The 57671-nt window shown below is 58.3% G+C and carries 48 protein-coding genes (1 of these 48 running past the window's edge); 27 read left to right on the plus strand and 21 right to left on the minus strand.

Annotated features, from left to right (window positions below):
- Positions 1-360: 360 nt before the first annotated feature.
- Positions 361-468: a type I toxin-antitoxin system toxin Ldr family protein gene (locus ABLU88_RS22975; RefSeq protein WP_004855299.1), complete on the plus strand. Its 108-nt coding sequence runs from the start codon at positions 361-363 to the stop codon at positions 466-468.
- 83 nt (positions 469-551) lie between these two features.
- Here the strand turns inward: ABLU88_RS22975 and bcsG are convergent, their stop codons facing one another.
- The 3 genes from bcsG to bcsE are packed head-to-tail and all read right to left on the minus strand — an operon-like array spanning position 552 to position 3975.
- On the minus strand, positions 552-2228 hold the full coding sequence (gene bcsG, locus ABLU88_RS22980) for a cellulose biosynthesis protein BcsG (protein ID WP_025106803.1): 1677 nt from the start codon (positions 2226-2228) through the stop codon (positions 552-554).
- On the minus strand, positions 2225-2422 hold the full coding sequence (gene bcsF / locus ABLU88_RS22985; RefSeq protein ID WP_014227175.1) for a cellulose biosynthesis protein BcsF: 198 nt from the start codon (positions 2420-2422) through the stop codon (positions 2225-2227). The genes bcsG and bcsF overlap by 4 nt, the downstream gene beginning before the upstream one ends.
- Positions 2419-3975: a cellulose biosynthesis protein BcsE gene (bcsE, locus tag ABLU88_RS22990; protein WP_025106804.1), complete on the minus strand. Its 1557-nt coding sequence runs from the start codon at positions 3973-3975 to the stop codon at positions 2419-2421. The genes bcsF and bcsE overlap by 4 nt, the downstream gene beginning before the upstream one ends.
- Before the next feature lie 167 nt (positions 3976-4142).
- Here bcsE and bcsR point away from each other — a divergent pair, with 167 nt between their 5' ends.
- The 6 genes from bcsR to bcsC are packed head-to-tail and all read left to right on the plus strand — an operon-like array spanning position 4143 to position 14625.
- Positions 4143-4331: a cellulose biosynthesis protein BcsR gene (bcsR, locus tag ABLU88_RS22995; RefSeq protein ID WP_004855289.1), complete on the plus strand. Its 189-nt coding sequence runs from the start codon at positions 4143-4145 to the stop codon at positions 4329-4331.
- Positions 4332-4342: 11 nt separating this feature from the next.
- Positions 4343-5080 (plus strand): cellulose biosynthesis protein BcsQ, encoded by a 738-nt coding sequence (gene bcsQ, locus ABLU88_RS23000; RefSeq protein WP_032694187.1) that lies wholly within the window; start codon positions 4343-4345, stop codon positions 5078-5080.
- Positions 5077-7695 (plus strand): UDP-forming cellulose synthase catalytic subunit, encoded by a 2619-nt coding sequence (gene bcsA / locus ABLU88_RS23005; RefSeq protein ID WP_348838071.1) that lies wholly within the window; start codon positions 5077-5079, stop codon positions 7693-7695. The genes bcsQ and bcsA overlap by 4 nt, the downstream gene beginning before the upstream one ends.
- 10 nt (positions 7696-7705) lie before the next feature.
- Positions 7706-10045, plus strand: a complete 2340-nt coding sequence (gene bcsB, locus ABLU88_RS23010; RefSeq protein ID WP_348838073.1) for a cellulose biosynthesis cyclic di-GMP-binding regulatory protein BcsB — start codon at positions 7706-7708, stop codon at positions 10043-10045.
- Positions 10046-10048: 3 nt separating this feature from the next.
- Entirely contained in the window at positions 10049-11158 is a 1110-nt protein-coding gene (bcsZ, locus tag ABLU88_RS23015) for a cellulose synthase complex periplasmic endoglucanase BcsZ (RefSeq protein WP_348838075.1), read from the plus strand.
- Complete coding sequence (gene bcsC, locus ABLU88_RS23020) at positions 11140-14625, plus strand: cellulose synthase complex outer membrane protein BcsC (protein WP_348838077.1); 3486 nt, start codon at positions 11140-11142, stop codon at positions 14623-14625. The genes bcsZ and bcsC overlap by 19 nt, the downstream gene beginning before the upstream one ends.
- A 14-nt stretch (positions 14626-14639) precedes the next feature.
- On the opposite strand, the gene ABLU88_RS23025 is transcribed toward bcsC, so the two are convergent.
- Positions 14640-14978: a hypothetical protein gene (locus tag ABLU88_RS23025; RefSeq protein ID WP_348838079.1), complete on the minus strand. Its 339-nt coding sequence runs from the start codon at positions 14976-14978 to the stop codon at positions 14640-14642.
- Positions 14979-15090: 112 nt separating this feature from the next.
- On the opposite strand from ABLU88_RS23025, the gene hmsP reads away from it, so the two are divergent.
- The 3 genes from hmsP to ABLU88_RS23040 all read left to right on the plus strand — a co-directional run bounded on the left by hmsP (position 15091) and on the right by ABLU88_RS23040 (position 20265).
- Entirely contained in the window at positions 15091-17097 is a 2007-nt protein-coding gene (gene hmsP, locus ABLU88_RS23030; protein WP_206752069.1) for a biofilm formation regulator HmsP, read from the plus strand.
- 154 nt (positions 17098-17251) lie between these two features.
- Positions 17252-18538, plus strand: a complete 1287-nt coding sequence (gene dctA / locus ABLU88_RS23035; protein ID WP_014227166.1) for a C4-dicarboxylate transporter DctC — start codon at positions 17252-17254, stop codon at positions 18536-18538.
- Positions 18539-18759: 221 nt separating this feature from the next.
- On the plus strand, positions 18760-20265 hold the full coding sequence (locus ABLU88_RS23040) for a pitrilysin family protein (RefSeq protein ID WP_064378241.1): 1506 nt from the start codon (positions 18760-18762) through the stop codon (positions 20263-20265).
- Between the two features lie 184 nt (positions 20266-20449).
- On the opposite strand, the gene ABLU88_RS23045 is transcribed toward ABLU88_RS23040, so the two are convergent.
- Entirely contained in the window at positions 20450-21379 is a 930-nt protein-coding gene (locus tag ABLU88_RS23045) for a sugar kinase (RefSeq protein WP_254539771.1), read from the minus strand.
- A gap of 195 nt (positions 21380-21574) precedes the next feature.
- On the opposite strand from ABLU88_RS23045, the gene ABLU88_RS23050 reads away from it, so the two are divergent.
- A complete protein-coding gene (locus ABLU88_RS23050; RefSeq protein ID WP_049079235.1) occupies positions 21575-23626 on the plus strand; it encodes an AsmA family protein in 2052 nt (683 codons plus the stop codon).
- Positions 23627-23675: 49 nt separating this feature from the next.
- On the opposite strand, the gene ABLU88_RS23055 is transcribed toward ABLU88_RS23050, so the two are convergent.
- The 3 genes from ABLU88_RS23055 to ABLU88_RS23065 all read right to left on the minus strand — a co-directional run bounded on the left by ABLU88_RS23055 (position 23676) and on the right by ABLU88_RS23065 (position 27470).
- Positions 23676-24998 carry an MFS transporter gene (locus tag ABLU88_RS23055; RefSeq protein ID WP_004126314.1) on the minus strand — a complete coding sequence of 441 codons (1323 nt, stop codon included), beginning with the start codon at positions 24996-24998 and terminating at the stop codon, positions 23676-23678.
- A 270-nt stretch (positions 24999-25268) separates the two neighbouring features.
- A complete protein-coding gene (yhjD, locus tag ABLU88_RS23060; RefSeq protein WP_004134249.1) occupies positions 25269-26300 on the minus strand; it encodes an inner membrane protein YhjD in 1032 nt (343 codons plus the stop codon).
- 270 nt (positions 26301-26570) lie between these two features.
- The gene (locus ABLU88_RS23065; protein WP_014227163.1) at positions 26571-27470 is read right to left on the minus strand and encodes a LysR family transcriptional regulator; all 900 of its coding nucleotides are present in this window, start codon (positions 27468-27470) and stop codon (positions 26571-26573) included.
- 119 nt (positions 27471-27589) lie between these two features.
- Here ABLU88_RS23065 and ABLU88_RS23070 point away from each other — a divergent pair, with 119 nt between their 5' ends.
- A complete protein-coding gene (locus tag ABLU88_RS23070; RefSeq protein ID WP_032719951.1) occupies positions 27590-28348 on the plus strand; it encodes an SDR family oxidoreductase in 759 nt (252 codons plus the stop codon).
- Positions 28349-28697: 349 nt separating this feature from the next.
- On the plus strand, positions 28698-29306 hold the full coding sequence (locus ABLU88_RS23075; protein WP_032751620.1) for a response regulator transcription factor: 609 nt from the start codon (positions 28698-28700) through the stop codon (positions 29304-29306).
- Here the strand turns inward: ABLU88_RS23075 and ABLU88_RS23080 are convergent.
- The 4 genes from ABLU88_RS23080 to ABLU88_RS23095 all read right to left on the minus strand — a co-directional run bounded on the left by ABLU88_RS23080 (position 29303) and on the right by ABLU88_RS23095 (position 33469).
- Positions 29303-29731, minus strand: coding sequence for a lysozyme (locus ABLU88_RS23080; protein ID WP_348838085.1), 429 nt, complete (start codon positions 29729-29731; stop codon positions 29303-29305). The two genes, ABLU88_RS23075 and ABLU88_RS23080, sit on opposite strands and share 4 nt — an antisense overlap.
- Positions 29732-29784: 53 nt before the next feature.
- A complete protein-coding gene (locus ABLU88_RS23085) occupies positions 29785-30333 on the minus strand; it encodes a GNAT family protein (RefSeq protein ID WP_046877721.1) in 549 nt (182 codons plus the stop codon).
- 68 nt (positions 30334-30401) lie between these two features.
- Positions 30402-32054: an alpha,alpha-trehalase gene (locus tag ABLU88_RS23090; RefSeq protein WP_014227158.1), complete on the minus strand. Its 1653-nt coding sequence runs from the start codon at positions 32052-32054 to the stop codon at positions 30402-30404.
- Between the two features lie 266 nt (positions 32055-32320).
- The gene (locus tag ABLU88_RS23095; RefSeq protein ID WP_348838088.1) at positions 32321-33469 is read right to left on the minus strand and encodes an iron-containing alcohol dehydrogenase; all 1149 of its coding nucleotides are present in this window, start codon (positions 33467-33469) and stop codon (positions 32321-32323) included.
- Positions 33470-33590: 121 nt separating this feature from the next.
- Between ABLU88_RS23095 and ABLU88_RS23100 the strand changes: the two genes are divergently transcribed.
- Positions 33591-34214, plus strand: a complete 624-nt coding sequence (locus tag ABLU88_RS23100; protein ID WP_025106820.1) for a glutathione S-transferase — start codon at positions 33591-33593, stop codon at positions 34212-34214.
- 51 nt (positions 34215-34265) lie between these two features.
- Here the strand turns inward: ABLU88_RS23100 and gorA are convergent, their stop codons facing one another.
- Complete coding sequence (gene gorA / locus ABLU88_RS23105; protein ID WP_348838090.1) at positions 34266-35618, minus strand: glutathione-disulfide reductase; 1353 nt, start codon at positions 35616-35618, stop codon at positions 34266-34268.
- Between the two features lie 71 nt (positions 35619-35689).
- Positions 35690-36532 carry a 23S rRNA (adenine(2030)-N(6))-methyltransferase RlmJ gene (locus ABLU88_RS23110; RefSeq protein ID WP_348838092.1) on the minus strand — a complete coding sequence of 281 codons (843 nt, stop codon included), beginning with the start codon at positions 36530-36532 and terminating at the stop codon, positions 35690-35692.
- 385 nt (positions 36533-36917) lie between these two features.
- Here ABLU88_RS23110 and ABLU88_RS23115 point away from each other — a divergent pair, with 385 nt between their 5' ends.
- Positions 36918-38186 (plus strand): phosphatase PAP2 family protein, encoded by a 1269-nt coding sequence (locus tag ABLU88_RS23115; protein WP_348838094.1) that lies wholly within the window; start codon positions 36918-36920, stop codon positions 38184-38186.
- A 111-nt stretch (positions 38187-38297) separates the two neighbouring features.
- Here the strand turns inward: ABLU88_RS23115 and envZ are convergent, their stop codons facing one another.
- Both envZ and ompR read right to left on the minus strand, forming a co-directional pair.
- The gene (gene envZ / locus ABLU88_RS23120; protein ID WP_004855221.1) at positions 38298-39659 is read right to left on the minus strand and encodes a two-component system sensor histidine kinase EnvZ; all 1362 of its coding nucleotides are present in this window, start codon (positions 39657-39659) and stop codon (positions 38298-38300) included.
- Positions 39656-40375: a two-component system response regulator OmpR gene (gene ompR, locus ABLU88_RS23125; protein WP_001157751.1), complete on the minus strand. Its 720-nt coding sequence runs from the start codon at positions 40373-40375 to the stop codon at positions 39656-39658. Before ompR ends, envZ begins: the two co-directional genes overlap by 4 nt.
- Before the next feature lie 237 nt (positions 40376-40612).
- Here ompR and greB point away from each other — a divergent pair, with 237 nt between their 5' ends.
- From greB to feoC, 5 genes are all read left to right on the plus strand, one after another.
- Complete coding sequence (greB, locus tag ABLU88_RS23130; protein WP_004106676.1) at positions 40613-41092, plus strand: transcription elongation factor GreB; 480 nt, start codon at positions 40613-40615, stop codon at positions 41090-41092.
- A 101-nt stretch (positions 41093-41193) separates the two neighbouring features.
- Positions 41194-43524 carry a Tex family protein gene (locus tag ABLU88_RS23135; RefSeq protein WP_032751610.1) on the plus strand — a complete coding sequence of 777 codons (2331 nt, stop codon included), beginning with the start codon at positions 41194-41196 and terminating at the stop codon, positions 43522-43524.
- 411 nt (positions 43525-43935) lie between these two features.
- Complete coding sequence (gene feoA / locus ABLU88_RS23140) at positions 43936-44163, plus strand: ferrous iron transporter A (RefSeq protein WP_004126281.1); 228 nt, start codon at positions 43936-43938, stop codon at positions 44161-44163.
- A gap of 27 nt (positions 44164-44190) precedes the next feature.
- On the plus strand, positions 44191-46509 hold the full coding sequence (gene feoB, locus ABLU88_RS23145) for a Fe(2+) transporter permease subunit FeoB (RefSeq protein WP_025106824.1): 2319 nt from the start codon (positions 44191-44193) through the stop codon (positions 46507-46509).
- 9 nt (positions 46510-46518) lie between these two features.
- A complete protein-coding gene (feoC, locus tag ABLU88_RS23150) occupies positions 46519-46755 on the plus strand; it encodes a [Fe-S]-dependent transcriptional repressor FeoC (protein ID WP_014227148.1) in 237 nt (78 codons plus the stop codon).
- Positions 46756-46986: 231 nt separating this feature from the next.
- Here the strand turns inward: feoC and ABLU88_RS23155 are convergent, their stop codons facing one another.
- On the minus strand, positions 46987-47256 hold the full coding sequence (locus ABLU88_RS23155; protein WP_014227147.1) for a YdgH/BhsA/McbA-like domain containing protein: 270 nt from the start codon (positions 47254-47256) through the stop codon (positions 46987-46989).
- Positions 47257-47367: 111 nt separating this feature from the next.
- Complete coding sequence (gene bioH, locus ABLU88_RS23160; protein ID WP_048263487.1) at positions 47368-48150, minus strand: pimeloyl-ACP methyl ester esterase BioH; 783 nt, start codon at positions 48148-48150, stop codon at positions 47368-47370.
- Between the two features lie 38 nt (positions 48151-48188).
- Between bioH and gntX the strand changes: the two genes are divergently transcribed.
- The 5 genes from gntX to rsmJ all read left to right on the plus strand — a co-directional run bounded on the left by gntX (position 48189) and on the right by rsmJ (position 54170).
- Positions 48189-48863, plus strand: a complete 675-nt coding sequence (gene gntX, locus ABLU88_RS23165; protein WP_032694208.1) for a DNA utilization protein GntX — start codon at positions 48189-48191, stop codon at positions 48861-48863.
- Between the two features lie 58 nt (positions 48864-48921).
- Positions 48922-49497 (plus strand): Fe-S biogenesis protein NfuA, encoded by a 576-nt coding sequence (nfuA, locus tag ABLU88_RS23170; RefSeq protein ID WP_004106660.1) that lies wholly within the window; start codon positions 48922-48924, stop codon positions 49495-49497.
- A 332-nt stretch (positions 49498-49829) separates the two neighbouring features.
- A complete protein-coding gene (gene gntT, locus ABLU88_RS23175; protein WP_004134706.1) occupies positions 49830-51146 on the plus strand; it encodes a gluconate transporter in 1317 nt (438 codons plus the stop codon).
- A gap of 209 nt (positions 51147-51355) precedes the next feature.
- On the plus strand, positions 51356-53398 hold the full coding sequence (gene prlC, locus ABLU88_RS23180) for an oligopeptidase A (RefSeq protein WP_014839726.1): 2043 nt from the start codon (positions 51356-51358) through the stop codon (positions 53396-53398).
- Positions 53399-53405: 7 nt separating this feature from the next.
- Complete coding sequence (gene rsmJ / locus ABLU88_RS23185) at positions 53406-54170, plus strand: 16S rRNA (guanine(1516)-N(2))-methyltransferase RsmJ (protein WP_004855183.1); 765 nt, start codon at positions 53406-53408, stop codon at positions 54168-54170.
- A gap of 372 nt (positions 54171-54542) precedes the next feature.
- On the opposite strand, the gene dtpB is transcribed toward rsmJ, so the two are convergent.
- The gene (gene dtpB / locus ABLU88_RS23190) at positions 54543-56009 is read right to left on the minus strand and encodes a dipeptide/tripeptide permease DtpB (protein ID WP_025106828.1); all 1467 of its coding nucleotides are present in this window, start codon (positions 56007-56009) and stop codon (positions 54543-54545) included.
- A 72-nt stretch (positions 56010-56081) separates the two neighbouring features.
- Here dtpB and ABLU88_RS23195 point away from each other — a divergent pair, with 72 nt between their 5' ends.
- A complete protein-coding gene (locus ABLU88_RS23195) occupies positions 56082-56255 on the plus strand; it encodes a hypothetical protein (RefSeq protein ID WP_155774232.1) in 174 nt (57 codons plus the stop codon).
- A 12-nt stretch (positions 56256-56267) separates the two neighbouring features.
- Here ABLU88_RS23195 and uspA read toward each other — a convergent pair whose 3' ends face one another.
- Positions 56268-56705, minus strand: coding sequence for a universal stress protein UspA (gene uspA, locus ABLU88_RS23200; RefSeq protein ID WP_004126268.1), 438 nt, complete (start codon positions 56703-56705; stop codon positions 56268-56270).
- A gap of 380 nt (positions 56706-57085) precedes the next feature.
- Between uspA and uspB the strand changes: the two genes are divergently transcribed.
- A complete protein-coding gene (uspB, locus tag ABLU88_RS23205; protein ID WP_004855171.1) occupies positions 57086-57421 on the plus strand; it encodes a universal stress protein UspB in 336 nt (111 codons plus the stop codon).
- Between the two features lie 66 nt (positions 57422-57487).
- Here uspB and pitA read toward each other — a convergent pair whose 3' ends face one another.
- Positions 57488-57671 carry the final stretch of an inorganic phosphate transporter PitA gene (pitA, locus tag ABLU88_RS23210; protein ID WP_348838103.1) on the minus strand. The gene runs 1313 nt beyond the window's last position, so only the last 184 of its 1497 coding nucleotides appear in the window; the start codon falls outside the window, past its right edge; its stop codon occupies positions 57488-57490.

Raw genomic sequence — 57671 nt, forward strand, 5'->3', positions numbered from 1 at the left:
GGTATCTGCCTGCCTTAGTGGCAGCATGCGCCCGAACGGGGCCGCAGGGGTAACAACCTGCGGCCTTTTTCGTTGTATTGCTGCAACAAAAAAGTTTCCTGGAATGCGTCTCGCACCGCGCGTAATGGCGGAGTGCGGGTACCCGATCGGGCCAGTAGAATCGTCAGCAAGCCGGGCTCGCCCGGTGAGGCGCAATGTTGCGGGGGCTTGAACCCCGGCGGCATCGATGGATGGGTTGCTGGAAAGAGAAATCCCCCGCACGTTGTTTGGTATCAACCTGGCAACGTATCGGGGGCTAATCTCGAACCTCAACAATTCGAGAATAGCCGCGAACGGTTGCCATTGCAACAAGGCGGCTGTATGACGCTCGCTCAGTTGGGCCTGGTGCTGTGGGACGATCTGGCGGCTCCGGTGATTGCTGGCATTCTGGTCAGCATTATCGTGAGCCGGATGGATAACCGGAAGTAGCCGGGCGGTGGGTATCTGCCTGCCTTAGTGGCAGCATGCGCCCGAACGGGGCCGCAGGGGTAACATCCTGCGGCCTTTTTCGTTTATTGCGGATAAGGGACCCAACTGCCGCCGTTCAGCTGAACATACGGTTTCCCCTGGTATTGAATGACGATGGCGTTGGAGTTTTCCGACACCGCCGCGCTCTGCGGCAGGTTGGCAATATACTGCTGCCAGTTGATGTCGTTTTCGTCAAACATCTTGCCGTCGAGGGCGCGGACCACCAGCTCAGAAATCGCCAGGTAGCTGCTTGGCTGGTTGATGATAATCGGCGCATCGGGGTGTCTTGCCTTAATGCCGAAAAATTTCACCGCCGCCGGTACGTTAGTAATGGATGGGCTGGGAATATCGCGCAGGCCGGAAACCTGCATTTTGTCGCCTTTCAATGCCGCACCGTGTTCCGGTACGACGATGACCAGCACCTTACGCCCCGATCTCTCCAGTTCGGTGAAGAAATTATCCAGCTCATCGAAGAACTTCTGCGCACGGGCTTTATAGTCCGCGGTTTTGCTCTGGCCCGGATAGTGGTTACCGTCATGCAGCGGCAGCGTGTTGTAGAAGGTCGCCGTGCGCGGCGTATTCAGCTTATCCAGCGACTGCAGCCAGCGGTTCAGCGTCGCCTGGTCGTCATAGACCGGAGAGCCGTCAAAGCCCTGCAGAATGACCGGCAGGCCGCTTTGATCCATCAGCGGGCTCTGGATCCCGCCCAGCGAGCGAAGCTCCTTCAGGAAGTCGCCGAAGATACCGTTGTGGCCGAGCATCAGCTGCTGGGTGAAGCCCAGCTTCGCCAGGTTTTCAAACAGATAGCATTCGCTGCCCGATGGCTGATAAAGGTTCGCATGAGAGAGCTGGCCGCAGCTGGCGCGCAGCAGACGCGCCGCCGCCGGCCCGCTGTAAGAGGTCGCCGAGTTAAAGTTTTTGAACAGCAGGTCGAAATGCTTCCACAGCGGATGATCCATCAGCCCGGCCGCTTCAATATCCGACCATGAGAGCGAGCAGATGTTGATTATCAGCACATCAAACGGCTGGGCATCGGCCGGAAGCGCATCCGGGAAAGTGGTTTTACGTTTTTGCTCAGAAGCGTAAAAGGCATTCAGCCAGTTGGTGAGATTGGCCGACGTCGGCGGCTCGGTCTGCGGCGGAATATCGTTATTCGCCGGCGCAGTATTGGTCGCGATGGCCGTTCCGCCAGCCGTATTAACGGCGGTGTTCGCCGCCGCGGTCGTCGGCTGACCTGCCGGCCAAAGGCTGAAAGAGGGCAGCAGCGGACTGACCACCAGCCAGACCACGATCGCCGAGACGAAAACCGTCACTCGTAGCCACTGGCTGATAAACAGCCACAGGACCAGCAGCACGAAGAACGCGCCGACCATATTCCAGTTAATAAAGCGGGTCACCAGATCCCAGATATAGTCGGCGCTGAAGCCGGCAATCTGCGAGCCCTGGCTGGCAATGCTTTCCGGGCCGGGCAGCCAGGTGTCGTGCCAGAACAACATAAAACCCAGCGGGATCGCTATCCAGTGGCGGATACGGTGCAGCTTATACTGCGGAATTGGCACCAGCAGGAAGGCCAGAAACACCAGGTTTAACATGGGATGAAAATTGAGGTATCCGCCCCATAGCAATGCGAACTTCACCAGAAAGTAGAAGTTCCAGCCAGATAAGCCTCGCCAGTACCGCCAGAGCGGAAGCGACGCGGTGGGTGTTTTGGGTTTGGTCATTTCGTTGATTTGCCTTGCCTGGATGTCGCTTCCCGGCGCAGCACGCCAGCCGGTTTGACATAACGGGGTTTAAAGAACATCAGTCTTAATGTGGTGCGAATACGCCGCTGGTAGTGGCGCGTCAGGTATCCCAGCGGGAAGAACAGCAGGGCGCACAGGACGACCAGCTGAATAATATCGGCGATAGACATCATAAGGTTGGCTCCCCATCAATGGACAGACGGTGCGCCTCGGGGTTGCGCCGCCAGCTTCGCCCGTCATGGGTGGCGTTGATGGTTTCATTTTTGCCAAGCGAAATGGGCAGCGGCGTGTTCCAGTTCTCCGGCAGAATCCCGCGCATCTGCATGATTTCAGCCGTTATTTGCTTATCTTCAAACCAAATCATGCGGTTAGAAAAAATATCGCCGGTTGGTAAAGGGAAAATATGGTTTAACGCGGTATCCAGGTCGTTCACCCGGCAAAATGACAGAAACAGCACCAGGCGGTTGTTGCCGATGGTCATAATGTCGCCCATACGGTTGGGCTTACACAGCGTCAGCGCCTGCTCTACGCGCAGGCCGGGCGCCGGGCGCAGCGCCACCATTACGCCTTTGCCATCGGCGGGCAGCATGGTGTTGGCCATAATATTGTGCACCGCTTCGCAGAAGTCCCCCCATTTCTGGTAGCCGCGCAGTTTTAGCGGCTGGCTCCAGGTCAGCAGAGTATTAAAATCTTCCGGAATATGGCGAGTAAACTGCTGTTTCTGAACGCTTTCTATAAGCGTAAGGCAGCGGGATAACGGTGCGCCGCTGGGAATAACCATATTGGCGCCGCTGCTCAGCAGCAGGCGTTCATCGGTGGCGCGCAGGCTCGGCGTTTGTTCGCGGACGACGATTTTTAACGCGCTGCCGCGCTGGCGGCGCAGGGTATGGATATAGCGTCCCAGCTGTTCAATCTGTTCGTTCTGGGTAATGGAGAAGATCAGCGTTGCTGCCTGCGCCATCCTCCCGGCGTTGAAAACGGCGTCGTTGGTATCGAACAGCGTCCAGTATTCGGATAGCGCGGGGGCACCTTCCAGTACGCGCAGATTGCTAAGAATGACTTTTTCGTCGCTGCGCGGTTGCACCACCGTTTCTTCATCCTGCGCCAGCCGCCAGCCGTTTTCATCCTGAAGAACAATGAGCTGCTGCCGGGCGCTGATGCCTTTTTCACTCCCCCACCAGGCGATATCGAACAGGTGGTTATCCCCCTGGTAACGAATACTTGCCAGGCCGGAAAGCGAACGGTACTCGCGTAATAAAGGGGAGAGTTGCTTATCGATATCGTGCCCGGAATTAAGTACTAGTAATGAACAACGATGATAATTAGTCCATCGATACGATTTCTCAACCCAATTGCATAAATCATCGCTTTTTATATTCTGCCAGGCATTTTCAGCGCATAGCAGAATAAACAAATAATTGCCAGGTTCGAGGGAACAAACTAAATCGCGGTGCATTTCTTGCAGCCCCTCAGCACGGTTCGGCATGCTAAATAACGCCACCTTTTCTGGCCCGCAATTTTTCTCTAGTTCAATGATTTTATTGGGATTATCACCCATGACTATCGCCGCAACCTGGCTCTGTTTATCCTGGGCCGCCAGCGTATGGTTGAGCAGGCTTACCGCATCGGCATAGCGGTCGACATTCAGCCACCATACTCCACCCACGGGCATATGGCGTACTTCGTCCCATAATGATGAAATACCCAAAGAATATACGATATCCACGGCGTCCCTCGTGAGACTTGATTTACACTTGATTAGTTTACTAGCGAAAGCGTCAGAGTAAACCTAACATTGAAATTAAAGGACATCAGTTTTAGCATGTAAACATATTTTAAGGATGATCTTACGCCTCTCGGTTTAATTTATTGTATTTTCCAACGGACAGAGAAATGCCAGCAAAAGAGCCTGCTGTACCCACCGATGCGACTTTGGGCTACACGTTTCAAAATGATTTCCTGGCGTTAAGCCGGGCATTTTCCCTGCCTGATATTCACTACCACGATATTTCCCGACGCGAGCAGTTAACCGCGGCGCTAAAACGCTGGCCATTACTGGCTGAATTAGCAGAGAAAAAGTAAGGAAGCCGTCGATGGCGATTCTGGGATTACAGGGCGTGCGCGGCGGTACCGGCACCACGTCGATTACCGCTGCGCTGGCCTGGGCGCTGCAATTACTCGGTGAAACCGTACTGGTGGTGGACGCCAGCCCGGACAACATGTTGCGCTTTTTTTTCAACGTCGATTTCAGCCACAAAGCGGGCTGGGCGCGCGCCACGATCGACGGCAGCGACTGGCGCGACGCCGGTCTGCGCTACACCTCGCATATCGATCTTTTGCCCTTTGGGCAGCTGACGCCGGGCGAGCGCGCGAACATTGACCAGCTTCAGCCGACGCTGGCGCCGATGGCCGGGATGGTGCAGAAGCTTCATCAGCAGGGCGATCACCGCTGGCTGCTGATTGACCTGCCGGACGGTTACTCGCCGCTGACCCGCTCCCTCATTGACGTTTGCGACCGCACGCTGGTCATTGTGCATCCGGACGGCAACAGCCATATTCGCCTGCATCAGCAGGCGCTGCCGGTCAATAGCGATATTTTGATTAACGATTTGCGCGTCGGCAGCCAGCTGCAGGAGGATTTGTATCAGCTGTGGCTGGAGAGCCAGCGCCGCATTCTGCCGGTGACTATCCATCGTGATGAGGCGATGGCGGAGTGTCTGGCGGCGAAGCAGCCGCTCGGCGAGTACCGGCAGGACTCTCTGGCGGCGGAGGAGATACTGACCCTGGCCAACTGGTGTCTGCTGCACTACGCCGGGAAGGGGGCGGAATGATTCGCCTGAGCACCCTACTGCTGGCGCCGCCGGTCGGGAAACGGCTGAACGAGCGCTATCGCGACTATCGCCAGCACGGCGCGTCGTGGCTGTCGGCCGCGCTGGGCTGCCTGTGGGCATCTCTGGCATGGGCGTTTATGCCGCTGGAAACGCCGCGCTGGCAGGCTATTAGCGAACGTCACGGCGAGTTTTTCCCGCATATTAATCCGCATCGGCCGCGCCCGCTGGACCCGATTCGCTACCTGCTGCAATGCGTGTGGCTGCTGGCGACGCGGGTGCCGGAGCCGGATAAAAAGATCAACTGGCGTTCGCTGGCGGCGCTGGAAGGCGTCCAGGGGCGCTATGCCCAGTGGCTGGAAAAGCTGCCGGAAAAGGTTAACGCCCGCACCGGTCATCTGGATAAGCATAAAGAGCTGGCTCACCTGTCGCCAAAGCTGCGGCGGTTTATTCTGGGCACGATAACCTTTTTCTCGCTAATCCTCGCGCTGCTCTGTATTACCCAGCCGTTTAATCCGCTCTCGCAGTTTATTTTCCTGCTGCTGCTGTGGGGCGTGGCGCTGCTGGTGCGCCGCATTCCGGGACGCTTTTCGGCCCTGATGCTGATCGTGCTGTCGCTGACCGTCTCCTGCCGCTACATCTGGTGGCGCTACACCTCGACGCTCAACTGGGATGATCCCGTGAGCCTCGTGTGCGGGATAATTCTGCTGTTCGCCGAAACCTACGCCTGGGTGGTGCTGGTGCTGGGGTATTTCCAGGTCGTCTGGCCGCTGAACCGTCAGCCGGTCCCGCTGCCGGAGGATATGGCGCAGTGGCCGACGGTCGATATTTTCGTGCCGACCTACAACGAAGACCTCAACGTGGTGAAAAACACCATTTACGCTTCCCAGGGGATCGACTGGCCGAAGGACAAGCTCAATATCTGGATCCTTGACGACGGCGGGCGCGAGGAGTTTCGCCAGTTCGCCAAAGACGTCGGGGTGCACTACATCGCCCGCACCACCCACGAACACGCCAAAGCCGGGAATATCAACAACGCCCTGAAGTACGCCAAGGGCGAGTTCGTGTCGATTTTTGACTGTGACCACGTGCCGACCCGCTCGTTCCTGCAGATGACCATGGGCTGGTTCCTGAAAGAGAAAGAGTTGGCGATGATGCAGACGCCGCACCACTTCTTCTCCCCGGACCCGTTTGAGCGCAACCTGGGACGATTCCGCAAAACCCCGAACGAAGGCACGCTGTTTTATGGCCTGGTGCAGGACGGGAACGACATGTGGGACGCGACCTTCTTCTGCGGCTCCTGCGCGGTGATCCGCCGCGGCCCGCTGGATGAAATCGGCGGCATTGCCGTGGAAACGGTGACTGAAGACGCCCACACCTCTCTGCGCCTGCACCGTCGCGGGCACACTTCAGCCTACATGCGTATCCCGCAGGCGGCCGGTCTGGCGACGGAGAGCCTGTCGGCGCATATTGGCCAGCGCATCCGCTGGGCCCGCGGGATGGTACAAATTTTCCGCCTTGATAACCCCTTGTTTGGCAAAGGGCTGAAGCTGGCGCAGCGCATCTGCTACGTCAACGCGATGCTGCACTTTCTGTCCGGTATTCCGCGGCTGATCTTCCTGACCGCGCCGCTGGCGTTTCTGCTGCTGCACGCCTATATCATCTATGCGCCAGCGCTGATGATCGCCCTGTTCGTGCTACCGCATATGATTCACGCCAGCCTGACCAACTCGAAGATTCAGGGCAAATACCGCCACTCTTTCTGGAGCGAGATCTATGAAACGGTGCTGGCGTGGTATATCGCGCCGCCGACCTTTGTCGCGTTGATTAACCCGCATAAGGGCAAATTCAACGTGACGGCAAAAGGCGGACTGGTGGAGGACGAGTACGTCGACTGGGTGATCTCTCGTCCCTATATCTACCTCGTGCTGCTGAACCTGGTCGGCGTGGGGGTGGGGATCTGGCGCTTTATGTACGGCCCGGAAAACGAAATCCTGACCGTGTGGGTGAGCATTATCTGGGTGTTCTATAACCTGATTATTCTCGGCGGCGCGGTGGCGGTCTCGGTTGAAAGCAAGCAGGTGCGGCGATCGCACCGCGTGGAGATGTCGATGCCGGCGGCGATTGCCCGCGATGATGGGCACCTGTTCTCCTGTACCGTCCATGATTACTCAGACGGGGGCCTTGGTGTCAAGATTCACGGCGAGGCGCAGGTGCTGGAAAGCCAGCACGTCAAGCTGTTGCTGAAACGCGGGCAGCAGGAGTACGCCTTCCCGGTGCGGGTCGCGCGGGTCAACGGCAGCGAGGTCGGGCTGCAGCTGCTGCCGTTAAGCAATCAACAGCATATTGATTTTGTACAGTGTACGTTTGCCCGCGCAGATACGTGGGCGCTTTGGCAGGATAGCTTCCCGGAAGATAAGCCGATGGAAAGCCTGCTGGATATCCTGAAGCTGGGGTTCCGTGGATATCGTCACCTGGCGGAGTTTTCTCCGCCGTCGGTGAAGGTTATTTTCCGCTCGCTCACCATGCTGGTGGCCTGGTTTGTCTCGTTTATTCCGCGCCGTCCGGAACGCGCAGCGGCGACACTCTCGGCAGAACCGGCGATGGCTCAACAATGATGATAATGCGATGAACAGAAAACTCTCTTTGATTTGTGCAGTAGCGGTGGGTATTAGCGGATGGTCTCCCTTCGCTTCGTATGCGGAACCGACGGCGGCGACTCAGGCCGCGCCGACGACGACGGTCCCCGGTATCGCTGGTACGGTGGCGGACAGCCAGCCCACGGCGACGCTTGCCGATCCGGCAGCGCCGGTGGTGGTGCTGGATAACGCTCCGACCCGCGACGTGAAGCTGACCTTCGCCAAAATCGCCCCGCCTCCGGGCAGCATGGTGCTGCGCGGCGCGCGCCCTGAGGGGTCGGTAGAGTTCGGTATGCGCAGCGATGAAGTGGTGGCAAAAGCGCTGCTGAATCTCGACTACACCCCCTCTCCGTCGCTGCTGCCGGTGCAGTCGCAGCTGAAGGTGTATCTTAACGATGAGCTGATGGGCGTGCTGCCGGTCACCAAAGAGCAGCTGGGTAAAAAAGTCAGCGCGCAGATCCCTATCGATCCGCTCTATATCACCGACTTTAACCGCGTGCGCCTTGAGTTTGTCGGCCACTATCGCGATGTTTGTGAAAACCCGGCCAGCAGCACCTTGTGGCTGGACGTCGGTCGCGAAAGCTATCTGGATTTAACCTACCAGTCGCTGAACGTGCGCAACGATCTTTCGCATTTCCCGATACCGTTCTACGATTCGCGCGATAACCGCCAGCTGACGCTACCGATGGTCTTCGCCTCCGCGCCGGGTGTCCTGCAGCAGCAGGCGGCGGCCATCGTCGCCTCCTGGTTCGGCAGCAAGGCGGGCTGGCGCGGCCAGCAGTTCCCGGTGCAGTACAACGCGCTGCCGGACCGTAACGCCATTGTGTTTGCGACCAACGATAAGCGCCCTGACTTCCTGCGCGAGCATCCGCCGGTTAAGGCGCCGACGATTGAAATGATCGACCACCCGGATAATCCGTACGTCAAGCTGCTGGTGGTCTTCGGGCGGGATGACAAAGACCTGCTGCAGGCGGCGAAGGGGATAGCCCAGGGCAATATTCTGTTCCGCGGCAGCAGCGTGACGGTTGACGATGTCAAACAGCTGCAGGCGCGTAAACCCTACGATGCGCCGAACTGGGTGCGTACCGATCGGGCGGTGACCTTTGCCGAGCTGAAAACCTACGAACAGCAGTTGCAATCCAGCGGCCTGGTGCCGGATTCCATCAACGTGGCGCTGAACCTGCCGCCGGACCTCTACCTGCTGCGCGCCAACGGCATCGATATGAACCTGAACTATCGCTACACCATGCCGCCTATCAAGGACAGCTCGCGCATGGATATTAGCCTTAACGATCGGTTCTTACAGTCCTTCAGCCTCAACAGCTCGCAGGATGTGAATAAGCTGATACTGCGCCTGCCGGTGCTGCAGGGGCTGCTGGATGGCAAAACGGAAGTGACGATCCCGGCATTGCGCCTCGGCGCCATGAATCAGCTGCGCTTCGACTTCCAGTATATGAACCCGATGCCGGGCGGTTCTATCGATAACTGTATTACCTTCCAGCCGGTACAGAACCACGTGGTGATAGGCGACGACTCGACCATCGACTTCTCGAAGTACTATCACTTTATGGCGATGCCGGATCTGCGCGTATTTGCTAACGCGGGCTTCCCGTACAGCCGGATGGCCGATCTCGCTGATACCCTGGTCGTGGTGCCCAAATCGCCGACCGAGGGCCAGGTTGCCACGCTGTTGGAGACGGCCGGCGGCATTGGCGCGCAAACCGGCCTGGCGGCCATTAACCTGCGCATGACCGACGACGGCAGCCAGATTAAGGACAAAGACGCCGATCTGCTGCTGATTGGCTCCATTCCGCAGGCGCTGAAGGACGACACGAAAATCAACCTGCTGGTTGAAGCGACCAAAAGCTGGGTGAAAACGCCGATGCGCCACTACGATCTGGCCAGCATCTATCCAGATACCGAGGCCAGAACGCCGAATACCCGCACCGACGTCACGTCGACCGGGCCGATGGCGGCGATTATTGGCTTCCAGTCGCCGTACAACGATCAGCGCAGCGTCGTGGCGCTGCTGGCCGACAGCCCGCGCGGCAACGAACTGCTGACCCAGGCCCTTAACGACAGCGGTAAACGCGCGGCGATGTTTGGTTCCGTTGCGGTGATTCGTGAGTCGGGCGTCAACAGCCTGAGGGTGGGCGATATTTACTATATCGGGCACCTGCCGTGGTTCGAACGTATCTGGTTTGCGCTCTCCAGCCATCCGGTGCTGCTGGCTATTCTGGCCGCGGTCAGCATCGTTCTGCTGGCATGGGTGCTATGGCGCATGCTGCGTATTATCAGCCGTCGCCGCCTCGACCTTGATGATGAGTAATTGATGATGAACGCGGTGCGCGGTGTGGTGTTATCGGTATTGATGCTGGCGGCGGCGCAGGCGAGCGCCGCCTGCCAGTGGCCGGCCTGGGAGCAGTTTAAAAAAGAGTATGTCAGCGCCGAAGGGCGAATTATCGACCCCAGCGATGCGCGAAAAATCACCACCTCGGAAGGGCAAAGCTACGGGCTGTTCTTTGCTCTGGCGGCTAACGATCGCGACGGCTTCCGCAAGCTGTTCGAGTGGACGCAAAACAATCTTGCCGAGGGCGATTTGCGCGCGCATCTCCCGGGCTGGCTGTGGGGGAAAAAGAGCGATGACGAATGGACGGTGCTGGACAACAATTCAGCCTCGGACTCCGATTTGTGGATAGCCTGGGCGCTGCTGGAGGCCGGACGTCTGTGGGACACGCCTCAGTACACCGAGGTAGGCAAGGCGCTGCTGGCGCGCATTGCCGACGAAGAGGTCGCCACCGTACCGGGGCTGGGGCCGATGATTCTGCCGGGGAGAGTCGGCTTCGTCGATGACCGCGGCTGGCGTTTTAATCCCAGCTATCTGCCGCCGCAGCTGGCGACCTACTTTGCCGCGTTTGGCGCTCCCTGGCCGAAGATACGCGACGGCAATCTGCGTCTGCTGCTGGAAACCGCGCCGAAAGGTTTTTCGCCTGACTGGGTGCGTTACGAAAAAAGCAAAGGCTGGCAGCTGAAAGCGGATAAACCCATTATCGGCAGCTATGACGCCATTCGCGTCTATCTGTGGGTCGGTATGCTCGATGACGGCGATAAGCAAAAAGCTCGCCTGTTGGCGCGTTTTAAACCGATGGCGACCCGGACGATTGACCAGGGCGTGCCGCCGGAAAAAACCAACATCGCGACCGGTAAAACTACCGGCAACGGTCCGGTTGGCTTCTCCGCTGCGCTACTGCCTTTCTTGCAGAAGGAAGATGCACGCGCCATTCAGCGCCAGCGCGTCGCCGATAACTATCCCGGCGCGGATGCTTACTACAGCGCGGTCCTGACCCTTTTCGGCCAGGGATGGGATCAACACCGTTTTCGCTTCACCGCCGGTGGCGAATTACGGCCTGACTGGAACCAGGAATGCACAAGTTCTCACTAAGCTTATTCACCCTCTTCTTAGGCGTCGCGCTGATGCCGCTGGCGCACGCCGCGACTACGCCTGTTCAGGAACATCTACTGGAGCAGGTCCGCCTCGGCGAGGCCAGCAAACGTGAGGATTTGGTGCGCCAGTCGCTCTATCGCCTGGAGTTGATCGACCCGAATAACCCGGACGTTGTTGCCGCGCGGATGCGCTATCTTCTCCGCCAGGGCGATACCGCCGGCGCGAAGCAGCAGCTGGAGCGTCTGGCGAAGCTGGCGCCGGAATCGCCCGAGCTGAAAGCCTCGCGTGACGAAATGAAAAGCAGCACCGGCGATGGTCGCCAGGAGCTGCAGCAGGCTCGTCTGCTGGGCGTGGCCGGGAAGGTTGATGAGGCCATCGCCGCTTACGAGAAGCTGTTTAACGGCGTTCCTGATGATGATGACGCGGCGATTGAGTACTGGACGCTGGTGGCGCGGCTGCCCGCCCGTCATAACGAAGGCATCAATCAGCTGAAAAAACTCAACGCCCGCTTGCCGGGCAACGTCCCGCTGCAAACGGCGCTGGCGAAACAGATGTTTGGCGATAATAAGCCGGAAGAGGGATTTGCTTATCTGGAGCAGATGTCCCGCTCGGCGGCGGGGCGCGGTATCGCGGCGGACATCTGGTTTAACGAAGTGAAAAGTATGCCGGTCAGCCGGGCCAGCGTGCAGGCGCTGCAGCGCTTTCTCATGCAGTTTCCCACCGGTTCCACCTCGGCGAATGCCCGCGTCCTGCTCGCTCAGCAGCAGACGCAGCTAAAAGACCCGACGTTCCGCGATCGCGCGGAGGGGCTGGCGGCGGTGAAGGCCGGGAAAGGTTCGGTGGCCGTGGCCGATTTGCAGCAGGCTGTGCGGGCGGATGCCAAAGACAGCGACGCGGTTGGCGCATTGGGGCAGGCGTACTCCCAGCGCGGCGATCGGGCGCGGGCGGTCGCCCAGTTGAGTAAAGCCATCAAAATGGACCCGGATAGCCCGAGCCGCGATAAGTGGGACAGCCTGCTCAAGACTAACCGCTACTGGCTGCTGATTAAGCAGGGCGATAGCGCCCTCAAAAGCGGCCAGCTGGCGCAGGCGCAAAATAATTACGCCCAGGCGCAGCGCATAGACAATACCGACAGCTATGCGGTGCTGGGGCTGGGGGACGTGGCGGCGGCGCGTAAAGAAAACGCGGCGGCGGAGCGTTACTACCAGCGCGCGCTGCGAATGGATCGCGGCAACAGCCTGGCGGTGCGCGGTCTGGCGAATCTGTATCGCGCCGAATCGCCGGAAAAAGCCAGCGCGTACATCGCCAGCCTGTCGCCGGGCCAGCGGCGCAGCATTGATGATATCGAACGCAGCCTGACGAACGATCGGCTGGAGAAACAGGCCGAAGCGCTGGAGAGCCAGGGCAACTGGGCGCAGGCGGCGGAAGTGCAGCGCAGACGGCTGGCGCTGGATCCGGATAGCGTATGGATCGCCTACCGCCTGTCGCGGGATCTGGTCAGCGCGGGCAGCCGCAGCGAAGCCGATGCCATCATGCGCGCGATGGTCAACCGCCAGCCCGGCGATGCCGACCGGGTTTACGCCTACGGCCTCTATCTATCCGGGAATAATCAGGATGAGATGGCGCTGGCGCAGATTAACGCCCTGCCGCGCGGGCAGTGGACGGACAATATTCGCGAGCTGGAGGCGCGCCTGCAAAGCGATAACGTGTTGCGCCAGGCGAATCAGCTGCGCGATAGCGGTCAGGAAGCCCGGGCGATCGCGCTGATTAACCAGCAGCCGACGTCGGTGCGCTACGCGCTCACGCTGGCGGACTGGGCGCAGCAGCGCGGCGACAGCCAGACGGCGATTGCTGAATATCAGCGGGTGCTGGGGCAGCAGCCTGACAACGGCGATGCGCGTCTGGGCCTGGCGGAAGTGTATCTTGCCGATGGCGATAAAAACGCCGCCCGCGCCCAGGTGGCGCAGCTCAAGGGCGACGACATCGATTCTATCAATATGCAGCGGCGTATCGCCCAGGCGCAGGCCGGGTTGGGCGATCGCGCTCAGGCGCAGCAAACCTTCGCCCGCATCGTTCCGCAGGCGAAAGCGCAGCCGCCGTCAATGGAAAGCGCGCTGGTGCTGCGCGACGCCGCGCGTTTCCAGGCGCAGAACGGCGAGCCGCAGCAGGCGCTGGAAGGCTATAAAGATGCAATGGTGGCCTCCGGCGTCGCCCTCGAGCGCCCGCAGGATAACGACACGTTTACGCGGCTGACGCGTAACGACAGCAGCGATGACTGGCTGAAGCGCGGGATCCGCAGCGACGCCGCCGATCTTTATCGTCAGCAGGATCTTAACGTCACCCTCGAACATGATTACTGGGGCTCCAGCGGTACCGGCGGCTATTCCGACCTGAAAGCCCATACCACGATGCTGCATGTGGATGCGCCGCTGGCCGACGGGCGAATGTTCTTCCGTACCGATCTGGTTAATATGGATGCCGGGAGTTTTTCGACGAACAGCGACGGCAGCTATTCGCCGAGCTGGGGCACCTGCGGTGAAATCGCCTGTAGCGGCGGCAGCAAACATCAGAGCGATAGCGGCGCCAGCGTCGCGGTGGGCTGGAAGAACGATACCTGGAGCGGCGATATCGGCACCACGCCGATGGGCTTTAACGTCGTTGATGTGGTGGGCGGCCTGAGCTACAGCAGCGACGTTGGCCCGCTGGGCTACACCGTGAACCTCCACCGACGCCCCATCTCCAGCTCGCTGCTGGCCTTTGGCGGGCAGAAGGATAACCCTAACGACGGCCATACCGGCAAGACCTGGGGCGGGGTGCGCGCCGACGGCGGCGGTCTGAGTCTGAGCTACGATAAAGGCGAGGCCAACGGCGTCTGGTCTTCGCTGGGCGTCGACCAGTTGACCGGGAAAAACGTCGCCGACAACTGGCGCGTGCGCTGGATGACCGGCTACTACTATAAAGTGGTTAACGAAGATAACCGCCGGGTCACCGTCGGCCTGAACAATATGCTCTGGCACTACGATAAAGACCTGAGCGGCTATACGCTGGGTCAGGGCGGTTACTACAGTCCGCAGGAATATGTCTCCTTCTCGGTGCCGGTCACCTGGCGTCAGCGGACGGCGAACTGGTCATGGGAGCTGGGGGGATCGGTGTCGTGGTCCCACTCGCGCACCAAAACCGAGGCGCGCTATCCGCTGCTCAATTTGATTCCTTCGCAGTATCGTCATGATGCCAGCCAGCTCACGGAAGAAGGCAGCAGCAGTTCTGGCGTCGGCTATACCGCGCGGGCGCTGATAGAACGACGGGTGACCAGCAACTGGTTTGTCGGGGCGGCGGTGGATATCCAGCAGGCGAAGGATTACACCCCGAGCCATGCGCTGCTGTACGTTCGCTATTCGGCTTCCGGCTGGCAGGGCGATATGGATATGCCGCCGCAGCCGTTGGTTCCTTATGCCGACTGGTAGCAGATTAGGCTGAATTATGCGACAGGGCGCCACTCCACGGCGCTCTTCGCGTATACTCGTTGCCTCCGGGAAAGCGGCCCGATGGCGGCTGTGAACGTGTAGGCCGGGCAATTTCGCAGCCCGGGTAAGGCGTCAGCCGCGACCCGGGAATGTTCCCCGGTCGCGCTGTGCTTACCGGGGCTACCGGCCCGCGCCACCTGCGGATTTTGTAGCCCGGGTAAGGCGTCAGCCGCGACCCGGGAATGTTCCCCGGTCGCGCTATGCTTACCGGGGCTACCGGCCCGCGCCGCCTGCGGATTTTGTCGCCCGGACAGGCGCATTGCGCCGCCTCCGGGAAAGCGTCCCGATTGCATTGCTTCGCGCCTTGCGGGCGTGAGCGAACAATTTGAGTATATAATCAGCCTGATAACGATCGGTGAGAGGGACCTATACCCGATATGCGTTCAGTTTCAGTGGAGAACCCCGTTGCGCGTCAGCCGTTCACTTACAATTAAACAGATGGCGATGGTCGCGAGCGTGTCCATGGCGTTTGTACTGGTCTTCTGTTCTATTCTGCTGTTCCACTTTGTTCAGCAGAGTCGCTTTACCACGGCCACGCAGTTAGAAAGCATCGCGCGCTCCGTTCGCGAACCGCTGTCAGCGGCTATCCTGAAAGCCGATATCCCTGAGGCGGAAGCCATTCTGAGCCGTATTCAACCCGCAGGCATCGTCAGCCGGGCGGATGTTGTCCTGCCCAATCAGTTCCAGGCGCTGCGGATGCGCTTTATCCCCGAGCGCCCGGTACCGGTAACCATCACCCGTATGTTTGAACTGCCGGTACAGATTTCGCTGCCTATCTACTCCCTTGAACGGCCCGCTAACCCACAGCCGCTGGCCTATCTGGTGCTGCAGGCCGACTCATACCGCATGTATAAATTCGTCATGAGCGCGCTGGCGACGTTAGTGACCGCTTACTTGCTTCTGGTGCTGATGCTGACGGTGGCGATCACCTGGTGCATCAACCGTCTGATGGTACGACCGCTGCGTAAAATCGCCCGTGAGCTAAACGATGTCCCGCAGCACGAGCGTTTGGGCCATCAGCTCACGCTGCCGCGTCTCCATCATGACGATGAAATCGGCATGCTGGTGCGCAGCTACAACCGTAATCAGCAGACGCTGCTGCGCCTGCACGACGAACTCTCTTTGCAATCGACCCGTTTTCCGGTATCCGAGCTGCCGAACAAAGCCTTTCTAATGGCCATGCTGGAGCAAACCGTCGCGCGCCCGCAGGCCTCGGCGCTGCTGATTATCGCCTGCGAAACGCTACAGGATACCGCTGGCGTACTGAAAGAGACGCAGCGTGAAATGCTGCTGCTAACCCTGGTTGAAAAGCTGCGGGCGATTATTCCGGCGCAGATGGTGCTGGCTCAGGTGAGCGGCTACGACTTCGCGATTCTGGCCCACGGCATTGACGAACCCTGGCAGGCGGTGACGTTAAGTAAGCAAGTACTCACTGTCTTAAATGAACGTTTGCCGCTGCACGGCATCCAGCTTCGCCCCTGCGCCAGCGTCGGTATCGCGATGTTTAACGGCGAAATTAACGCCGAACAGCTCTACCGTCGGGCGTTTTCCGCCGCCGTAACCGCGCGTCGTAAAGGGAAAAACCAGATTGAGTTCTTCGATCCGCAGCAGATGGAAAAAGCGCAGCGCCGCTTAATGGAAGAGCACGATATTCTGACGGCGCTTGATAACCAGCAGTTTGCCATCTGGCTGCAGCCGCAGGTGGATACCCACAGCGGCGATGTGTGCGGTGCGGAAGTGCTGCTGCGTCAGCGTCAGGCGGACGGCAGCTGGTCGCTGCCGGGCGATCTGATTGAGCGTATCGAAGCCTGCGGGCTGATGGTGCCGGTCGGCTACTGGGTGATGGAAGAGGCCTGCCGGCAGCTTGCCGCCTGGCAAAATCAGGGGATCATGTTGCCGCTGTCGGTCAACGTGTCGTTGCTGCAGCTGCTGCATCACGATCGCGGCGAGGAGATGCTGGCGCTGCTCGCGCGCTATCGTATCGCGCCGGGTACGCTGGTACTGGAAGTCACTGAAAGCCGTCGGATTGACGACCCGCAGGCGATTATTTCCCTGCTGCGTCCGCTGCGTGAAGCGGGCGTGCGGATTGCCCTTGATGACTTTGGTATGGGCTACGCCGGCCTGCGCCAGCTGCAGCATATTAAATCGCTGCCGGTAGACATCCTGAAAATCGATAAAGTCTTTATCGATATGCTGCCCGATGACATCAGCATGGTGCCCGCGATTATCCAGCTGGCGCGGGGGCTGAATCTGCACATTGTCGCGGAGGGCGTCGAAACCGATACCCAGTATCGCTGGCTGCAGGAGGCGGGCGTCGAGACGGTGCAAGGGTATCTTTTTGGCTGCGCCATGCCGCCTGAGGCTTTTATGGCCCGTTTTTTACCCGGTGATGTTGAGGATGCAAGTTTGTAACAACATTGTTAGCTTATGCGAGTCAGTTCAAATAAATTAACAATTACATTGCAATTTCATCACTCGTTATTTCTGAAATGTTTCATGGGTGTTATTTTTAAGCCACGGACGCAATACCCCCTCAAGGTCTGTGGTTATCTCCAAAGGACACCCTATGAAAATCTCTTTCTTTAAAAGCCTCTATGTCCAGGTTCTCTCGGCCATAGCGATCGGTATTCTGCTGGGCCATTTTTACCCGGAACTGGGTGCGCAGATGAAACCCCTCGGCGATGCCTTCGTTAAGCTGATTAAAATGATTATTGCCCCGGTTATCTTCTGTACCGTCGTGACGGGGATTGCCGGGATGGAGAGCATGAAAGCCGTCGGCCGCACCGGGGCGGTGGCGCTGCTCTACTTTGAAATCGTGAGCACTATTGCGCTGATCATCGGCCTGATCATTGTAAACGTGGTGCAGCCCGGCGCGGGAATGAACGTTGACCCGGCGACCCTCGACGCGAAGGCCGTGGCGGTTTACGCCGAACAGGCGAAAGATCAGGGCATCGTAGCGTTCCTGCTCGATATTATCCCCGGCAGCGTGATTGGCGCTTTTGCCAGCGGCAACATTCTGCAGGTGCTGATGTTTGCGGTGCTGTTTGGTTTCGCGCTGCATCGCCTCGGCAGCAAAGGCCAGCTGATTTTTAACGTTATCGAAAGCTTCTCGCAGGTGATCTTCGGCATCATCAATATGATCATGCGCCTGGCGCCGATTGGCGCGTTCGGGGCCATGGCCTTTACCATTGGGAAATACGGCGTCGGTACGCTGGTGCAGCTTGGTCAACTGATCGTCTGCTTCTACATCACCTGCATCCTGTTTGTGGTGGTGGTGCTGGGGTCGATCGCCAAAGCCACCGGCTTCAGCATCTTTAAATTTATCCGCTATATCCGCGAAGAGCTGCTGATTGTCCTGGGAACGTCTTCATCCGAGTCGGCGCTGCCGCGTATGCTCGATAAGATGGAGAAGCTGGGCTGCCGTAAGTCGGTGGTGGGGCTGGTGATCCCGACGGGGTACTCCTTTAACCTCGATGGCACCTCAATATACCTGACGATGGCGGCGGTGTTTATCGCCCAGGCGACGAACAGCCATATGGATATTTTCCATCAAATCACCCTGCTGGTGGTGCTGCTGCTCTCCTCAAAAGGCGCGGCGGGGGTGACGGGCAGCGGCTTTATCGTCCTTGCGGCGACGATTTCCGCCGTCGGGCACCTGCCGGTCGCCGGTCTGGCGCTGATTCTTGGCATCGACCGCTTTATGTCCGAGGCGCGAGCGCTGACCAACCTGGTGGGTAACGGCGTCGCGACCATCGTTGTCGCTAAATGGGTCAAAGAGCTGGACGCGAAACAGCTGGATGATGTGCTGAACAACCGTACTCCGGTAAGCAAATCGCACGAATTATCCTCATAAATCCATCTGTTAGGCCCGTTGTCCCTTGCTGGACTACGGGCTCCTGCGCATAATTAGGGGTCACTGTCGCTTGCGCGGCGGTGACCCTTATGTTTATTTCACGTCAACATGCGACATTTTCATCTCCGTGTGGTCTAACCGACGTACTTAACTCACCATATTTTTTCGGCGGCCCTCCCGTGGGCCGCTGTTGTAACCAGGATTGTTCATCAGGGGTTCACATGCAGGGCACAAAAATTCGACTCTTAACCGGTGGTTTGCTGATGATGGCGACGGTCGGTTATGTGCAGGCAGAAGCGCTCCAGCCGGACCCGGCCTGGCAACAGGGGACACTGGCGAATGGGTTTCAGTGGCAGGTTTTAGCCACCCCGCAGCGTCCCAGCGATCGTATCGAAGTTCGCCTGTCCGTGAATATTGGCTCGCTGAGCGAAAGCACTCAGCAGAGCGGCTTTAGCCACTTTATCCCGCGCCTCGCGCTGACGCAAAACGGTGGCCTCCCGACCATGCAGGCCCGTTCGCTATGGCAGCAGAGTATTGACCCGAAGCGTCCTCTGCCGCCCGCCATCGTCTCTTATGACTACAGTTTGTTTAACCTGAGCATACCGAATAACCGTAACGACCTGCTGAAAGAGGCGCTGAGCTGGCTGGCCAGCGCCAGCGGTAAAATGTCGATCTCCCCGGAAACCGTCAACCACGCGCTGCAGGGCGAAGACATGGTGGCGACCTGGCCTGCGGATACCAAAGAAGGCTGGTGGCGCTATCGGCTAAAAGGCTCCACCATGCTGGGGCACGATCCGGCGGCGCCGCTGAAGCAGCCGGTGGATATTGCTCAGCTAAAAGAGTATTACCACAAGTGGTACACCCCGGATGCCATGACCCTGATTGTGGTCGGCAACGTGGATAGCCGCAGCGTCGCGGAACAAATCAACAAAACTTTCGGCGGCCTGAAGGGCAAGCGCGAAACGCCGGTGGCGGTTCCTACGCTGTCGCCGCTGCCGACGACGCCGGTCAGCATCATGACCGATGCGGTGCGCCAGGATAAGCTGTCGCTGATGTGGGATGCGCCGTGGCAGCCGATCCGCGACTCGGTCGCGCTGCAGCGCTACTGGCGCGACGATCTTGCCCGGGAAGCGCTGTTCTGGCACGTACAGCAGAATCTGAGCAAAAGTAATATCAAGGATATCGGCCTTGGCTTTGACTGCCGCGTGCTCTACCAGCGCGCCCAGTGCGCGATCAATATCGAATCGCCGGGCGAGCGCCTGAACGCCAACTTAACGACCGTGGCGCGCGAGCTGGCGAAAGTCCGCGATCGCGGCCTGCCGCAGGAGGAGTTTGACGCCCTGATCGCGCAGAAAAACCTCGAACTGCAGAAGCTGTTTGCCACCTATGCGCGCACCGATACGTACATCCTGATTAGCCAGCGGATGCGTTCGTTGCAAAATCAGGTGGTGGATATCGCGCCCGAGCAGTATCAGAAACTGCGCCAGGAGTTTCTCAATTCGCTGACGGTCGACATGCTGAATCAGTACCTGCGTCAGCAGCTGTCGCAGGATATGGCGCTGGTGCTGCAGCAGCCGCAGGGTGAGCCGGAATACAACATGAAGGAACTGCAGGCGACGTGGGAAAAGCTGATGGCGCCCGCGCCAGCGGCCGCAGCGGCGTCGAGCGCCGTCGGTGATGTTGTGGAAGGGCGTAACGAAGCGACGGATATCCCGCCCGCGCAGTAAAGCAAAACCGGATAGCGTGGCTATCCGGTGAGGTTTTGTTTTACGTATTGCTGGATTGGCCCGGTGATTTTCCCGGAGGTGGCGCTGGCGCGCCTTATCCGGTCTAATGCCAGCGCCAGACAGTAGCCCGGCTAAGCGCAGCGCAAGCCGGGATTCTCGCAGGCGGGCGTAACGCAATCGAAAATTACTGCGGCATCGCCTCGCGCGGGATAATCGCGCCGCGATACTGGATCACCGTGCTGGCGGTCAGGTGTCCGCGTTTTGCCGCAGATTCGGCGTCGCCGCCGGTCAGGCGTACGGCCAGGTAGCCGGCGCTGAACGAATCGCCCGCCGCCGTGGTATCAACCACTTTCTCTTTCGGCAGCTTAACGGCCGGGACTTCCCGCAGCGGCTGGCCGGCAATCGCCACCAGGCAGGAGTCTGCGCCGCGCTTAACCACCACTTCTTCAACGCCGGCGGCGTGGGTGCGGGCAATCACTTCCGCAACCGGCTTCTCGCCCCACAGCGCGTCTTCGTCATCGAGGGTCAGGAACGCGATGTCGGTGCAGGCTAGCATCTGCTGATAAACCCGCTGCGTCTCCTCTTTGCTGCTCCACAGGCGCGGACGATAGTTATTATCAAAGATAACCTTGCCGCCGTTTGCCCGGCATTCCCGCAGCAGGGTCAGCAGCTTCTCGCGGCTGGTCGGGCTGAGGATCGCCAGGCTGATCCCGCTAAGATACAGATAATCAAAGGTCGCCAGCTCTTCGCAGATGCTCGCGGACTGCTCGCTCTCCAGCCAGAACTTCGCCGCGGCTTCGTTGCGCCAGTAGTAAAAGGTGCGCTCGCCGCTCTCGTCGGTTTCGATGTAGTAGAGGCCCGGTAAACGGTCGGCCATGCGCTGAATCAGGTCAGTCTGAACGTTCTCGCGCTGCCAGGATTCGAGCATCTGCTGGCTGAAGGTGTCCGTGCCCAGGGCGGTAACGTAGTGCACGCCCAGCGCGCTGGCGTCGGTCTGGCGAGCGATGTAGACGGAAGTGTTTAAGGTGTCGCCGCCAAAGCCGCGATTAACCGCTGCGCCTTTCTCTGACAGCTCAATCATGCATTCGCCAATGACGGCAATTTTCTTCGACATAGTGATGACCTGAAATTAAATCAATATTAACCCTAGTGTGCGCTGGGGCGCTTTGATGGTCAATGATATTAAAACAACGTTCCATTATTTTTTTGACCTGACGCGGATTATGTGACGAAAACCTCATTCGGCGGAGCAAATGGCGTTTCTCAACTATATTCAGGAGTGACGAGACGCAAAAGGAGTGCAGAAGGGATGAGCAGAACCCGAAAAACCGTGGCTATTATCCTGGGAACGATTGTCGTACTGATCGTTCTGTTTTTTATCGTGCTGGCGACCTTTGACTGGAACCGCCTGAAGCCGACGATCAACCAGAAAGTCTCTGCTGAGCTGAACCGCCCGTTCGCGATTCGCGGCGATCTGGGCGTCGTCTGGGAACGCCAGCCCGGCGAGAGCGGCTGGCGAAGCTGGATCCCCTGGCCGCACGTTCATGCCGAAGATATCGTCCTTGGCAACCCCCCTGATATCCCACAGGTCACAATGGTCCACCTGCCGCGCGTTGAGGCGACTCTCGCCCCGCTGGCGCTGCTCAGCAAAACGGTCTATCTGCCGTGGATTAAGCTTGAACAGCCCGACGCGCGTCTGATCCGACTGTCGGAGAAGACCAACAACTGGACTTTCGACCTGGCTTCGGCGGGGTCGTCGGAGAAAGATGCGGCGCCTTCCAGCTGGTCTTTCCGCCTCGACAATATTCTTTTCGATCGCGGCAAGATTGCCGTTGATGACAAAGTGTCGCGCGCTGACGTGACGATCGTGGTTGATCCGCTCGGTAAGCCGCTGGCGTTCAGTGAAGTGACCGGCGAGAAGGGGAAAGGGCAGCCGCAGAAAGTGGGCGATTACGTCTTCGGCCTGCAGGCGAAAGGGAGCTACAACGGACAGCCGCTCTCCGGTAGCGGCAAAATCGGCGGCATGCTGGCGCTGCGCAGCGAAGGGACGCCGTTCCCCCTGCAGGGGGATTTTCGTTCCGGCAATACCCGGGTCGCGTTTACCGGCACGGTCAGCGATCCGCTTAACCTCGGCGGCGTCGATCTGCGGCTGAAGTTTTCCGGGGACTCGCTGGGCGATCTCTATGACCTGACCGGCGTGCTGCTGCCGGATACGCCGGCCTTTTCGACCGACGGGCATCTGCGGGCCACCTTCAAGGAGAAAAACGGTTCACGCTTCGCCTATCAGGATTTTAATGGCCGCATCGGCGAGAGCGATATCCACGGCTCGCTGACCTACACCACCGGTAAACCCCGGCCTAAGCTGGAGGGCGACCTTGAGTCCAGACAGCTAAGGCTGGCGGATCTGGGGCCGCTGATTGGCGTCGACTCCGGCGGTAAAGGCAGCCAGACCGAACGGCGCAAAGGCGAAGCCTCCCCGCAGCCGGCCGGAAAAGTGTTGCCGTATGACCGCTTTGAAACCGATAAGTGGCAGGTGATGGATGCCGATGTGCGCTTTAAAGGACGGCGCATTGAGCACGGCGGCACGCTCCCCATCAGCGACCTCTCCACCCACGTGCTCCTCGAACGGGGCGACCTGCGCCTGCAGCCGCTGCGTCTGGGGCTGGCCAACGGCACGATTGCCGGCAGCATTCATCTTGAAGGGGATAAAAAACCGCTGCAGGGGACGGCGAACCTGCAGGCGCGCCGCCTGAAGCTGAAAGCGCTGATGCCAAACGTGGAGATGATGCAGAAAACCCTCGGCGAAATGAACGGCGATGTGCAGCTTCGCGGTACCGGCAACTCCGTCGCCGCGCTGCTGGGCAACAGTAACGGTAACCTGAAGCTGCTGATGAACGACGGTTTAATTAGCCGCAACCTGATGGAGATCCTCGGCCTGAACGTCGGCAACTTTATCATCGGGCAGATCTTTGGCGATGATGAGGTGCGGGTGAACTGCGCGGCGGCCAATATCGACGTGGTCAACGGCGTCGCCCGGCCGCAGGTGTTTGCCTTTGATACGGAAAACGCGTTGATCAACGTCACCGGTACCGCCAGCTTTGCCTCAGAGCAGCTGGACCTCACTATCGATCCGGAGAGTAAGGGCTTTCGCATTATCACCCTGCGTTCACCGCTCTACGTGCGCGGCACCTTTAAGTCGCCGAATGCGGGCGTGAAGGCGGGGCCGCTGATTGCCCGCGGCGCGGTAGCGGCAGCGCTGGCGACCCTGGTGACGCCGGCCGCCGCGCTGCTGGCGCTGATCTCACCCGCCGAAGGCGAGGCGAACCAGTGTCGGGCAATTCTGTCGCAGATGAAAAAATAGTCGGCAAGGAGACGCCCCTGGCCGGATGGCCAGGGGCGTGGAGGGAAAGTTACAGCGATTGATGACGCGTTTCGTGAGTCAGCAGCAGCGCGATCATCGTCAGCGCCGCCATGGCGGCCAGATAGAGTCCTACCGCAGGCAGACCGTAGTTGCCCTGCAGCCAGGCGGCGATGTACGGCGCCACGGACGCCCCGAGGATCGACGAGACGTTATAGGAGAACGATGCGCCGGTATAGCGAACTTCCGTCGGGAACAGCTCCGGCAGCAGCGCGCCCATAGGGCCAAAGGTCAGCCCCATCAGGCTCAGGCCAATCAGCAGGAAGGCAAAGACCAGCAGCGGGTTGCCGGAGCCGAGCAGCGGTTTAAAGGCAAACAGCGCGAAGAGGATGATCAGGGTCGTAATCACGACCATGCTCTTACGACGGCCGAATGCATCCGCCAGCAGGCCCGCCACCGGTACCATCACGCCAAAACCGATAACCGCCATCATCAGCATCCACAGCACTTCGTTACGCGGCAAGCCGAGGCCAATCGGCGCGGCGGCGGTGCTGAAGGTCATGGAGTAGACGGTCATGATGTAAAACAGCGTATAGGTCGCCAGCATGATAAAGGTGCCGAGAACGGTGACGCGCACGTGTTTGGTCAGCAGCGTGCCCAGCGGTATTTTGACCTGTTTTTTCGCGGCGGCTACCTTAGCGAACACCGGCGACTCGTGCAGCGAAACGCGGACGTACAGGCCGATAATGACCAGCACGGCGGAGAAGATAAACGGCATACGCCAGCCCCATTCCATAAACTGCTGGTCGGTCAGCAGCCAGGAGAGCAGCAGGAAGGTGCCGTTCGCGAAGAAGAAGCCGATAGGCGCGCCCAGCTGCGGGAATGAGCCATACAGCGCGCGCTTGCGCGGCGGGGCGTTTTCCGTCGCCAGCAGCGCCGCGCCGCCCCATTCGCCGCCAAGGCCGAGCCCCTGACCAAAGCGCGCCAGCGCCAGCAGCACCGGTGCCATAATGCCAATGGTTTCATAGCCGGGCAGCAGGCCGATAACCACGGTGGAGATCCCCATCGTCAGCAGCGAGGCGACGAGGGTCGCTTTACGGCCTACGCGGTCGCCGAAGTGGCCAAAGACCGCTGAACCGATAGGGCGCGCAATAAAGGCGATAGCGAAGGTCGCCAGCGATTGTAGCGTCGCGGCGGCGGGATCGCCCTGCGGGAAGAAAATGTGCGGGAATACGATAACCGCCGCGGTGGCATAGATGTAGAAGTCGAAGAACTCGATGGCGGTACCAATGAGTGAGGCGACGACGACTTTATTGCGTGAGTTAACCGGAACGGTGTCCTGCGCGTTGTCGAGTGTTGTGGCTGTGGCTTGCATAGATCTTTCTTATTTTTTGCGAACGAAAGGCCATATAGCCACAGCCTTGGGGACATTTCAATCTGTAACAAGGGGCGGGGGAGGCGAAAAAAGAAGCAAAAAGTGAATAATTTCTGTGCCAGAAAAATAACTTCTATGAAATGCTTCACAAAATTAAAATAATGGTCGATAAAACCAGGTTTAGGTTAAATAAAAGTTACATGTTGGATTTATATGCTGAAATGCCAGGTTGGGCTGAATTTTGCGTCTTTTATTCAGCCCAGTGATGGTTTAGTCGTGGGCTTTGCCCGGCATCCGGCGGTCGTCTTTATATTCGGCGGTGGCAATCCATGCGGCGCAGAACAGCGTCAGGCGGGCGAAAAAATAGAAGAAGGCCATTATCCCCAACACCGAACCGAATGCCGCCCCGGATGGGGATTTCACCAGCGCCGGTAGCGTCCAGGTCATGATGATTTTGATTATCTCAAAGCCGACGGCCGCAATCAGGGTGCCGCGAATCAGCGCCTTACGGCGAGGGCGGTGGCGCGGGAGTCGCCAGAAAATCCAGAAAAACAGCAGATAGTTGGCGAAGATGGAAATCGCGAGGCCAATCAGCCGCCACGCCGGTTTCAGCCACTCGATATAATCAAGATAAAGCGCCGAGATAATCATCTGCTGGGCCGAGCCGGCGATAGAGGTGATCGATAAGGTAATGACCAGCGCAACCAGCAGGCCGATCAGCGAGATAAAGTCGCGGAAATACTTAACCCAAATTTTCTCCTGATCCTGCGGCGTGCGTTCCCAGACGTCGCGCGACTGGGCGCGGATGGCCTCACGCAGGTTGCCCATCCAGTTAATGCCGGAGTAGAGCGCCACCAGCAGACCCACGATACCGACGGCGGTACGCTGCTGTACGGCGGTATTGATGGTATTTTTCAGCGTTGCCGCCAGCGTCGGGTCGCTAACGTTAAGCAGGATTTTATCGAAGATGTCCTGTAGCAGCGTGGGATGCGAGGCGAGAACAAAACCGGCGGCCGCAAAAGAGACCATCAGGATTGGGATCATCGATAAAAACGAGAAGTAGGTGATTGCCGCGCCAAACTGATTACCCAGCCTGTCGTTGAAGCGCTCCGCGGCGCGGATGATATGGGCGACCATATGGTTACGCTGAACTTTTTCCGCCGTTCCGGTGACGCTTTTCAGCGCCTGGTTGGCTTTTTTCGCCACGGTAGAGTCGTTTATCGCAGCCATCGCGCTTTTGTTTTTATCCGGCTGCTGGCCCGGATCCTCGGTTGGGCGTTGAGCGTCGTTTTCCGGCGTCATAAATTATTTCTCCCTTTTTTACAGCGATATTCTTCAAAAATTATATACGTAAAATCACGGATGGGGCGTATCGGGGGGAGCGGGCATCGGAATCTGCGAATCACTGAAGCGCGTTCATGTGTTATTCCCCGGCTGCGCTGCGTTTGTATCGGCCTGGGTGAATTTGATAATAGCATGATATTGTTGGTTTTTTACGCCATGTAAAGCGTCAGCCAGCACCCGGCAGGAAATATCGGCACGCTCTCAAATACAGATTTTTCATCATTCGGCCTAATCAACGTAGTTTTTCATTAAGCCGCCCAGCCACTCCATAAACAGATGTACCCGGCGCGAGAGATTACGCCGGTGCGGATAAATGAGCGACACCGGCAGCGGCTCGGCGCGGTAGTGGGGCAGAATTTCTATCAGCTCCCCGGTGCGCAGCCATTCCCGAACCCCCACCCGCGGCACCTGAATAATGCCCAGCCCCGCCAGGCACGACGCCTGATAGGTCTCGGTGCTGTTCACCGTCAAGACGCCGCCGGTTTTGATCCAGCGGACGGCGCCCTCGCTGACCACTTCGAAGCCCAGCGGGCGCACCCCGAGGCTGCTTGCGTAGTGGATCAGCGCATGATCGGCGAGATCGTCCAGCGATTGCGGATAGCCGAAGCGCGTCAGGTACTGCGGGCTGGCGCAGTTGATTTGCGTTAGCTTGCCCAGCGGCCGCGCGATGAGCCCGGAATCTTTCAGCGTACCGACGCGCACCACGCAGTCAAAGCCCTCGCGAACCACGTCGACTAACCGATCGCTGCTGCTGAGCTCCAGTTCAATGCCGGGATACTGCTGCAGAAATGCCGGCAGCTGTGGAATGACCAGCTTTTTCGCTACGGCGACGGGCATATCAACCCGCAGACGCCCGCTGATGCTGGAGGGGTCAAGCTGAAACATGCCGTCCAGCTCTTCAAGATTGCTGAGCAGGTCTCTGGCGCGTTCGTAATAAACCATACCATCCTGCGTCAGCTGTACCCGGCGGGTTGTGCGATGCAGCAGACGAACCCCAAGGTGGCTCTCCAGCGCCTGAATCTGGCGCGAGACGCTTCCTTTCGGCAGGCCAAGGGTATCGGCGGCGCGGGAAAAACTTTCCAGCTCCGCGACTCTGATGAACAGCTGCATTGCGTGAATTTTATCCATGCCGGCGGCCTATTGTTGTTTTTAATGAAACAGTAAAACGTAATTTGCCATATTTATTGTTTTTATAGCAGCTAATAAGCTCTTCAGCGATGCAAACGCAACCAAGAAGGGGTTTTCTGATGACGCAACGTATCGCTTTAGTCACCGGCGGTAGCCGTGGACTGGGAAAAAACGCCGCATTAAAGCTGGCGGCAAAGGGAACCGATATTATTCTGACCTGGCACAGTAACCCGCAGGCGGCGCTGGACGTGGTGGCTGAAATTGAGCAAAAAGGCGTGAAAGCCGCGGCATTACCGCTAAACGTCGGTGATGTTGGCAGTTTCGACAGTTTTGCTCAGAAGGTAAGAGAAGTGCTTCAGCAGCGCTGGCAGCGGGAGACCTTCGACTATTTATTGAACAATGCCGGAATTGGCCTGAATATTCCCTTTGCTGAAACCAGCGAGGCGCAGTTTGATGAATTAATGAACATCCAGTTTAAGGGGCCGTTTTTCCTTACCCAACGCCTGCTGCCGTTATTGCAGGACGGGGGGCGGATCCTCAACGTTTCCAGCGGACTGGCGCGTTTCGCGCTGCCGGGCTATGCGGCCTACGCCTCAATGAAAGGCGCGATGGAGGTGCTGACGCGCTACCAGGCGAAGGAGCTGGGAGAACGCGGAATTTCGGTCAATATTATTGCGCCCGGCGCGATTGAAACCGATTTTGGCGGCGGTGTGGTCAGGGATAACGCGCAGGTGAATCAGCATATTGCCGCGCAAACGGCGCTCGGAAGAGTGGGGCTGCCGGATGATATTGGCGATGCCATCGCCGCGCTGCTTAGCGATGACCTGCGCTGGATGAACGCCCAGCGCGTAGAAGTCTCCGGTGGGATGTTCTTGTAATCCCGCGCCCCTCCATAGAGTATGGAGGGGCTAACGTATTTCATGCGCTTCTTATTTCGTAACAGACTTTCCTCATTTCGCCATCGCCTGCGTTTCCGGCTTCGTTTAAACTAGAAAATTAGTATTATTTTTATTTTTTCTTGCCAGTTTCATTAAGGATTTCCTTAATTCAAATGTAATAAATATTGTGGATAAGTAATGGGGCCAATAAGCCCTGTAACTATTCATTGTTATGATATTTAGTTTCGCATCCCTATCGGTAAAATGCCCCAGGCCAAACGGCAAGTTGTTATTTATTTTGGCTGATGTTTGCCTTTTCATCGGGCATTTATTTATTGGAGCGAAACCCATGCAGATACTCATGTTTGACAGGCAGTCGATATTTATTCATGGAATGAAAATTGGCCTCCAGCAATACATTCCAGAGATTGATATTTTTGGCACCTGTCAGGCTGAACAGCTCTGGCAGAAGCTGACGGCGCATCCTGACGCGCTGCTCATGCTGGACGGGGATATGCACGGTGAGTTTTGCTGTTGGCTGCTGGAGGAAAAACAGCGTCGTTTTCCGCACGCTCAGGTCCTGCTAATCGTTTCTGACGATAATAAGGGCTGGCTACAGCGCGCGCTGTCTTATAATGTGCGGGCCATCGTGCAGCGCGAGGAAAGTTTGCCCACTTTCGCTCAGACCATCAATCGTCTCCGGCGGGGGCTTCCCTGCTTGCCGGACGATGGATTAATAATGGCGGAGGTGAGCGATAATAAACGGGTTCATTTGAGCCAGCGCCAGCGGGAGATTTTGCAGCTGCTGGCCGCCGGTGACTCTAATAAACAGATTAGCCGGACGTTAAATATCAGCACCGGCACGGTAAAGGCCCATCTTGAGTCGCTGTACCGTCGGCTGGATGTGAAGAATCGTACCCAGGCGGCGATGGTTTTTCATCGCGTCAGCGAAACTTAATCGGCTCTGGTTTTGAATCTTGCGCACTCTTCGCGCCGCTGTTCGCGGCCGATGCGAATATTTTCCCATGCGCTCAGCGCGTCAGCGAACCGCTGATGGTTAAGATGGGTCAGGACGGTATCAAGCGCCGGAGACGTCGCCCCGCAGCTAAAGGCTAAAGAGACCAGCGCATCATATTGCGCTTGATTAAGCGTGACCCGGAGCCTGCGCTTAAGTTCGCGCTGGCACTGCAGAAGATCGACGATAAGCAGAGTCTCCGCGATCTCGCGCGTGAAGTGAGGGAACGATTCGTAATCATTGAGAACGTGGCCGTAGCCAATCACGCGCAGGCCGCTTTCGTCCCGATAGGGGGCGAGCGCTAACCCCTGCATTCGCTTAATAAACTCCAGCCCGTGCAGGCTTAGCGGCGGTATGGTTGGGGACATTTATCGCTTCCTCTGTTGTCGGCCTGCAGTGTAGAGGAAAAGCGCGTCGCGCCCTATTCGCCAGATGGCCCAGGCTGGTGGTAATCGCGGCGCAGCAGGCCAAACAGCCAATCGTTGTGCCAGCGACCGTTGAGCCAGTAGCAGTCGCGCAGCTCGCCTTCCTGGTGAAAACCGACCTTTTGCAGCAGATTTTTTGACGCCAGATTGCCCGCGGTGACGGTTGCCGTCAGCCGCCGGATGCCGCCGGCGGAGAAAGCGTAATCGCACAGCGCGCGCAGAGACTCATAGCCGTAACCTTTGCCCTGCGCCCGGGGAGCGAACAGAAAACCCGCTTCAGCGCTATCGGGAGCGTGATGCTGATAGCCGGTGAGGCCCAGGGGAGCGTGGGTGTAGCGGTCGCGCACTACCAGGCACAGCCAGTGGGCCGCGCCCGGCGACCACGCGGGAAGCCGGGCATAAAAAGCGTCGCGAATGTCCGCTACCGGGCGGGGAGCCGCGACGTAAAGCATCACCTGGGGGTCTTGCTGTAAGCTGAGAAAAAAGGGCCAGTCGTCAAGCTGCAGCGGCGAGCAGCGCAGACGTGGGGTAACCAGTTCAGGCATAGCTGGGCTTCCGGCGAAAGTCGATGCCATGAACATAGCAGGACATCGACCGCGGGAATAGTCCGCTTTTACAACGGTTCGCCGTACAGGCCGATAAGCCGGCGCACCACGCCATTCGTCCAGCCAAAGCCATCCTGGAGCGGATATTCACCGCCTCCGCCTTCATGGGGGGTAGCGCTGGCGATATGGTACTTTTCAATCAGCTTATAGTGCTGTTTATAGAAATGATTCACCGTTTGCAGCCAGCTTTGGGCTATCTCATCGCCCAGCGGATCCTGGCCGTACATTTTAAAACCCTGTACCGCCATCCACTGCAGCGGCGCCCAGCCGTTGGGCTTATCCCACTGCTCACCGCTTTGATATTCCGTCGCCATAATACCGCCGGGGGTGAGCAGGCGGGCGCGTACCGCGTCGGCGAGCCTGTCGGCCTGTTCATGGGTCGCCATGCCGACGTACAGCGCGACGAGGCTGGCGGCGGAAAACAGCGCCAGCTGCTCGCGGCGCCAGTCGTAATCGCGGAAACAGCCGCTTTCGTCATCCCACAGATAGCGGGTTACCGCCGCCCTGCGCTCGCTGGCCTTCTGGCGAAAAGCGGCCTCTGTTTCCCGGTCGCCCTTCAGGCCGGAGAGGTTGGCGATGGTGTTCTCCAGCTTGAACAGGAAGGCGTTCAAATCAATGGGAATAAACTGGGTGGTACGGATGCTCGCCAGCCGGGTGATATCCCGCAGCCAGCGGCTGGAGTAATCCCAGCCGGACTCCGCCCCGGCGCGCAGGTCGCGATAGACCTCGTTCGGCGGGCGCCCGGAGTGCTTCGCCGTTTCGACATCTTCCCGCCATGACTCATCGCGCGGCGTATCGCGATCGTCCCAGTAGCGGTTCAGCAGCGAGCCGTCCGGCATCCGCACCACGTGACGGTAGGCCTGATTGGGGATCAGCGATTCCGCGCCGTCCATCCAGAAGCTGTACTCCATCCGCAGATGGTCAAGGTATCGTTTGGCGCCGCGAACCCCATCCTCTTCAAACAGTTCGACCATCAGGGCAAACACCGGCGGCTGCGAGCGGCTGAGATAGTAGGTGCGGTTGCCGTTAGGAATATGGCCGTAGATTTCAATCATCCACGCGAAGTTGTCGGCCATGCATTTCAGCAGGTCTTCGCGGCCGCTTTCCGCCAGCCCCAGCATGGTGAAATAGGAATCCCAGTAGTAGGTTTCGCTAAACCGCCCGCCAGGCACAATATAAGACTGCGGCAGCGCCAGCAGCGATGACCAGGGAATATGATCCTGCGGCTCGCGGGTCAGGACGGGCCACAGATTATCAATATGCTCCTTTAACGATCGCGTGGGATCGGAGACGTAATCCTCGGCGCGGTTTTCCGGCAGCCAGAAGTGGTCTTCAACAAACTGGCGGAGATCGAATCCGGGGGTGCGCCGGACGCGACGGTAGTGAATCAAAATATCCAGCGGGTCCTGCTTCGGCGCGCAGTCGGGGAAGGTTTTGCTATCGGCGAAAATTCGCGACTTCTGGACGTGAGCGAACAGTTCCAGATAGCGATCGGCAGGGGTCAGGGCATCCGAGGCGGGCAGCCCTTCTATGATCTCCGGTTCGGGTTCGGCGTCGAACATTTCATCCAGCTTTAACTCATACGGATCGGCTTCGTAGCACGGATCGATTTCGATCCTGAGCTCATCGTCATCAACGTTGCGTAATTTCTGGCTGAACATAGTGGTACGGACCTCCGGATTGCGTCAGTAGAGGATGCCGGGCGCGCCCGACCTGTCTATTAAGCTTAGACATTCGCAGCGGGAAACGAAAAGAGAAGTGTGCGGTAGATCACGCTTTGTTCTAAACCGTCTGCCCGGGGTTTCTGCTTTAACTCGTTGACCTGGCGCATTAAAACCGTTTTAACCGCTTCGTATTGCGTCGAAAAATTCGGAGATTTCGTTTTGCAACAAAATCTAAATTTCCAGGCGCTTTAGCGATTAAGCCATTACTCCCACGCGGCCTCCAGCATTTCCAGCAGCTGCTCGCTGGTCAGCATAACCGGGTTAGCCTTCATGGAGGATGAGCTGCTGGCGGCGAGGGCCGCGGGTTCCAGCGCTTCGCGGGGGACGCCGAGCTCGCGCAGATTGCCCAGACCGGATCGCTGGCTCCACTCGCGCAGGCTCTCCCAGGCGCTGTTTGGATCGGCGTCCAGTCCGGCGGCCAGCCACTGGCGTACGTCGGCAAAACGCTGGCGGAGGCGTTCGTCGCTAATTTGCGTTTCATTGAGCGCCAGGCCGAAGGGAAGCAGGCTGCCGCAAAGCGCGCCGTGGGGGGCGTTGCTCAGACCGCCTAATGGGCCCGCAAGACCGTGAATGACGCCGAGACCGGCGTTGGCTAACGCCAGCCCACCGCACAGGCTGACCCATGCCATCTCATCGCGGCTATCCGGACACTCTTTGGCCATCAGCGTTCTGAGCGCTTTGATGCCGCGCGGGATCGCCTCCCGGCAGAGAGCGTCGGTAAAAGGATTCGCCCGGGCGCACAGCCAGGGCTCAATCACCTGGGTGAGGGCATCCAGGCCGGAAGCGAGGGTCACCGCGCGCGGGGTGTTGTCGGTGAGCGACGGGTCGACAATCGCCAGGTCCGGCAGCATGCGGTCATCGCGCAGGCTGACCTTGCGCAGCTGCTCGGGGACGTTGATCACCGCGTTCTTTGTGACTTCCGCCCCGGTACCGGCCGTGGTGGGGATGGCGAAGAACGGCAGCGGATTGGCTTCTAACAGGCGCCCGGTACCCACCACTTCCAGATACTCGATCGCGGGCCCCTGCGCGGGAACCAGCGCCGCAATCGCTTTGCCGGCATCTATCACCGCGCCGCCGCCGAGGCTGACCACCGCGCCGACGCCTTTTTCCCGCGCCAGACGGACGCCCCGTTCAATATCCTGCAGGTCGGGTTCATGGGCGACAGACAGCGTGGTGACGTTCAGCTGGTGAGCGTGGAGTTCGCTTAATAAGAACGCCGCGCGCTGCAGGCTGGCGCCGTGAATCAGCAGTATCTGTGCGGAGCGGGCGGCGAGCCAGGGGGCGGCGCTGCGAGCAAGGCCGCGTCCAAAGCGGATATTGCCCGGTGTTAAAACGTTAAAAGAGGTCAACATGTCGGGTAACCTGTCCTGGAGAAAAATCGTGCAATCCACTATACACATTATCCGGCTGTACATGCGCCGCCGATGCAGTATTGTGAAACAACCATCTCTTTTGATTGAGGAATTGCTGACAATGCTAAAAATACTGGGCAAACGCTCATCAATTAACGTGCGCAAAGTGCTGTGGACCTGCGAAGAAGCGGGGCTTGAATATCAGCAGGAGGATTACGGTAGCGGGTTTCAGTCGATTGAGACCCCGGAGTTTCGCGCCCTTAATCCGAACAGCCTGGTGCCCGTGCTGCGGGATGACGACTTTGTGTTATGGGAGTCGAACAGCATCTGCCGCTATCTGGCGCGCAAAGCCGGGCGGGAAGACCTGCTCCCCACGGCGCCGCGGGCTGCCGCCGAGGTTGAGCACTGGATGGACTGGCAGGCGACGGAATTTAATACTGCCTGGCGCTATGCCTTTATGGGACTGGTACGCAAGGACCCGCGCTTTCAGGATCCGACGGCTATCAAAGAGAGCATTGCCGCCTGGACCCGCTGCGTGCAGATCGTCAATACGCAGCTGCAGCAAACCGGGGCATGGGTCGCCGGTAGAGAGTTTACGCTGGCGGATATTGTCCTTGGCCTGTCGGTGCATCGCTGGAAAATGACGCCGTTCGCCCATCCTGAAATGGCGGAAGTGGAGCGCTGGTATATGGCGCTGAATCAGCGGCCGGCGTTTAAGCGTCACGGGAATAACGGCGTGGCGTAGAGGAAAAAAAAGAAGCTCCGGAGAGCTTCTTTTTCAGGCATGGTGTGCGTCTTACCGCATCGTCACAAACTCTTCCGCGGCGGTTGGGTGGATCGCCACGGTATTGTCGAAGTCTTTCTTGGTTGCGCCCATCTTCAGCGCCACCGCGAAGCCCTGCAGCATCTCGTCCATCCCGAAGCCGATACCGTGAATACCGACAATCTTCTCTTCCGGGCCGACGCAGACCAGCTTCATGCGGCACGGCTGGCGGTGTGAGGTCACGGCGGTATACATGGCGGTGAAAGAGGATTTATACACTTTCACCGCTTCATCGCCGTACTGCTCGCGCGCCTGCGGCTCGGTTAAGCCGACGGTGCCGATAGGCGGATGGCTGAACACCACGGTCGGGATATTGCTGTAGTCCAGATGTTCGTCCGGCTTGTTGTTAAACAGACGCTCGGAGAGACGACGGCCTGCGGCAACGGCGACCGGGGTTAGCTCGACGGCGCCGGTATTATCGCCGACGGCGTAAATACCCGGAACGTTGGTGTTCTGGAATTTATCGACGACGATATAGCCTTTATCGTTGGTTTCCACTCCGGTCGCGGCGAGGTTAAAGTTATCGGTTGCCGGTTCGCGACCGATCGCCCAAATCAGGCAGTCTACGGTCTGGCTGCGGCCATCTTCCAGTTCCAGGGTCAGGCTGCCGTCGGCGTTCTTCACTACCGATTTCGGAATGGCATGGGTATGCAGCTGCGGGCCTTCGGCGTTCATCACCTCAACCAGCGTTTCCACGATCAGCGGATCGAAGCTACGCAGCGGCGCGTGTTTACGCACGAACAGGTGCGTCTCCGCGCCCAGGCCGTTAATCACGCCCGCCAGCTCAACGGCGATATAGCCCGCGCCGACAACTGCAACGCGTTTCGGCAGCGCCGGCAGTTCGAAGAAACCATCGGAATCAATGCCGTATTCGACGCCTGGGATATTCGGATGGCTCGGGCGGCCGCCGGTGGCGATCAGAATATGATCGGCGGTTATCGTCTCGCCGTTAACTTCGATGGTTTTCGCATCGACAAAACGGGCGAAGCCTTTAATCACATCGACCTTATTTTTGCCCAGCACGTTATCGTAGGAGGTGTGGATACGATCGATATAGGCGCTACGGCTGGCGACCAGTTTGTCCCAGTCGAAGTGATTGATAGTGGTATCAAAACCGTAATCCGGACCATACAGATGGATGGCTTCACGGATCTGCGCCGCATGCCACATGACTTTTTTCGGCACGCAGCCGACGTTCACGCAGGTACCGCCCAGGTCTTTGGCTTCAATCAGCGCGCACTTCTGGCCGTACATAGCGGCACGGTTAATGGAGGCGATACCGCCGCTGCCGCCGCCAATGGCGATATAGTCATAATGCTTGCTCATGAGTCTTATCCTTAATGTCTGATTGGCGCGATTGTATACCTGAAATCAATAGTTTCCACCGATGACTGCGATTACTCAGGCACGATCCAGCTGACGGTGGTATGGCCGATGCCGGTCGGCACCAGCTTTTTATGCAGCCACGGCAGAACGTTGTTCATCTGCTGCTCCAGCTTCCACGGCGGGTTGATGACGATCATCCCGGAGGCGGTCATCCCGCGCTGGTCGCTGTCCGGACGCACCGCCAGCTCGATTTGCAGAATTTTGCGAATGCCGGTGGCCTCTAACTCTTTGATCATGCGCTTAATCTGCGCCCGTAGCACCACCGGATACCACAGCGCGTAGGTGCCGGTAGCAAAGCGTTTGTAGCCTTCATGAATACCGGTCACGACCGCCTGGTAGTCGCTTTTGATTTCGTAAGGCGGGTCGATCAGCACCAGTCCACGACGAGAAACCGGCGGCAGCTTCGACTTCAGCTGCTGATAGCCATCGGTTTTTTCAACCCGGGCGCGGTCGTCTTTCTGAAACTCGGCGCGCAGCAGCGGAAAATCGCTGGGATGCAGTTCGGTCATCTGCAGGCTGTCCTGCTCGCGCAGCAGCTGGCGGGCAATCAACGGCGAGCCGGGGTAGTAGCGCAGCTGGCCGCTACGGTTGAAGTGCTGAACGACGGAGATATACGGCTCCAGCTCGGCGGGCAGGTCATCCTGCTGCCAGATGCGGGCGATGCCTTCGAGATATTCACCGGTACGCTCGGCGTGTTCGCTGCTCAGCTGATAGCGGCCTGAGCCGGCGTGGGTGTCCAGATAGAGAAACGGTTTTTCTTTCTCTTTGAGCGATTCAATGATCAGGCTCTGAACGGTGTGTTTAAGAACGTCGGCGTGGTTGCCTGCGTGAAAGCTATGACGATAACTGAGCATGGATACGGTGATTCCGGGATTGAGACAAGATGACCGATAGTTTACCGCAGATCGGCCTGGATTACCGCCGCGCTGTTTCCATTCCGCTTAAAGCGTTGCAAAACATAACCGTGTCATAAAAGCGTCAAACAGAAGGGCTAGCGTCACGTAAAGGCAAGGTAATGGTTTGAATTTACCCGTCATACTTCAAGCTGCTTATGTGTTGGCTACGGATTACTCGGCCCATCCATGGGCCTCGCCCTCACGGGCCGTCGCAAGCGACGTTCAAATCTGCTCCCGGCAGATTTGTCGTTCACCCCAGTCACATAGTTATCTATGCTCCCGGGGACTCACTCCCTTGCCGCCTTTAAGCAACTCGAATTATTTAGGGTATAAAAGGAAAATAATGAAACTGCACATCACGCTTCTCGCATCGGCGCTCATGCTGGCGCTGCCGGCATTGGCGAAAGAGGTTCCTTTGAATCAGGCGGCGGCAATCGCCAACGGCGTGACGCCAGCCGCCGCCAGTCCGGGGTTTGACGCGCTGGAGAGCCAAAGCCTGTCGCAGCTGCGCAACGCGCTGAAGGGCGATGCGGCAACCCTGACTCGCGACCAGCTTGAACACGCCAGACAGAATAAAACTCAGGCGGATACCGCGTGGCTGAAGGCCAGCGGTTATGACTTCCAGACAAAAGCCAACCAGCAGGCGGGAATCGAGCTGCTCTCAGCGTTCAGCGCGCTGCCGAAGGCGGTCATACAGCAAAACCTGGCGACCGTCACCGCCATTAACCGCGATGCCGCACAGAGCGCTCGCCACCAGGCGCTGGCGGATGCCGAAGGCATCAGCTATCTCTATTTCCTCAGCGATGCGCTGGGGCCGCGCCTCGGCAAAGCGTTCCTCGCCGCCTACGACAAAGGCGAGCTTGGTAAGGCGGCGCTGATCAAAGCTTCGGAAGTGAGTACCGGGGCGGCGAAAAAGCACTTCAATAACCCGCGCCCGTTCCTGATTCAGGGCAATACCATCCATCTGGTGCCGGACGATGTGGTGGTTAAGGACAATAAGCCCTATACCGCCGACGGCGGCTCGTTTCCGAGCGGGCACACCAACACCGGCTATACCGACGCTCTGCTGATGGCGGAGATGATCCCGGAGCGCTTCGACGCGCTGGTGACGCGCGGCGCCCGCTATGGCTATTCGCGCATCGTGCTGGGCGTGCACTATCCGCTGGACGTGATGGGTTCGCGGATGGTGGCACAGCGCAATGTCGCCCACTACCTGAATGACGCGAAGTATCGCGGGCTGTTTAATGAGGCCCGCGACCAGCTGCGTACCGCGCTGGAGAAAGAGTGCGGCACGACGCTGGCGGAGTGCGCGAAAGTGCCTGCGAAAGACGATCCGTATCGCGACCCGGCGATGGTCGCGTTTTATCGCTTTACCATGACCTACGATCTGCCGCAGCAGAAGGGCGAAAAACAGAGCCTGAAGGTGCCGCAAGGGGCTGAAGTGCTGCTGGAGGCTGCGCTGCCGAATCTGTCCGCCGCGCAGCGTCGGGCGCTGATGGTCAAAACGGCGTTGCCCGCAGGGTATCCGCTTTCCGGTGATAACGACGCGCAGCAGTTCTGGCAGCGGCTGAATTTGCCAGCGGCATATGCGATGGCGAATAAAGCGCATTAAACCTGGTGCAGTCCGGAGGCGGTGCTGGCGCACCTCTCCGGGATATAAGGGCAATGCGGCGGCGTACAGCGTGGCGCCGCCGGGCGTTTTAATGCGGGCGTACCGGCAGAACTAGCTCTCTTTGGCGGGCTTTATCGCGGGCAGGGCGCGCTGCATCGGCACCGGCAGCCAGGCGCGAATTAATAATCCGCCGCGTTCGCTGGAGCCAAGTTCCAGCTTACCGTTATGGTTATCGATAATGCGCTGAACGATAGCCAGGCCGAGGCCGGTCCCGCTAATCGTACGGGCGCTATCGCCGCGCACGAACGGCTGGAACAAATGCTCACGCTGCTCCGGTTTAATTCCCGGACCGTCATCTTCCACCTGGAACCAGGCCCGGTTCCCCTCGCTGCCGCTGCTGACTTTAATCCAGCCGTTGCCGTAGCGGGCGGCGTTGACCACCATATTCGCCAGCGCGCGCTTGATGGAGAGCGGATGCACGCGCAGCGGGATCTCGCCCGGCTGCAGGTCGGTGGCGATTTCTCGCTCGTAGCCGCTCTCCGCCGCAATCACTTCCCCCAGCACCGCGTTAAGGTCCGTCAGCTCCATCGGCATCTCCTGGCCGGTGCGCAGGTAGTCGATAAACTGCTCGATAATGGCGTTACACTCTTCAATATCTTTATTAATCGACTCGGCGAGGTAGCCGTCCTCTTCGCCCATCATCTCCGTCGCCAGGCGGATACGCGTAAGGGGAGTGCGTAAATCATGGCTCACCCCGGCCATCAGCAGCGTGCGGTCATCCGCCAGCTGCTTCACGCCAGCCGCCATGTGGTTAAAGGCGCGGGTCACCGATCGCACTTCCGATGCGCCGTATTCGCGCAGCGGCGGGGGAATAATCCCTCGCCCGACCTGAAGCGCCGCGTGCTCCAGGTCGACCAGCGGTCGGTTCTGAATACGAATAAAGAGCCAGGCGCCGCCAATCGCCAGCAGCATGATGGCCAGGGTGTAGCGGAACAGCGGCGAGAAGTCGCCCTGGTGGATTTCGGTCAGCGGTACGCGCACCCAGATATTGGGAGAAAGCCAGGTTTTCAGCCACACCACGGGGGAGCTTTTGTTTACCTCGACCCGCACTTCGGTTGGCCCGCCGAGCTGGTGCGCCATCTGCTGACTTAAGAATTCATAATGCTGCGCCCAGCGCAGGCCTGCGTCTTCCGCCGCTTCGTTGGAATAGAGCGAAATGCCCAGCTCGCGGTAAATCTCGCGGCGAAACGCCGGCGGCACCACCAGCTGAGTGCCGTCTTCCAGCTGGAGTTTATCGGTCATCAGCATACGCACTTCGTAGGCCAGAACCTTATTAAACTGCTGAAGACTGGGCAGGATCGCGAAATTCAGCACCACTAAATAGGTCGTCACCAGGCTGGCGAACAGCAGGGTGACGATCAGTAACAGGGTGCGGGCAAACGAGCTTCGCGGCGAAAAGCGCACGCGTTTCATGCCTTAGAGCCGTCCGGGACGAAAACGTAGCCCAGGCCCCAAACGGTCTGGATATAGCGCGGATGCGCCGGATCTTCTTCCACCATGCGGCGCAGGCGGGAGATTTGTACGTCGATGGAGCGCTCCATGGCCGAATATTCACGGCCGCGAGCGAGGTTCATCAGCTTATCGCGGGATAATGGTTCGCGCGGATGGCTCACCAGCGCTTTCAGTACCGCGAATTCACCGCTGGTCAGCGGCATAGGCTCATCTTCGCGGAACATCTCGCGGGTGCCGAGGTTCAGCTTGAACTTACCAAAGGCGATAACCGCTTCTTCCTGCGAAGGCGCGCCCGGCAGTTCGTTAGCCTGACGGCGCAGTACGGCGCGGATACGGGCCAGCAGCTCGCGCGGGTTGAACGGTTTTGGGATGTAGTCGTCGGCGCCGATTTCCAGGCCCACGATACGGTCAACTTCTTCCCCTTTCGCCGTGACCATAATGATCGGCATCGGGTTGCTCTGGCTGCGCAGGCGGCGGCAAATGGACAGGCCATCTTCGCCCGGCAGCATCAGATCCAGCACCATCAGGTGGAAGGATTCACGGGTCAGCAGGCGATCCATCTGTTCAGCGTTCGCCACGCTACGAACCTGGAAGCCCTGCTCGGTCAGATAACGTTCGAGTAGCGCACGCAGGCGCATGTCGTCATCGACAACCAGAATCTTATAATTCTCTTGCATTGTTTATACTCCCAAAGGTTCACTGCAATTGTCAGTACGTATTCTCAAAAAAGCCCGGGTCGCCCACCAGCGAAATCTGGTATATATTCCAGGCTAAATTGTTACAAAGCATATTTAACAGCAGCTTAAGTATACATTTAAGCATAAGACACATTATTTATCCTGTTGGTATGATGACGTGCGACGAATTGTGCGCAGCATTGCACAAAGATCTGTAATCAGGAGCCGGAACCTTCGATGAAAACGCCGCTGATCACCCGTGAAGGGTATGAAAAACTGAAGAAAGAGATGGATACCCTGTGGCGCGAAGAACGTCCGGAAGTCACCAAAAAGGTGACCTGGGCGGCGAGCCTCGGCGACCGCAGTGAAAACGCCGATTACCAATACAATAAAAAGCGCCTGCGTGAAATCGACCGCCGGGTGCGCTACCTGACCAAGTGCCTTGAGCAGCTGAAAATCGTCGATTATTCGCCGCAGCAGGAGGGTAAGGTCTTTTTCGGCGCGTGGGTGGAGATTGAAAACGATGCGGGCGAGACGAAGCGCTTCCGGATTGTCGGCTACGATGAAATCTTTGGCCGCAACGACTACATCTCCATTGATTCGCCAATGGCGCGCGCGCTGCTGAAAAAAGAGGTCGGTGATTTAGCTATCGTGAACACCCCCGCGGGCGAGGCGGCCTGGTACGTGAACGAAATTGAATACGTCAAAGCCAAATAGGTCCGGAACATTCCGAGAGGCTTTGGTCGCGGCTGGCATTTTAGCGTGCCAGTCCGTATAACTATCCCCCTGATTTTTGATCCTAAAGATGAATTAAACCGATGATGAATGATTCGCTCTGCCGCATTATTGCGGGTGAACTTCAGGCCAGGGCTGAACAGGTAGAAGCTGCCGTTCGCCTGCTTGATGAAGGGAATACCGTGCCGTTTATCGCACGCTATCGTAAAGAAGTCACCGGCGGTCTGGATGACACGCAGCTGCGTAATCTGGAAACCCGCCTGGGCTATCTGCGTGAACTTGAAGACCGTCGTCAGGCGATCCTGAAGTCCATCGGCGAGCAGGGCAAGCTGACCGAGGCGCTGGAAAAAGCCATCAACGGGACGTTGAGTAAAACCGAGCTCGAAGATCTCTATCTGCCGTACAAGCCGAAGCGCCGCACGCGCGGGCAGATCGCCATTGAGGCCGGGCTGGAACCGCTGGCCGATCTGCTGTGGAACGAACCCTCTCACGACCCGGAAACCGAAGCCGCTAAATATATCGACGCCGACAACGGCGTAGCGGACACAAAAGCCGCTCTCGACGGCGCGCGCTATATCCTGATGGAGCGCTTTGCTGAAGACGCGGGCCTGCTGGCGAAAGTGCGCGACTATCTGTGGAAAAACGCCCACCTGGTGGCGACCGTCGTCAGCGGTAAAGAAGAGGAAGGGGCGAAATTCCGTGACTACTTCGATCACCATGAACCGATCTCCACCGTTCCGTCGCACCGCGCGCTGGCGATGTTCCGCGGCCGCAACGAAGGCGTGCTGCAGCTCTCTTTAAACGCCGACCCGCAGTTCGACGAGCCGCCGAAAGAGAGCCACGGCGAGCAAATCATTATCGACCATCTCGGCCTGCGCCTGAATAACGCACCGGCGGACGGCTGGCGTAAGGGCGTGGTGAGCTGGACGTGGCGTATCAAGGTGCTGATGCACCTCGAAACCGAGCTGATGGGGACCGTGCGCGAACGCGCGGAAGATGAAGCCATTAACGTCTTTGCCCGCAACCTGCACGACCTGCTGATGGCCGCGCCGGCCGGGCTGCGCGCCACCATGGGCCTCGATCCGGGCCTGCGCACCGGCGTCAAAGTCGCCGTCGTTGACGGTACCGGCAAGCTGGTGGCTACCGATACCATTTACCCGCATACCGGCCAGGCCGCAAAAGCGGCGGTGGCGGTTGCCGCGCTGTGTGAAAAGTACAACGTTGAGCTGGTGGCGATCGGCAACGGTACCGCCTCGCGTGAAACCGAGCGCTTCTTCCTCGACGTGCAGAAGCAGTTCCCGAAAGTGACCGCGCAGAAGGTCATCGTCAGCGAAGCGGGCGCGTCCGTGTACTCCGCCTCCGAGCTGGCGGCGCTGGAGTTCCCGGATCTCGACGTTTCCCTGCGCGGCGCGGTCTCTATCGCCCGTCGTCTCCAGGACCCGCTGGCCGAGCTGGTGAAAATCGATCCGAAATCCATTGGCGTCGGCCAGTATCAGCACGATGTCAGCCAGACCCAGCTGGCGCGTAAGCTGGACGCGGTGGTGGAAGACTGCGTAAACGCCGTCGGCGTCGATCTGAATACCGCTTCCGTCCCGCTGCTTACCCGCGTCGCCGGTCTGACCCGCATGATGGCGCAGAATATCGTCTCCTGGCGCGATGAGAACGGCCAGTTCCAGAATCGCCAGCAGCTGCTAAAGGTCAGCCGTCTGGGGCCGAAGGCCTTTGAACAGTGCGCGGGCTTCCTGCGTATCAACCACGGCGACAACCCGCTGGACGCTTCAACCGTGCACCCGGAAGCGTATCCGGTGGTGGAGCGCATTCTGGCGGCGACTCAGCAGGCGCTGAAAGATTTAATGGGCAACAGCAGTGAACTGCGTCATCTGAAAGCCGCTGATTTCACCGATGAGAAATTCGGCGTGCCGACGGTGACCGACATCATCAAAGAGCTGGAGAAGCCGGGCCGCGACCCGCGCCCTGAGTTTAAAACCGCCCAGTTCGCCGATGGCGTAGAGACCATGAACGACCTGCTGCCGGGGATGATCCTCGAAGGCGCGGTGACCAACGTCACCAACTTCGGCGCGTTTGTTGATATCGGCGTTCACCAGGACGGTCTGGTGCATATCTCTTCCCTGTCGAATAAGTTCGTTGAAGATCCGCACACGGTGGTCAAAGCGGGCGATATCGTGAAGGTGAAAGTGATGGAAGTCGACCTGCCGCGTAAGCGCATCGCGCTGACGATGCGTCTGGACGAACAGCCAGGCGACAGCAATGCGCGCCGCGGCGGCGGTAACGATCGTCCTCAGGGCAACCGCCCGGCGGCGAAGGCCGCTAAACCTCGCGGTCGCGAGGCGCAGCCTGCGGGCAACAGCGCGATGATGGATGCGCTGGCGGCGGCAATGGGTAAAAAACGTTAATTCTTTCCGGCCCCTTTTGCTAAGGGGCCGCATTTCTTCCGGCATTCGCCATATTGTGCAAACAAGCATCAGTATTTTCTTATAACGTCGTAATAAGCGCGAATTACGGGCGGCGATATTATTATTTTCATTTCGTTAACTATCGAAACTTTAATTAAACATTTAGTCATTAAGAATAATCATCACCTCCGCGACGGCGAGAAAAAAGAGTTTGCTCAATATCAACAAAAGCTCAATTTTCTCTTTAAAAAGCGAAACGGCCGCATTATATGTATTGATGATAAAAACTATTCTCATTATCATTATTTGCATTGAGTATTTTTTCTTCTTCGTTAGCTACGGTCCCTGGCGCCGCGTCTCCGGCGCATACGGAAAACTCTCTTTTCAGTTGGCGATAAACAAGTAGGTCCTATGCAATTTACACCTGATAGTGCGTGGAAAATCACCGGTTTCTCCCGCGATATTAGTCCGGCGTATCGGCAGAAGCTGCTGTCCCTCGGGATGCTGCCGGGTTCTTCTTTCAATGTGGTTCGCGTGGCGCCGCTCGGCGACCCTATTCATATTGAAACCCGACGCGTTAGCCTGGTATTACGTAAAAAGGATCTTGCGTTAATTGAGCTGGAAGCGGTTGCACAATAATGCCTGACCGGCACTAAGAGTATGAATATGAAAAAATTAACCCTTGGCTTAATTGGTAATCCTAATTCCGGTAAAACCACGCTGTTCAATCAGCTCACCGGCGCGCGCCAGCGCGTCGGTAACTGGGCGGGAGTGACCGTTGAACGCAAAGAGGGTGGTTTCAACACCACCGATCATCAGGTCACGCTGGTAGACCTTCCGGGCACGTATTCCCTGACCACCATCTCCTCGCAAACCTCGCTGGATGAGCAGATTGCCTGCCACTATATTCTCAGCGGCGACGCCGACATGCTGATTAACGTGGTCGATGCGTCCAATCTGGAACGTAACCTCTATCTGACGCTGCAGCTGCTGGAGCTTGGCATCCCCTGCGTGGTCGCGCTGAATATGCTCGATATCGCGGAAAAACAGAAGATCCGCATTGATGTCGACGCGCTGGCCGCGCGTCTCGGGTGCCCGGTGATCCCGCTGGTTTCCACCCGCGGGCGCGGTATCGAGGCCTTAAAAATGGCGATCGATCGCCATCAGCAGAACCAGGCTATTGAACTGGTGCACTATCCGCAGCCGCTGCTGCGGGAGGCGGACAAGCTGGCGCAGGCCATGGCCGCTGATATTCCGCAGCGCCAGCGTCTCTGGCTGGGTTTACAGATGCTTGAAGGCGATATTTACAGCCGCGCCTACGCCGGTGACGCTGCCCACAAGCTGGACGTGTCCCTGGCGCACCTGAGCGAAGAGATGGATGACCCCGCGCTGCATATCGCCGATGCCCGTTACCAAAGCATTGCCGCCATTTGCGATGCGGTCAGTAACACCCTTACCGCCGAGCCCAGCCGCTTTACCGCGGCGATGGATAAAGTGATCCTCAATCGCTTCCTCGGCCTGCCGGTCTTCCTGTTCGTTATGTACCTGATGTTCTTGCTGGCGATTAATATCGGCGGCGCGCTGCAGCCCATTTTTGATGCCGGTTCCGTGGCTATCTTTATCCACGGTATTCAGTGGGTTGGCTATACCCTGCATTTCCCGGACTGGCTGACGGTGTTCCTCGCCCAGGGGATTGGCGGCGGTATTAATACCGTACTGCCGCTGGTACCGCAGATCGGCATGATGTACCTGTTCCTCTCTTTCCTTGAAGACTCTGGCTATATGGCGCGGGCGGCGTTTGTGATGGACCGCCTGATGCAGGCGCTGGGGCTACCGGGGAAATCCTTCGTGCCGTTAATCGTCGGTTTTGGTTGCAACGTTCCGTCGGTGATGGGCGCGCGTACGCTTGATGCGCCGCGCGAACGTTTGATGACCATTATGATGGCGCCGTTTATGTCCTGCGGCGCGCGGCTGGCGATTTTCGCCGTCTTCGCCGCCGCCTTTTTCGGCCAGAACGGCGCGCTGGCGGTCTTCTCGCTGTACGTACTGGGGATCGTGATGGCGATTGCGACCGGACTGATGCTGAAGCATACCATTATGCGCGGCGAAGCGTCGCCGTTCGTGATGGAGCTGCCGGTGTATCACGTTCCGCACGTGAAGAGTCTGATTATCCAGACCTGGCAGCGCCTGAAAGGCTTCGTCCTGCGCGCGGGTAAAGTGATCGTTATCGTCAGTATCTTCCTCAGCGCGCTGAACAGCTTCTCGCTGAGCGGTAAGATCGTCGATAACATCAACGACTCGGCGCTGGCGTCGGTCAGCCGGGTGATTACCCCGGTATTTAAACCGATTGGCGTACATGAGGATAACTGGCAGGCGACCGTCGGGCTGTTCACCGGCGCGATGGCCAAGGAAGTGGTGGTGGGGACGCTGAACACCCTCTACACCGCCGAAGATATCCAGAACGAAGCGTTTAATCCGCAGACGTTTAGCCTCGGCGACGAGCTGCTGGCCGCGGTAGATGAGACCTGGCAGAGCCTGAAAGATACGTTCAGCCTGAGCGTGCTGGCCAACCCTATCGAAGCCAGTAAAGGCGACGGCGAAATGGCAACCGGCGCGATGGGCGTCATGGGCAGCAAATTCGGTAGCGCCGCTGCGGCGTACAGCTACCTGATTTTTGTCCTGCTCTATATTCCCTGCATCTCGGTAATGGGGGCGATTGCCCGCGAGTCGAGCCGCGGCTGGATGATGTTCTCCGTCCTGTGGGGGCTGAATATCGCTTACTCGCTCTCTACGCTGTACTACCAGACCGTCAGCTTTAGCCAGCATCCGCGCTATAGCCTGGTGTGCATTCTGGCGGTGGTGCTGTTCAATATCGTGGTCTTTGGCCTGCTGCGCAGAGCGCGCAGCCGGGTGGACGTCTCGCTGCTGGCGACGCGCAAAACGCCGTCCACCTGCTGCCAGAGTCCGGCGGGCGATTGCCACTAAGGAGCGATGATGGCGTCATTAATTGAAGTCCGCGATATGCTGGCCCTGCAGGGGAGGATGGAGGCAAAGCAGCTCAGCGTCCGCCTGAATACGCCGCAGCCGCTGATTGACGCCATGCTGGGCCGTCTGCAAGCGATGGGGAAAGCGGTGAAAGTGACCGAAGATGCCGATGGCTGCCTCTCCGGCAGCTGTAAAAGCTGCCCGGAAGGCAAAGCCTGCCTGCGGGAGTGGTGGTCGCTGCGCTGATTGGGCTGTGAAGGCAGGTTTCCCGGATTGCGGCTAACGCCTTATCCGGGCTACGAGTTTGTGCGGTTTTGGGTTTGGTAGCCCGGGTAAGGCTTTTACGCCGCGACCCGGGAGATTCGACCACAGATTTGTACGGTTCTGGGGTGGGTAGCCCGGACAGGCGCAACGCGCCGCCTCCGGAAACCGACTGCGGCATATACCGCAAGCGGGTCCTGAGACCCGCTTTCTGGCTTACTTGTAGACGTCCGCGTTAGCGTGAACCGTTTTCTCGTTCTTCTCGCCTGCAATCACCACAAAATAGGTGCCGCCCAGCTCATCCGCTTTTTTCGACAGATCGCGCTTTGCATCCATCGGAGAGGTTGTTCTGGAGGTGGTAATCGAACCGATTTTGGTCAGGTTCAACTTAGCCACTTCGTCTTTTTGAATTTCCTTGGCGGCGAACGCGCCGAAGGACAGGGAGCCAATCACCAGAGATGCAACAATTCCTGTAACAAGTTTCATAGCCTCTACTCTCCATTAGGTTGTTTTTTTTAGGTCACGGGGCCAGCGTGAAATAGTCAACCCCCGCAACAACCTAAGTATTGCTGCACCCAGCGTTTTTACCACGTCCCGCTAAAAAAATTTATCGATCTCACGCTTCAGTTCGATCAGCGGAGCGCAAAACGCCTGCGGATGTGAAATGAACGGCGCATGGGCGGCTTTATCGAAGACAATCGACGTGCTTTTGGGCCACAGCGCATCGAGAAGCGGAATGATTTTACGCGGTACCAGACCGTCCAGCCGACCGTACAGGCGCAAAAAAGGCATGTCGAGGGCGGTCAACGGCTGGCGTAAATCGGCGGTTTTGAGGATCTCCAGCCCGCCGTTTAAAACGTCCGGCGACGGCATCGGTAGCGACAGCACCGTGCTCTTCAGCGCTCTCGCATCCTGACGCGCGCTTTCGGTACCCAGGGTTTGCAGCGCCAGAAAGCGTTCGACGGTGCGTTGAAAATCTTCGCTCAGCTGCTGCTGAAACCCGCTCAGCACGTCGGGCTTAATGCCGGGCCAGCTGTCGTGAGCGCTAAAGCAGGGGGAAGAGGCCACGGTGACCAGCGCCTGCACGCGATCGGGATGGGATAACGCGACCTGGCTGGCCACCAGCCCGCCGAGGCTCCAGCCCAGCCAGATAGCGCGCTCTGGCGCGTTTTCCAGCACCCGCTGGGCCATCTCTTCCAGCGACATCGCGCCAAAGCCGCCGCTGCGGCCATAGCCAGGCAGGTCGACGAGGTGCAGCGTAAAATGCGAAGCCAGCTGCGGCGTGATGCAATCCCACACTTTGGCATTCAGCCCCCATCCGTGCAGCAGCACAAGATGACAATTTCCTTCGCCCGTGGTCTGCCACGCGATCGTTTTCATCAGTTACTGTTCTCTTTCCACCAATACGAGGGGGAAATATGCTAACAGCACACAGCTTATGCTGGCTATGCCAAATGCCGCTGGCCATCGCCAGCTGGGGGATCTGCTCGCGATGCGCGTCGGCGCTGCTGGCGTCTGAACCGTTGTGCCCGCAGTGCGGCCTGCCGGCCCAATCAAGCACGCTGCCCTGCGGGCGCTGCCTGCAAAAACCGCCGCCGTGGCAGCGGCTGGTGACGGTGAATGACTATCGACCGCCGCTGAGCGGCCTGATTCACCAACTGAAATTCAATAAGCGGCCCGAGCTGGCCCCGGCGCTGGCGCGTCTGCTGCTGTTGCGCATTCGCCAGCGTCGGGATCTTCCCCGCCCGGACCGGATAATTAGCGTGCCGCTCTGGCAGCGTCGTCAGTGGAAGAGGGGATTTAATCAGAGCGATCTGCTGTGCCGACCGCTCTCCCGCTGGCTGGACTGCGCCTGGCGCAGCGATGCGCTAACCCGCCGGCGCCGCACCGCCACCCAGCATCAGCTCAGCGCCAGATTGCGCAAACGGAACCTGAAAAACGCCTTCCAGCTTGAATTGTCGCTCCAGGGCCACCATATCGCCATTGTGGATGATGTCGTCACAACCGGAAGCACCGTCGCCGAGATATCCCGCCTGCTTTTGCGAAACGGCGCCGCGACGGTTCAGGTATGGTGTATATGCCGTACCTTGTAGACCCCTGCTGATGGGCGTATAATAACCCAGTAAAATAGTCAACTATTAGGCCAACGCTATGATCCGTATTTCCGATGCTGCACAAGCGCACTTTGCCAAACTGCTGGCAAATCAGGAAGAAGGGACACAAATTCGCGTATTTGTGATCAATCCCGGCACCCCTAACGCCGAGTGCGGCGTGTCCTACTGCCCACCGGATGCGGTGGAAGATTCCGATACCGCGCTGAAGTTTGAGCAACTCACCGCCTACGTCGATGAGCTTAGCGCGCCGTACCTGGAAGACGCTGAAATCGATTTTGTTACCGACCAGCTGGGCTCCCAGCTGACGCTGAAAGCGCCAAACGCCAAGATGCGCAAAGTGTCCGACGATGCCCCGCTCATGGAGCGCGTTGAGTACCTGCTGCAGTCGCAGATTAACCCGCAGCTGGCCGGCCACGGCGGGCGCGTCACGTTGATGGAAATCACCGACGATGGCCTGGCGATTCTGCAATTCGGCGGCGGCTGCAACGGCTGTTCGATGGTTGACGTGACGCTGAAAGAGGGGATCGAGAAGCAGATGCTGAACGAGTTCCCGGAACTGAAAGGCGTACGCGATCTGACTGAACACCAGCGCGGCGAGCACTCCTACTACTGATTTCCCCGCCCGGCTGCCTTTTCGCGGCCGGGCGACTCTCTTCATGTTACCGCGCAACATTTCCCGCTAAGCGACCCGGCAGAAACCCGGGAAAGAGTATGACTTAAGTCTCATATTTGAAATTTTCACCGCCCAGGTGATTCTCAAACTTCATATGTTACCCGTATCATTCGCTTCAGGCGCCACAGATAAAAAAATAGCCAGCTATCCTTTCTCTGGGTAAGGATAAAGCCAGCTTCTACGGCGTCAGACATTTTTTGTTCCGGTCGGAACGGATGAAGTCAATGTTGAAACTATGACGTTACCCATAACAAATTAAGGCCAGGTAAATCATGCCATTAGTCATCGTTGCTATCGGGGTTGCCCTGTTATTGTTGCTGATGATCCGTTTCAAGCTGAACGGGTTTATCGCTCTGGTTCTGGTGGCACTTGCCGTCGGGCTCATGCAGGGTATGCCTCTGGATAAAGTTATCGTCTCCATCAAAAACGGCGTTGGGGGAACCCTCGGCAGCCTCGCGCTGATCATGGGCTTCGGCGCGATGCTCGGTAAAATGCTGGCGGACTGCGGCGGCGCGCAGCGTATCGCCACCACGCTGATTGCCAAATTTGGTAAACAACATATTCAATGGGCGGTTGTGCTCACCGGCTTTACCGTCGGCTTCGCCCTGTTCTATGAAGTGGGCTTCGTACTGATGCTGCCGCTGGTCTTTACCATCGCCGCATCCGCCGGTATCCCGCTGCTCTATATCGGCGTCCCGATGGCGGCCGCGCTCTCCGTCACGCACGGCTTCCTGCCTCCGCACCCGGGCCCGACGGCCATTGCCACTATTTTCCATGCCGACATGGGTAAAACCCTGCTGTTCGGTACGATTCTGGCGATCCCGACGGTTATCCTCGCGGGGCCGGTTTACGCACGCTTCCTGAAAGGTATCGATAAGCCGATTCCGGAAGGCCTGCATAACCCGAAAACGTTCACTGAGGAAGAGATGCCGGGCTTCGGCGTCAGCGTCTGGACCTCTCTGGTACCGGTTATTCTGATGGCTATGCGCGCCGTGGCCGAAATGGTTCTGCCGAAAGGTCATGCCTTCCTGCCGATCGCGGAATTCTTCGGCGACCCGGTCATGGCCACGCTGATCGCGGTACTGATCGCCATGTTCACCTTCGGTCTTAACCGCGGTCGTTCCATGGAGCAGATTAACGATACGCTGACCTCCTCGATCAAAATTATCGCCATGATGCTGCTGATCATCGGCGGCGGCGGCGCCTTCAAGCAGGTGCTGGTCGATAGCGGCATGGATAAATACATTGCTTCTATCATGCATGAATCCAATATGTCCCCGCTGTTTATGGCATGGTCGATTGCTGCGGTACTGCGTATCGCGCTGGGTTCCGCCACCGTTGCGGCGATCACCGCGGGCGGTATCGCCGCGCCGCTGATCGCCACCACCGGCGTGAGCCCGGAACTGATGGTGATCGCCGTTGGCTCCGGCAGCGTTATCTTCTCCCACGTTAACGACCCGGGCTTCTGGCTGTTTAAGGAATACTTCAACCTGACCATCGGCGAGACCATTAAGTCGTGGTCGGTGCTGGAAACCATTATCTCAGTGTGCGGCCTGGTAGGCTGTCTGCTGCTGGGGATGGTGGTATAAGCTGCTTGTCAGCCTAAAACGAGCCGGGTCGCCGCGAGGCGAACCCGGCTTTTTTATGCGCTCTGGCCACAACGGCCAGACTTATCGCAGTAATACCCGCCTGCGCGCGGCGCCTGACATTGAAATTCAGCAAACTATCCCCCATTCTAGATCTCATGCTATAGCGCCGGACGCGCGCTTCATTCACCCAATTCAACAGGACTGCGCATATGACCAATCCATTACTGACGCCTTTTTCATTACCGCCATTCTCAGCCATCAAACCCGAGCACGTGGTCCCCGCGGTCACTAAAGCGCTGGATGATTGCCGGGCGGCGGTAGAGCGCGCGGTGGCGCAAGGGGCGCCGTATACCTGGGAAAATCTTTGCCAGCCGCTGGCGGAAGTAGACGACGTGCTGGGGCGTATTTTTTCCCCGGTCAGCCACCTGAACTCGGTCAAAAACAGTCCGGAACTGCGCGAAGCCTACGAGCAGACCCTGCCGCTGCTTTCGGAGTACAGCACCTGGGTTGGGCAGCATGAAGGCCTGTACAAAGCGTACCGCGACCTGCGCGACGGCGACCATTACGCCACCCTGAATACCGCGCAGAAAAAAGCGGTGGATAACGCGCTGCGCGATTTTGAACTCTCCGGTATTGGCCTGGCGAAAGAGCAGCAGAAACGCTACGGCGAAATCGCCGCCCGCCTCTCCGAGCTGGGCAATCAGTACAGCAACAACGTGCTCGACGCGACCATGGGCTGGACCAAGCTGGTCACCGATGAATCTGAGCTCTCCGGCATGCCGGAAAGCGCGCTTGCCGCAGCGAAAGCCCAGGCTGAAGCCAAAGAGCAGGAAGGGTTTCTGCTGACCCTGGATATCCCGAGCTATCTGCCGGTAATGACCTACTGCGACAATCAGGCGCTGCGTGAAGAGCTGTATCGCGCCTATTCCACCCGCGCCTCCGACCAGGGGCCGAACGCCGGAAAATGGGACAACAGCCCGGTAATGGCGGAAATCCTCGCCCTGCGCCACGAGCTGGCGCAGCTGCTGGGCTTTGACAGCTTTGCCGACAAGTCGCTGGCGACCAAAATGGCCGAAAATCCGCAGCAGGTGCTCGACTTCCTGACCGACCTGGCGAAACGCGCCCGTCCGCAGGGTGAGAAAGAGCTGGCCCAGCTGCGCGCCTTCGCCAAAGCCGAATTCGGCGTGGATGAACTGCAGCCGTGGGATATCGCTTACTACAGCGAAAAACAGAAGCAGCATCTTTACAGCATCAGCGATGAACAGCTGCGCCCCTACTTCCCGGAAAACAAAGCGGTTAACGGCCTGTTCGAGGTGGTTAAGCGTATTTACGGTATTACCGCGAAAGAGCGTACCGATGTGGACGTCTGGCATCCGGAAGTGCGCTTCTTCGAACTGTACGATGAAAAAAATGAACTACGCGGTAGCTTCTATCTCGATCTCTACGCTCGCGAACATAAACGCGGCGGGGCATGGATGGATGACTGCGTTGGCCAGATGCGCAAGCTTGACGGCTCGCTGCAAAAGCCGGTCGCTTATCTGACCTGTAACTTTAACCGTCCCGTCAACGGTAAGCCGGCGCTGTTCACCCACGATGAAGTGATCACCCTGTTCCACGAGTTTGGCCACGGTCTGCACCATATGCTGACCCGTATCGACACCGCCGGCGTGTCCGGCATCAGCGGGGTACCGTGGGATGCGGTCGAGCTGCCGAGCCAGTTTATGGAAAACTGGTGCTGGGAGCCGGAAGCGCTGGCCTTTATCTCCGGCCACTATGAAACCGGCGAGCCGCTGCCGCAGGAATTGCTGGAGAAAATGCTGGCGGCGAAGAACTACCAGGCGGCGATGTTTATTCTGCGCCAGCTGGAGTTCGGCCTGTTCGACTTCCGCCTGCATGCGGAGTTCAGCCCGCAGCAGGGCGCGAAAATCCTCGAAACGCTGGCGGAAATTAAGCAGCAGGTGGCGCTGATCCCCGGGCCGTCGTGGGGCCGTTTCCCGCACGCCTTCAGCCATATTTTCGCCGGCGGATACGCAGCGGGTTATTACAGCTATCTGTGGGCCGACGTCCTGGCGGCGGATGCCTTCTCGCGCTTCGAAGAGGAGGGTATCTTCAATCGCGAAACCGGCCAGTCGTTCCTCGACAACATCCTTAGCCGCGGCGGTTCGGAAGAGCCAATGGTCCTGTTCAAACGCTTCCGCGGTCGCGAGCCGCAGCTGGACGCGATGCTTGAGCATTACGGCATTAAGAGTTAATCCTGTTGTGAAAATTTGTTTAATTGATGAAACGGGCGCCGGAGACGGCGCCTTATCTGTTCTGGCTGACCGCTGGGGGCTGGAGCAGGATGAGGACAACCCGATGGCGCTGGTGATGACGCCGGCGCATCTTGAGCTGCGCAAGCGCGATGAACCGAAGCTTGGCGGCATCTTTGTTGATTTTGTCGGCGGGACCATGGCCCATCGGCGCAGGTTCGGCGGCGGCCGTGGCGAGGCGGTGGCGAAAGCGGTGGGAATCAAAGGCGACTATCTGCCGGATGTGGTCGATGCGACCGCCGGTCTGGGAAGGGATGCCTTTGTTCTTGCCTCCGTGGGCTGTCGCGTGCGGATGCTGGAGCGTAACCCGGTGGTTGCCGCGCTGCTCGACGATGGCCTGGCGCGCGGCTACGCCGACGCTGAAATCGGTCCCTGGTTGCAGGAGCGTCTGCGGCTGATTCACGCTTCCAGCCTGACGGCACTGACCGATATCACCCCGCGTCCGCAGGTGGTCTATCTCGACCCGATGTTTCCGCATAAGCAGAAAAGCGCGCTGGTGAAGAAAGAGATGCGGGTATTTCAGTCGCTGGTGGGGCCGGATTTAGACGCCGACGGTCTGCTGGCGCCGGCGCGTCAGCTGGCGACCAAACGGGTGGTGGTTAAGCGCCCGGACTACGCGCCGCCGCTGGCGGATGTGGCGACGCCTAACGCGGTGGTGACCAAAGGCCACCGTTTTGATATCTATGCCGGAACGGCGGTTGAGCCGCAGGGGTAAGCAACCTGCGTCAGGGACCTTTCCCCGAGGGCGGCGCGTTGCGCCTGCCCGGGCTACGGGTTCACCGCCGTCTGCGGGTCTGGTAGCCCGGACAGATGCGCAGCATCGCCTCCGGGAAATTCGGCCACTCTGCACTCTGCTCCCGGGGGCGGCGCGATGCGCCTTGCCCGGGCTACGGGTTCACCGCCGTCTGCGGGTCTGGTAGCCCGAACAGATACGCAGCATCGCCTTCGGGAAATTCTGCCACTCTGCGCTCTGTTCCCGGGGCGGCGCGATACGCCTGCCCGGGCTACGGGTTCTTGCGATCTGGGGGGCTGTAGCCCGGATAAGGCGTTAGCCGCAATCCGGGAAACCTCGTCGACCGCACCGTTTTTACGCGCTTTTTGTATTAATCATCCTGTTCAGCCACGGCACCATGATCGCCATGACCACCGTTACGCCCAGGGTCACCAGGCCAATTTTGCTGAAGACATCGGTATAAATCGGCAGCGTCTGTAGCGGGTCGGTAATATTATCCGGTACGGCGGTAAAGGTCGCCACGTAGCCGCCCAGCAGGAACGCGGCCGCCTGGGTTAAAAACCACATCCCAAGAATAAAGCCCATCAGATGCTGCGGCACCAGCGCGGCAACCATCGCCAGCCCCAGGGCGCTAATCAGCAGTTCCCCCAGACTCTGGAACAGATAGACCAGCACGATAAACCACGGCGAGGTCAGCCCCTGGGCGTCGGCAAACCACATTCCCGCCGCGGCTGCCGTCAGAAAACCCAGCGCGCACAGGAACATGCCAAGGGTAAACTTCATCGGCATAGTCAGGTCTTTGCCCTTATTGCCCAAACGCGTGTAGATAGCGGCGAGGATCGGGCTGGCCACCACCACCCAGAACGGGTTTAGCGCCTGAAAGCTCACCGGGTTAATCGCGAAACCAAGTATTTCATGGTGAACGTTATTGATAGCAAAGAAGTTGAGCGAGGTGGGCATCTGCGCGTACAGAATATAAAACAGCACCGCTTCCAGCATCAGGATAAAGGCGACGAACATTTTATTGCGCCCGGTTTTATCCAGCTTGAAGGCCTCGCGGAAGAAGAAAATCGTCACCACCACTGAGAGGATAATCAGCACCAGATTGGCGATTTTGACATTATGCATTAGCCAGGCGCAGAGAAATATCATGACCACCGTACCGGCCAGCACGTACAGTAAATTGCGCAGGCTCAGCGGTTTGTGGTCCGGCTCAGAGCCGATATCTTTCACCATACCCCGACAGGCGAAGTAAACCAGCAGGGCGACGATCAGACCGGCGCCGCACAGGTTGTAGGTTACCGCGTAGCCGAACTTGTCGGCAATCACCGGCGCCAGCGACAGCGACAGCAGCGAACCGATATTGATCGACATATAAAACAGCGTGAAGGCGCCATCCAGGCGGGCATCTTTTGGCGGATAGCATTTGGACAGCAGGCTCGCCGGGTTAGCTTTAAACAGGCCGTTACCCACCGCAATGGTCCCCAGCGCGATGAAAATCAGATTGGGTTTGAGCAGCGACAGGCCGGTCATAAAGTAGCCTGCGGCAAGCACAATCGCGCCCAGAACCAGCGTACGTTTCGTACCCAGCAGGTGATCGCCGACATAGCCGCCGATGGAGATAAGGCCATATACCAGCGCGGCAAACGCGCCAAAGGTAATAAACGCCTGCTCCTGAGAAAAACCGAGCTGTTTAACAAAGAAAACGGCCAGGATCCCCTGAACGCCGTAATAGCCAAATCGCTCCCATAGTTCCACAAAGAAGATCATGAAGAATGGGCGAGGTTGCTGCAGCAAGCCTGTCGGTGCGGTTGAATTCATCTTTCTTCGCCTTTAAGTCCTGTCCGGAAAAGTATGAACGCGTATGCCAAAACGCGCTGAAAAAGGTTAATTTTGCGTAATGATATGATGTTTATCTATTTTGGCGAATTATTATATGGCTATATTGCTTTTGAAATGGTTGATCAACCTGGCATTGTGGCGATTATTTGGATTTATATGCTTTTTGCGGCGGGTGGGGGAAATAAAAACGCCCGCGTTGGCGGGCGTTGGTCATCAGCGAAATGAAATAACGTCCTGTTATTCGTCTTCTTCGTCGCGCAGCGGGACAATCAGCATATCCACGTGAACGGTGTTGATGAGCTGACGAGCCGAGGACATCAGTTTGCTCCAGAAGTCCTGATGGTGACCGCAAACCACGAGGTCCATATCATACTTTTTAATCGCATCAACCAGCACCTGGCCGAGATCGCCGCTGCCGCTCAGGGTCTCAGTGATCGGATAGCCAGCGTTGGTGGACAGCTCGCTTAACGCGTGGTGAGTCTCTTCGGAGATGCGTTTCTGCATGTCGCCCAGATTGACGTCAATAAGGCCGGTGTAGAGATCGGAGTAATTCACATCCACGTGGATCAGGGAAACTTTTGCATTGTAGGGGCGGGCCATAGAAACGGCTTTTTCTACCAGTACTTTGCTTTCCGGGGACAGGTCTACTGCAATAAGAATATGTTTGTAAGCCATGGTGTTACTCCTTCCATAAGTTGTCGATGACCGTTGGACCTGACAGCCAGCGCTGCCGCTTCGCCCGCGTCCTGCGTGCTACATTCGCGGGGGGGAGTCCTTAAGGACCTAATTGTAGAAGATATTTCTACCTTATAGCGCCCCTCGCGATCCGTCAATCCACCTTGTTCAGCGAATAGTTAAACAAATATATCCGACTTATGCATTGATAATGATTAACGTTGTGGTAAAAAAATTAACTGATCTCCTACACTATTTAATGAGCCGGTCGGATAAATAAACGTGATCGGAATCGCACTCTTTCACAGTACAGTCGGTTTGATATTGGGGAGCGGTAGTCCCGGAGGGAGCCTCCGAGGACGGGTCGCCGGGGAGGAGGTATGATCAGCACTGTTGCGCTGTTTTGGGCCCTGTGTATCGTATGTGTAGTGAATATGGCACGCTACTTCTCGTCGCTGCGTGCATTACTTGTTGTGCTACGTGGTTGTGACCCTTTGCTCTATCAATATGTCGACGGCGGCGGTTTTTTTACGTCGCACGGGCAGCCCGGCAAACAGGTGCGCCTGGTGTGGTACATCTACGCCCAGCGCTACCGCGATCACCACGACGATGAATTTATCCGCCGCTGCGAGCGGGTTCGTCGGCAGTTTATTCTCACCAGCGCGCTATGCGGCCTGGTGGTGGTCAGCATGATTGCTCTGGCTATCTGGCACTAGCTTCACGATACAAAAAAAACGGGCCAGTTTCCTGACCCGTTTATCTTTCTTGTTTCTGATATTCGCTTAGATAATCTGCAGCGAGAGCCAGTACAGCGCGCCGGACAGCAGAATCGCCGCGGGCAGGGTCAGTACCCAGGCCATCAGGATGCTGGTGACGGTTTTCTTCTGCAGACCGCCGCCATCAACGAGCATCGTCCCCGCTACCGAGGAGGAGAGCACGTGGGTGGTGGAAACCGGCATACCGGTA

Source organism: Klebsiella sp. GW_Kp182 (assembly GCF_040062275.1).
GTDB classification, from domain to species: domain Bacteria; phylum Pseudomonadota; class Gammaproteobacteria; order Enterobacterales; family Enterobacteriaceae; genus Klebsiella; species Klebsiella michiganensis.

Bases quoted from the DNA above. Each gene is read 5' to 3' on its own strand.
- gorA (WP_348838090.1), bottom strand. From the start codon at position 35,618: ATGAGCAAGCATTATGACTATATCGCCATTGGCGGCGGCAGCGGCGGT.
- bcsB (WP_348838073.1), top strand. From the start codon at position 7,706: ATGAACAGAAAACTCTCTTTGATTTGTGCAGTAGCGGTGGGTATTAGC.
- bcsC (WP_348838077.1), top strand. From the start codon at position 11,140: ATGCACAAGTTCTCACTAAGCTTATTCACCCTCTTCTTAGGCGTCGCG.
- bcsZ (WP_348838075.1), top strand. From the start codon at position 10,049: ATGATGAACGCGGTGCGCGGTGTGGTGTTATCGGTATTGATGCTGGCG.
- feoB (WP_025106824.1), top strand. From the start codon at position 44,191: ATGAAAAAATTAACCCTTGGCTTAATTGGTAATCCTAATTCCGGTAAA.
- feoC (WP_014227148.1), top strand. From the start codon at position 46,519: ATGGCGTCATTAATTGAAGTCCGCGATATGCTGGCCCTGCAGGGGAGG.
- dtpB (WP_025106828.1), bottom strand. From the start codon at position 56,009: ATGAATTCAACCGCACCGACAGGCTTGCTGCAGCAACCTCGCCCATTC.
- bcsQ (WP_032694187.1), top strand. From the start codon at position 4,343: ATGGCGATTCTGGGATTACAGGGCGTGCGCGGCGGTACCGGCACCACG.
- prlC (WP_014839726.1), top strand. From the start codon at position 51,356: ATGACCAATCCATTACTGACGCCTTTTTCATTACCGCCATTCTCAGCC.
- ABLU88_RS23090 (WP_014227158.1), bottom strand. From the start codon at position 32,054: ATGTTCAGCCAGAAATTACGCAACGTTGATGACGATGAGCTCAGGATC.
- gntX (WP_032694208.1), top strand. From the start codon at position 48,189: ATGCTAACAGCACACAGCTTATGCTGGCTATGCCAAATGCCGCTGGCC.
- ABLU88_RS23110 (WP_348838092.1), bottom strand. From the start codon at position 36,532: ATGCTCAGTTATCGTCATAGCTTTCACGCAGGCAACCACGCCGACGTT.
- bcsF (WP_014227175.1), bottom strand. From the start codon at position 2,422: ATGATGTCTATCGCCGATATTATTCAGCTGGTCGTCCTGTGCGCCCTG.
- ABLU88_RS23135 (WP_032751610.1), top strand. From the start codon at position 41,194: ATGATGAATGATTCGCTCTGCCGCATTATTGCGGGTGAACTTCAGGCC.
- ABLU88_RS23040 (WP_064378241.1), top strand. From the start codon at position 18,760: ATGCAGGGCACAAAAATTCGACTCTTAACCGGTGGTTTGCTGATGATG.
- greB (WP_004106676.1), top strand. From the start codon at position 40,613: ATGAAAACGCCGCTGATCACCCGTGAAGGGTATGAAAAACTGAAGAAA.
- dctA (WP_014227166.1), top strand. From the start codon at position 17,252: ATGAAAATCTCTTTCTTTAAAAGCCTCTATGTCCAGGTTCTCTCGGCC.
- bioH (WP_048263487.1), bottom strand. From the start codon at position 48,150: ATGAAAACGATCGCGTGGCAGACCACGGGCGAAGGAAATTGTCATCTT.
- yhjD (WP_004134249.1), bottom strand. From the start codon at position 26,300: ATGACGCCGGAAAACGACGCTCAACGCCCAACCGAGGATCCGGGCCAG.
- ABLU88_RS23155 (WP_014227147.1), bottom strand. From the start codon at position 47,256: ATGAAACTTGTTACAGGAATTGTTGCATCTCTGGTGATTGGCTCCCTG.
- uspA (WP_004126268.1), bottom strand. From the start codon at position 56,705: ATGGCTTACAAACATATTCTTATTGCAGTAGACCTGTCCCCGGAAAGC.
- uspB (WP_004855171.1), top strand. From the start codon at position 57,086: ATGATCAGCACTGTTGCGCTGTTTTGGGCCCTGTGTATCGTATGTGTA.
- ABLU88_RS23100 (WP_025106820.1), top strand. From the start codon at position 33,591: ATGCTAAAAATACTGGGCAAACGCTCATCAATTAACGTGCGCAAAGTG.
- feoA (WP_004126281.1), top strand. From the start codon at position 43,936: ATGCAATTTACACCTGATAGTGCGTGGAAAATCACCGGTTTCTCCCGC.
- bcsG (WP_025106803.1), bottom strand. From the start codon at position 2,228: ATGACCAAACCCAAAACACCCACCGCGTCGCTTCCGCTCTGGCGGTAC.
- ABLU88_RS23025 (WP_348838079.1), bottom strand. From the start codon at position 14,978: ATGCAATCGGGACGCTTTCCCGGAGGCGGCGCAATGCGCCTGTCCGGG.
- ABLU88_RS23115 (WP_348838094.1), top strand. From the start codon at position 36,918: ATGAAACTGCACATCACGCTTCTCGCATCGGCGCTCATGCTGGCGCTG.
- ABLU88_RS23075 (WP_032751620.1), top strand. From the start codon at position 28,698: ATGCAGATACTCATGTTTGACAGGCAGTCGATATTTATTCATGGAATG.
- ompR (WP_001157751.1), bottom strand. From the start codon at position 40,375: ATGCAAGAGAATTATAAGATTCTGGTTGTCGATGACGACATGCGCCTG.
- ABLU88_RS23085 (WP_046877721.1), bottom strand. From the start codon at position 30,333: ATGCCTGAACTGGTTACCCCACGTCTGCGCTGCTCGCCGCTGCAGCTT.
- bcsR (WP_004855289.1), top strand. From the start codon at position 4,143: ATGCCAGCAAAAGAGCCTGCTGTACCCACCGATGCGACTTTGGGCTAC.
- ABLU88_RS23050 (WP_049079235.1), top strand. From the start codon at position 21,575: ATGAGCAGAACCCGAAAAACCGTGGCTATTATCCTGGGAACGATTGTC.
- nfuA (WP_004106660.1), top strand. From the start codon at position 48,922: ATGATCCGTATTTCCGATGCTGCACAAGCGCACTTTGCCAAACTGCTG.
- ABLU88_RS23095 (WP_348838088.1), bottom strand. From the start codon at position 33,469: ATGTTGACCTCTTTTAACGTTTTAACACCGGGCAATATCCGCTTTGGA.
- ABLU88_RS23045 (WP_254539771.1), bottom strand. From the start codon at position 21,379: ATGTCGAAGAAAATTGCCGTCATTGGCGAATGCATGATTGAGCTGTCA.
- ABLU88_RS22975 (WP_004855299.1), top strand. From the start codon at position 361: ATGACGCTCGCTCAGTTGGGCCTGGTGCTGTGGGACGATCTGGCGGCT.
- envZ (WP_004855221.1), bottom strand. From the start codon at position 39,659: ATGAAACGCGTGCGCTTTTCGCCGCGAAGCTCGTTTGCCCGCACCCTG.
- gntT (WP_004134706.1), top strand. From the start codon at position 49,830: ATGCCATTAGTCATCGTTGCTATCGGGGTTGCCCTGTTATTGTTGCTG.
- ABLU88_RS23080 (WP_348838085.1), bottom strand. From the start codon at position 29,731: ATGTCCCCAACCATACCGCCGCTAAGCCTGCACGGGCTGGAGTTTATT.
- ABLU88_RS23065 (WP_014227163.1), bottom strand. From the start codon at position 27,470: ATGGATAAAATTCACGCAATGCAGCTGTTCATCAGAGTCGCGGAGCTG.
- ABLU88_RS23070 (WP_032719951.1), top strand. From the start codon at position 27,590: ATGACGCAACGTATCGCTTTAGTCACCGGCGGTAGCCGTGGACTGGGA.
- bcsA (WP_348838071.1), top strand. From the start codon at position 5,077: ATGATTCGCCTGAGCACCCTACTGCTGGCGCCGCCGGTCGGGAAACGG.
- ABLU88_RS23055 (WP_004126314.1), bottom strand. From the start codon at position 24,998: ATGCAAGCCACAGCCACAACACTCGACAACGCGCAGGACACCGTTCCG.